Origin of the sequence: Acinetobacter sp. YH12068_T (assembly GCF_024606005.1) — a bacterium.
Lineage (GTDB): Bacteria > Pseudomonadota > Gammaproteobacteria > Pseudomonadales > Moraxellaceae > Acinetobacter > Acinetobacter amyesii.
Map to the genome: position 1 here is coordinate 2,476,925 of NZ_CP094555.1, position 57,671 is coordinate 2,534,595.

Annotated in this window: 48 protein-coding genes, 1 other RNA gene, 1 pseudogene and 2 other annotated features (1 of these 52 cut by a window edge); of the genes and pseudogenes, 21 read left to right on the forward strand and 29 right to left on the reverse strand. The window is 39.4% G+C overall.

The window, feature by feature from the left end:
* The 9 genes from MST18_RS11840 to MST18_RS11880 form a co-directional block, all read left to right on the forward strand.
* A protein-coding gene (locus tag MST18_RS11840) for an acyl-CoA dehydrogenase family protein (protein WP_180010057.1) crosses the window boundary here: on the forward strand, positions 1-847 show its 3' portion. Its footprint begins 314 nt before the window's first position; only the last 847 of its 1,161 coding nucleotides appear in the window; its start codon lies beyond the left edge, outside the window; it ends in the stop codon at positions 845-847.
* A gap of 12 nt (positions 848-859) precedes the next feature.
* Positions 860-1,672 (forward strand): CoA ester lyase, encoded by an 813-nt coding sequence (locus MST18_RS11845; protein ID WP_257227540.1) that lies wholly within the window; start codon positions 860-862, stop codon positions 1,670-1,672.
* A gap of 31 nt (positions 1,673-1,703) precedes the next feature.
* Entirely contained in the window at positions 1,704-2,546 is an 843-nt protein-coding gene (locus MST18_RS11850) for a hypothetical protein (RefSeq protein WP_180010056.1), read from the forward strand.
* Position 2,547: 1 nt separating this feature from the next.
* Positions 2,548-3,738, forward strand: coding sequence for a CaiB/BaiF CoA-transferase family protein (locus tag MST18_RS11855; protein ID WP_180010055.1), 1,191 nt, complete (start codon positions 2,548-2,550; stop codon positions 3,736-3,738).
* 98 nt (positions 3,739-3,836) lie between these two features.
* Positions 3,837-5,549 (forward strand): electron transfer flavoprotein-ubiquinone oxidoreductase, encoded by a 1,713-nt coding sequence (locus MST18_RS11860; protein ID WP_180010054.1) that lies wholly within the window; start codon positions 3,837-3,839, stop codon positions 5,547-5,549.
* A gap of 610 nt (positions 5,550-6,159) precedes the next feature.
* A complete protein-coding gene (locus MST18_RS11865) occupies positions 6,160-8,553 on the forward strand; it encodes a DUF262 domain-containing protein (protein ID WP_180063908.1) in 2,394 nt (797 codons plus the stop codon).
* 57 nt (positions 8,554-8,610) lie between these two features.
* On the forward strand, positions 8,611-9,699 hold the full coding sequence (locus MST18_RS11870; RefSeq protein ID WP_180063907.1) for a cysteine desulfurase family protein: 1,089 nt from the start codon (positions 8,611-8,613) through the stop codon (positions 9,697-9,699).
* A 12-nt stretch (positions 9,700-9,711) separates the two neighbouring features.
* Positions 9,712-11,064, forward strand: a complete 1,353-nt coding sequence (locus MST18_RS11875; RefSeq protein WP_180063906.1) for a DUF262 domain-containing protein — start codon at positions 9,712-9,714, stop codon at positions 11,062-11,064.
* A complete protein-coding gene (locus MST18_RS11880; protein WP_180063905.1) occupies positions 11,064-11,951 on the forward strand; it encodes a protein kinase family protein in 888 nt (295 codons plus the stop codon). The genes MST18_RS11875 and MST18_RS11880 overlap by 1 nt, the downstream gene beginning before the upstream one ends.
* Positions 11,952-11,964: 13 nt before the next feature.
* Here the strand turns inward: MST18_RS11880 and MST18_RS11885 are convergent, their stop codons facing one another.
* The 11 genes from MST18_RS11885 to MST18_RS11935 form a co-directional block, all read right to left on the reverse strand.
* The gene (locus MST18_RS11885; protein ID WP_180063904.1) at positions 11,965-12,837 is read right to left on the reverse strand and encodes a phosphoadenosine phosphosulfate reductase family protein; all 873 of its coding nucleotides are present in this window, start codon (positions 12,835-12,837) and stop codon (positions 11,965-11,967) included.
* The gene (locus MST18_RS11890; protein ID WP_180063903.1) at positions 12,834-16,307 is read right to left on the reverse strand and encodes a hypothetical protein; all 3,474 of its coding nucleotides are present in this window, start codon (positions 16,305-16,307) and stop codon (positions 12,834-12,836) included. The genes MST18_RS11885 and MST18_RS11890 overlap by 4 nt, the downstream gene beginning before the upstream one ends.
* Positions 16,304-17,203, reverse strand: a complete 900-nt coding sequence (locus MST18_RS11895) for a DUF4007 family protein (protein ID WP_180063902.1) — start codon at positions 17,201-17,203, stop codon at positions 16,304-16,306. The genes MST18_RS11890 and MST18_RS11895 overlap by 4 nt, the downstream gene beginning before the upstream one ends.
* A 103-nt stretch (positions 17,204-17,306) precedes the next feature.
* Positions 17,307-17,585 (reverse strand): hypothetical protein, encoded by a 279-nt coding sequence (locus tag MST18_RS11900; RefSeq protein WP_180063901.1) that lies wholly within the window; start codon positions 17,583-17,585, stop codon positions 17,307-17,309.
* 14 nt (positions 17,586-17,599) lie between these two features.
* On the reverse strand, positions 17,600-17,830 hold the full coding sequence (locus tag MST18_RS11905) for an AlpA family transcriptional regulator (RefSeq protein WP_180063900.1): 231 nt from the start codon (positions 17,828-17,830) through the stop codon (positions 17,600-17,602).
* A 92-nt stretch (positions 17,831-17,922) separates the two neighbouring features.
* Positions 17,923-18,816: a hydrolase or metal-binding protein gene (locus MST18_RS11910; protein WP_180063899.1), complete on the reverse strand. Its 894-nt coding sequence runs from the start codon at positions 18,814-18,816 to the stop codon at positions 17,923-17,925.
* A gap of 112 nt (positions 18,817-18,928) precedes the next feature.
* The gene (locus MST18_RS11915; RefSeq protein ID WP_180063898.1) at positions 18,929-19,972 is read right to left on the reverse strand and encodes a YqaJ viral recombinase family protein; all 1,044 of its coding nucleotides are present in this window, start codon (positions 19,970-19,972) and stop codon (positions 18,929-18,931) included.
* Between the two features lie 152 nt (positions 19,973-20,124).
* Positions 20,125-21,171: a DUF932 domain-containing protein gene (locus tag MST18_RS11920; RefSeq protein ID WP_180133759.1), complete on the reverse strand. Its 1,047-nt coding sequence runs from the start codon at positions 21,169-21,171 to the stop codon at positions 20,125-20,127.
* An 82-nt stretch (positions 21,172-21,253) separates the two neighbouring features.
* Positions 21,254-21,601 (reverse strand): hypothetical protein, encoded by a 348-nt coding sequence (locus MST18_RS11925; RefSeq protein ID WP_180133760.1) that lies wholly within the window; start codon positions 21,599-21,601, stop codon positions 21,254-21,256.
* 96 nt (positions 21,602-21,697) lie between these two features.
* A complete protein-coding gene (locus MST18_RS11930; protein WP_180115494.1) occupies positions 21,698-22,066 on the reverse strand; it encodes a hypothetical protein in 369 nt (122 codons plus the stop codon).
* Positions 22,067-22,214: 148 nt separating this feature from the next.
* On the reverse strand, positions 22,215-23,366 hold the full coding sequence (locus MST18_RS11935) for a hypothetical protein (RefSeq protein ID WP_180133761.1): 1,152 nt from the start codon (positions 23,364-23,366) through the stop codon (positions 22,215-22,217).
* A 904-nt stretch (positions 23,367-24,270) separates the two neighbouring features.
* Between MST18_RS11935 and MST18_RS11940 the strand changes: the two genes are divergently transcribed.
* Positions 24,271-25,490, forward strand: a protein-coding gene (locus tag MST18_RS11940; RefSeq protein ID WP_180134041.1) for an IS3 family transposase whose coding sequence is annotated in 2 segments (ribosomal slippage) — positions 24,271-24,547 and positions 24,547-25,490 — 1,221 coding nt in all. Because the reading frame shifts where the segments join, the coding sequence is not laid out codon by codon here.
* Positions 24,546-24,662, forward strand: a sequence feature (AL1L pseudoknot). Its footprint overlaps the gene before it by 117 nt.
* Before the next feature lie 410 nt (positions 25,491-25,900).
* On the opposite strand, the gene MST18_RS11945 is transcribed toward MST18_RS11940, so the two are convergent.
* Both MST18_RS11945 and MST18_RS11950 read right to left on the reverse strand, forming a co-directional pair.
* Positions 25,901-26,860 carry a hypothetical protein gene (locus MST18_RS11945; protein ID WP_180063892.1) on the reverse strand — a complete coding sequence of 320 codons (960 nt, stop codon included), beginning with the start codon at positions 26,858-26,860 and terminating at the stop codon, positions 25,901-25,903.
* 58 nt (positions 26,861-26,918) lie between these two features.
* Positions 26,919-27,746, reverse strand: coding sequence for an inovirus Gp2 family protein (locus tag MST18_RS11950; RefSeq protein WP_257227565.1), 828 nt, complete (start codon positions 27,744-27,746; stop codon positions 26,919-26,921).
* Positions 27,747-27,852: 106 nt separating this feature from the next.
* Between MST18_RS11950 and MST18_RS11955 the strand changes: the two genes are divergently transcribed.
* Positions 27,853-28,985 (forward strand): IS3-like element ISAba14 family transposase gene (locus MST18_RS11955; RefSeq protein WP_223155595.1). Its coding sequence is split into 2 segments (ribosomal slippage): positions 27,853-28,105 and positions 28,105-28,985, totalling 1,134 coding nucleotides; the frame shifts between segments, so codons are not numbered across the junction.
* A gap of 31 nt (positions 28,986-29,016) precedes the next feature.
* On the opposite strand, the gene MST18_RS11960 is transcribed toward MST18_RS11955, so the two are convergent.
* Together MST18_RS11960 and MST18_RS11965 are read right to left on the reverse strand one after the other, a co-directional pair.
* Positions 29,017-29,199: a hypothetical protein gene (locus tag MST18_RS11960; RefSeq protein ID WP_180134006.1), complete on the reverse strand. Its 183-nt coding sequence runs from the start codon at positions 29,197-29,199 to the stop codon at positions 29,017-29,019.
* A gap of 264 nt (positions 29,200-29,463) precedes the next feature.
* Positions 29,464-31,086 (reverse strand): hypothetical protein, encoded by a 1,623-nt coding sequence (locus MST18_RS11965; RefSeq protein ID WP_180063891.1) that lies wholly within the window; start codon positions 31,084-31,086, stop codon positions 29,464-29,466.
* Positions 31,087-31,296: 210 nt separating this feature from the next.
* Between MST18_RS11965 and MST18_RS11970 the strand changes: the two genes are divergently transcribed.
* Complete coding sequence (locus MST18_RS11970; protein ID WP_180063890.1) at positions 31,297-32,001, forward strand: hypothetical protein; 705 nt, start codon at positions 31,297-31,299, stop codon at positions 31,999-32,001.
* 165 nt (positions 32,002-32,166) lie between these two features.
* On the opposite strand, the gene MST18_RS11975 is transcribed toward MST18_RS11970, so the two are convergent.
* Entirely contained in the window at positions 32,167-33,303 is a 1,137-nt protein-coding gene (locus MST18_RS11975; protein ID WP_180063889.1) for a tyrosine-type recombinase/integrase, read from the reverse strand.
* Positions 33,304-33,487: 184 nt separating this feature from the next.
* Positions 33,488-33,847: a transfer-messenger RNA gene (ssrA, locus tag MST18_RS11980) on the reverse strand.
* Positions 33,848-33,975: 128 nt separating this feature from the next.
* On the opposite strand from ssrA, the gene glpK reads away from it, so the two are divergent.
* Positions 33,976-35,460, forward strand: coding sequence for a glycerol kinase GlpK (glpK, locus tag MST18_RS11985; protein WP_180010036.1), 1,485 nt, complete (start codon positions 33,976-33,978; stop codon positions 35,458-35,460).
* A 69-nt stretch (positions 35,461-35,529) separates the two neighbouring features.
* On the opposite strand, the gene MST18_RS11990 is transcribed toward glpK, so the two are convergent.
* From MST18_RS11990 to MST18_RS12000, 3 genes are all read right to left on the reverse strand, one after another.
* On the reverse strand, positions 35,530-37,056 hold the full coding sequence (locus MST18_RS11990) for a DHA2 family efflux MFS transporter permease subunit (RefSeq protein ID WP_180077364.1): 1,527 nt from the start codon (positions 37,054-37,056) through the stop codon (positions 35,530-35,532).
* A gap of 6 nt (positions 37,057-37,062) precedes the next feature.
* Entirely contained in the window at positions 37,063-38,214 is a 1,152-nt protein-coding gene (locus MST18_RS11995; RefSeq protein WP_180134007.1) for an efflux RND transporter periplasmic adaptor subunit, read from the reverse strand.
* Positions 38,215-38,477: 263 nt separating this feature from the next.
* A complete protein-coding gene (locus tag MST18_RS12000) occupies positions 38,478-38,975 on the reverse strand; it encodes a thioesterase family protein (RefSeq protein ID WP_180108025.1) in 498 nt (165 codons plus the stop codon).
* A gap of 107 nt (positions 38,976-39,082) precedes the next feature.
* Between MST18_RS12000 and hemB the strand changes: the two genes are divergently transcribed.
* Both hemB and thiO read left to right on the forward strand, forming a co-directional pair.
* Positions 39,083-40,096, forward strand: a complete 1,014-nt coding sequence (gene hemB / locus MST18_RS12005; RefSeq protein WP_111885258.1) for a porphobilinogen synthase — start codon at positions 39,083-39,085, stop codon at positions 40,094-40,096.
* Between the two features lie 137 nt (positions 40,097-40,233).
* Positions 40,234-41,358 (forward strand): glycine oxidase ThiO, encoded by a 1,125-nt coding sequence (gene thiO / locus MST18_RS12010; protein WP_180134008.1) that lies wholly within the window; start codon positions 40,234-40,236, stop codon positions 41,356-41,358.
* A 21-nt stretch (positions 41,359-41,379) separates the two neighbouring features.
* Here the strand turns inward: thiO and MST18_RS12015 are convergent, their stop codons facing one another.
* From MST18_RS12015 to MST18_RS12025, 3 genes are all read right to left on the reverse strand, one after another.
* Positions 41,380-42,315, reverse strand: coding sequence for a TIGR01777 family oxidoreductase (locus MST18_RS12015; RefSeq protein ID WP_180134009.1), 936 nt, complete (start codon positions 42,313-42,315; stop codon positions 41,380-41,382).
* A gap of 70 nt (positions 42,316-42,385) precedes the next feature.
* On the reverse strand, positions 42,386-42,835 hold the full coding sequence (locus MST18_RS12020; RefSeq protein WP_078193094.1) for an ABZJ_00895 family protein: 450 nt from the start codon (positions 42,833-42,835) through the stop codon (positions 42,386-42,388).
* A gap of 401 nt (positions 42,836-43,236) precedes the next feature.
* On the reverse strand, positions 43,237-43,851 hold the full coding sequence (locus MST18_RS12025; protein ID WP_257250074.1) for a diguanylate cyclase domain-containing protein: 615 nt from the start codon (positions 43,849-43,851) through the stop codon (positions 43,237-43,239).
* Positions 43,852-43,923: 72 nt separating this feature from the next.
* Between MST18_RS12025 and MST18_RS12030 the strand changes: the two genes are divergently transcribed.
* Positions 43,924-45,143, forward strand: a protein-coding gene (locus MST18_RS12030) for an IS3 family transposase (RefSeq protein WP_180134041.1) whose coding sequence is annotated in 2 segments (ribosomal slippage) — positions 43,924-44,200 and positions 44,200-45,143 — 1,221 coding nt in all. Because the reading frame shifts where the segments join, the coding sequence is not laid out codon by codon here.
* Positions 44,199-44,315 (forward strand) — a sequence feature (AL1L pseudoknot). Its footprint overlaps the gene before it by 117 nt.
* A 38-nt stretch (positions 45,144-45,181) precedes the next feature.
* Here MST18_RS12030 and MST18_RS12035 read toward each other — a convergent pair.
* A pseudogene (locus tag MST18_RS12035) lies at positions 45,182-45,493 on the reverse strand (PAS domain-containing protein); the annotation flags it as partial.
* 676 nt (positions 45,494-46,169) lie between these two features.
* Between MST18_RS12035 and MST18_RS12040 the strand changes: the two are divergent.
* Both MST18_RS12040 and MST18_RS12045 read left to right on the forward strand, forming a co-directional pair.
* Positions 46,170-47,417, forward strand: a complete 1,248-nt coding sequence (locus tag MST18_RS12040) for an exonuclease SbcCD subunit D (RefSeq protein ID WP_180133711.1) — start codon at positions 46,170-46,172, stop codon at positions 47,415-47,417.
* 9 nt (positions 47,418-47,426) lie between these two features.
* Positions 47,427-51,038, forward strand: coding sequence for an AAA family ATPase (locus MST18_RS12045; protein ID WP_180133710.1), 3,612 nt, complete (start codon positions 47,427-47,429; stop codon positions 51,036-51,038).
* A gap of 48 nt (positions 51,039-51,086) precedes the next feature.
* On the opposite strand, the gene MST18_RS12050 is transcribed toward MST18_RS12045, so the two are convergent.
* Complete coding sequence (locus MST18_RS12050; protein WP_180133709.1) at positions 51,087-51,887, reverse strand: thioesterase family protein; 801 nt, start codon at positions 51,885-51,887, stop codon at positions 51,087-51,089.
* A 193-nt stretch (positions 51,888-52,080) separates the two neighbouring features.
* Positions 52,081-52,767, reverse strand: a complete 687-nt coding sequence (locus tag MST18_RS12055) for a YggS family pyridoxal phosphate-dependent enzyme (protein WP_180133708.1) — start codon at positions 52,765-52,767, stop codon at positions 52,081-52,083.
* Positions 52,768-52,892: 125 nt separating this feature from the next.
* Here MST18_RS12055 and MST18_RS12060 point away from each other — a divergent pair, with 125 nt between their 5' ends.
* Together MST18_RS12060 and MST18_RS12065 are read left to right on the forward strand one after the other, a co-directional pair.
* Positions 52,893-53,930, forward strand: coding sequence for a type IV pilus twitching motility protein PilT (locus MST18_RS12060; RefSeq protein WP_078190026.1), 1,038 nt, complete (start codon positions 52,893-52,895; stop codon positions 53,928-53,930).
* Positions 53,931-53,957: 27 nt separating this feature from the next.
* Positions 53,958-55,079, forward strand: coding sequence for a PilT/PilU family type 4a pilus ATPase (locus MST18_RS12065; protein ID WP_111885266.1), 1,122 nt, complete (start codon positions 53,958-53,960; stop codon positions 55,077-55,079).
* Positions 55,080-55,158: 79 nt separating this feature from the next.
* On the opposite strand, the gene fur is transcribed toward MST18_RS12065, so the two are convergent.
* Positions 55,159-55,596, reverse strand: a complete 438-nt coding sequence (gene fur / locus MST18_RS12070; protein ID WP_078193101.1) for a ferric iron uptake transcriptional regulator — start codon at positions 55,594-55,596, stop codon at positions 55,159-55,161.
* 112 nt (positions 55,597-55,708) lie between these two features.
* Between fur and MST18_RS12075 the strand changes: the two genes are divergently transcribed.
* The gene (locus tag MST18_RS12075; RefSeq protein WP_078193102.1) at positions 55,709-56,107 is read left to right on the forward strand and encodes an outer membrane protein assembly factor BamE; all 399 of its coding nucleotides are present in this window, start codon (positions 55,709-55,711) and stop codon (positions 56,105-56,107) included.
* Positions 56,108-56,150: 43 nt separating this feature from the next.
* Here MST18_RS12075 and MST18_RS12080 read toward each other — a convergent pair whose 3' ends face one another.
* Both MST18_RS12080 and MST18_RS12085 read right to left on the reverse strand, forming a co-directional pair.
* Positions 56,151-56,477: an RnfH family protein gene (locus MST18_RS12080; protein ID WP_111885267.1), complete on the reverse strand. Its 327-nt coding sequence runs from the start codon at positions 56,475-56,477 to the stop codon at positions 56,151-56,153.
* Positions 56,477-57,559 carry a hypothetical protein gene (locus tag MST18_RS12085; protein ID WP_180133707.1) on the reverse strand — a complete coding sequence of 361 codons (1,083 nt, stop codon included), beginning with the start codon at positions 57,557-57,559 and terminating at the stop codon, positions 56,477-56,479. The genes MST18_RS12080 and MST18_RS12085 overlap by 1 nt, the downstream gene beginning before the upstream one ends.
* Between the last annotated feature and the right edge of the window lie 112 nt (positions 57,560-57,671).

Here is a 57,671-nt window from a genome sequence, read left to right on the forward strand (position 1 = left end):
ATTGTATTTACCTAAAATTGCAACAGGTGAATGGCGCTTGCAAACCATGGGTGTAACTGAGCCTACAACAGGTACAGACACCACCAAAATTAAAACCACTGCGGTGAAAAAAGGCGACCGCTATGTTGTAAATGGACAAAAAGTTTTTATCTCTCGTGTACAGCACAGTGATTGGATGATTCTGCTTGCACGTACAACGCCACTTTCTGAAGTTACGAAAAAATCAGAAGGTATGTCTATTTTCATGGTGGATTTACGTGAAGCTGAAAAAAATGGCATGATCGTCCGTCCTATTCCAAATATGGTTAACCATGAAACCAACGAAATTTTCTTTGATAATTTAGAAATTCCTGAAGAAAACCTAATTGGTGAAGAAGGCAAAGGCTTTAAATATATTTTAGATGGCTTGAATGCTGAACGTACTTTGATTGCTGCAGAATGTATTGGCGATGGTTACTGGTTTATGGACCGTGCTACACAATATGTAAAAGACCGCGTAGTTTTTGGTCGCCCAATTGGTCAGAACCAAGGTGTACAGTTCCCATTGGCAGAGAACTTCATTGAAATTGAAGCAGCGAACCTAATGCGTTTCCGTGCATGTGAAATGTTTGACCGCGGCGAAAAATGCGGTGCAGAAGCCAATATGGCGAAGTATCTGGCAGCGAAATCGAGCTGGGAAGCGGCGAACAACTGCCTGCAATTCCATGGCGGTTTTGGTTTTGCCAATGAATATGATATCGAACGTAAATTCCGTGAAACACGCTTATATCAAGTGGCACCTATTTCAACCAACTTGATTTACAGCTTTGTTGCTGAACACTTACTTGGTCTTCCACGTTCATTCTAATTAGGCAAACCGATGAATAAAGTGATGAAATCAGCACGTTCTTATCTCTTTGTTCCAGCCAATCGTATTGAGCGCTTCGAAAAAGCGCTCAATACCGATGCCGATGCTGTGATCATCGATTTAGAAGATGCCGTTCCATTCGATCTAAAGCAGTCTTCACGTGATGCCCTTGCTGCTTGGCTGCAAGACCATCCTGAACATCAAGTGATGATCCGTGTAAACTCAAGCCAAACTGAATGGTTCTTGGCAGATATCGAATTAGCGAAATTTCCCAATGTAAGCGCAATTGTGCTGCCTAAAGCTGAAACTAGTGCAGAAATTGAAGCTGTGCTAAAAATTCGTGATATTGGTATTTTTCCACTGATTGAAACACCTCAAGGTTTCGCAAATGTCAGACAAATTGCTTGCACCAAGCATGTCATTGCGTTGATGTTTGGCACGATTGATTTCCAGCTTGAGATGAATATGAATGGCGGTTATTTAGAACTGCTGTCGTTTAGAAATGAAATAGTGTTAGCTTCTCAACTTGCGAAGATTCAAGCACCCGTGGATGGCGTGACAGTTGATTTTAAAGATGAAGATTTAATTCAATTAGAAACACAGCAAGCTAAAAATTTAGGTTTCGCTGGCAAATTGTGTATTCACCCCAACCAAGTCAATCTTGTCAATCAAACGTTTAATCCAAGCGCTCAGGAAATTACTTGGGCGAACCAAATCATGCAAGCCGTTGCAGACGCAAAAGGACAAGCGGTCAGTTTGAATGGAAAAATGATTGATCTGCCAGTTATTTTGCAAGCACAAAAAATTATAGACCGTGCATCTTAAGGAATGAATAAAGGAATATAGGGATAAAAATATGGAAAATTTTGATGCTTGGATTGGCAAAAAAGAAGTTTTAAATGATTTTACACATCCGCGCTCAGTATCAATGATGCAAGCGTTGCTAAATCAGACTGAAAATAAAATCAGTGAGTTACCGCACTTATATCAATGGTTTTACTTCTTGCCAATTGTAAATTCAGAAAACCTCGCTGAAGATGGACATCCTCAAAAAGGCGGATTCTTACCCCCAATTCCTTTTCCTAAACGTATGTGGGCAGGCAGCCGCATTGAATTTATTGAACCTGTACTACTCAATACCAACGTCCGTAAAGAATCTGAAATTATTAAAATTCAGTTTAAATCTGGCAAAAGCGGCGATATGTACTTCGTTACAGTAAAGCACTCTATATTTTCCAATGATATTTTAGCCATTGTTGAAGAGCAGGATATCGTTTATCGCGCTGCATCTAATCAGCCACAAACGCTTAAAGCTGCTGCGCCAATTGCGGTCACAGAAAAGCCATATACATACCAAAAAAGTTTTTCAGTGAATACCACTACGTTATTCCGGTATTCTGCTTTAACCTTCAATAGTCATAAAATCCATTATGATCGTCCGTATGCGATGGAAATAGAAGGCTACCCGGGCCTCGTCGTTCACGGCCCACTTTTAGCAACATTGCTGCTGCATACATTTAAACAAGAACATAGCGATAAAAAAATTTCGCGCTTCGAATTCAAAGCTGTTAATCCTGTATATGATTTCAATACATTTTCAATTTGCGGTGATGTACAGCTCAACCACGCTGAATTATGGATTGAAAAATCTGACGGGCAAATTGCAATGAAAGGCTCTGTACAATATCACGAGGGTTAACATGCCAGCTTTAGATGGAATCACTGTAGTCTCTTTAGAACATGCGATTGCTGCGCCATTTTGTACAAGGCAACTCGCAGACCTTGGGGCACGTGTCATCAAAATTGAACGCCCACATGTTGGTGACTTTGCCCGAAAGTACGATGAACGCGTCGATGGCATGTCCTCGCATTTTGTTTGGACAAACCGTTCAAAAGAAAGCCTGACGTTAGATTTAAAAACTGAACAAGCAAAAGCTGTAGTCAAACAACTTTTATTAAAAGCGGATGTTTTAGTACAAAACTTAGCGCCTGGTGCGGCATCACGCTTAGGCTTTTCATACGAAGAGCTCGCTGAAATTAATCCTAGAATTATTGTCTGCGACATTTCTGGATATGGCGATGATCTTAATCATCCTGGGCCATACCGCGACAAAAAAGCGTATGACTTGCTGATTCAGAGTGAGTCCGGCTTTCTCTCTATTACTGGCACGGATGAGGAAAGTGTTAAAGCAGGATGTTCCATCGCAGATATTTCTGCTGGCATGTATGCCTACAGTAATATTCTGGCTGCGCTGATTGAGCGCGGTAAAACAGGCAAAGGTAAACGCATTGATGTCTCTATGCTGGAAAGCATGACAGAATGGATGGGATACCCGCTGTATTACACTCTAAATGGTGAGTCCTCACCACCTCGGAGCGGCGCTTCACATGCCACCATTTACCCTTATGGGCCATTCCCAACAGGCGATCAAAAGCAAGTCATTTTAGGTGTGCAAAATGATCGTGAATGGCAAGCCTTTTGTGAAATGGTACTAGAAGCTCCTGAACTTTATCTCGATGCAAGATTCCACACCAATACACTGCGCTCGCAAAACAGACATACATTGTGTCATATGATCGAACAAAAGTTCAGCCAGTGGTCACAAGCTGAAATTATGCAGCGTTTAGAAAGCGCAAATATTGCCAATGCACGTGTCAATCAAGTTCAAGACCTATGGCAGCATCCACAGCTTCAGGCACGCCAGCGTTGGATTGAGGTCGATTCCCCTGTTGGAAAAATCCCAACCTTAAAACCAGTCGGTTTATCTAATACTGAGGACTTTACTGTAAAAGGCATACCTAGCTTAGGTCAGCATACCCACAGTATTTTAAAGGAATTGGCGTTTAGTCCAGAATATATTCAATCCTTATCAGTTGAAGGCATTATTTAATTTTTTATCTCGCTTGCTTAGGCCAGCAAGCGAGTTTTTTAAATTTAAGCTGAAATTTCTCACCCCAATTTTATGAAATAATCCACAGAGTAAAAATCATGGAAGATATTACACGTGAATCGATGGAGTTTGACGTAGTAATCGTTGGTGCAGGCCCTGCGGGTCTTTCTGCAGCGATTAAAATCCGTCAACTTGCAATTGAAAATAACCTGAACGATTTGTCCGTTTGTGTCGTGGAAAAGGGCTCCGAAGTAGGTGCGCATATTCTGTCTGGCGCTGTGCTTGAACCGCGCGCGATGAATGAACTCTTCCCTGACTGGAAAGAACAAGGCGCTCCTTTAAATGTGCCTGTTACTGAAGACAAAACCTATTTCTTATTGTCTGATGAAAAATCGCAAGAAATGCCGCATTGGATGGTGCCAAAAACCATGCACAATGAAGGCAACTATGTGATTTCATTGGGCAACGTGGTTCGCTGGTTAGGCGCGAAAGCTGAAGAATTAGAAGTGTCTATTTTCCCAGGCTTTGCTGCTTCAGAAATCCTTTACCATGAAGACGGTACGGTGAAAGGTATTCAAACTGGCGACATGGGCATTGGCAAAGATGGCGAACCGACGCACAACTTTACCCCTGGCTATGAACTTCACGCGAAATACACTTTATTTGCTGAAGGCTGCCGTGGTCACCTAGGCAAACGCCTTATTTCTAAATTTGATTTAGATAAAGATGCTGATCCGCAGCACTACGGTATTGGTATTAAAGAGCTGTGGGAAATCGACCCTGCAAAACACAAAGCAGGTACGGTAATGCACGGTGCTGGCTGGCCTTTAACTGAAACAGGTTCTTCAGGCGGCTGGTGGTTATACCACGCAGAAAACAACCAAGTGACTTTGGGTATGATCGTTGACTTGTCATACACCAACCCGCACATGTACCCATTCATGGAAATGCAGCGCTGGAAAACACACCCGCTGATTAAACAATTCCTTGAAGGTGGCAAGCGTATTTCTTATGGCGCGCGTGCTGTTGTGAAGGGCGGTTTCAACTCGCTTCCTAAATTCACATTCCCAGGCGGCTCGCTGATTGGTGATGACGCTGGCTTCTTGAACTTTGCCAAAATCAAAGGCTCTCACACTGCCATGAAATCTGGCATGCTGTGCGGTGAAGCTGTATTTGAAGCGATTGCTGCCGGTGTAGAAAAAGGCGGTGATCTTGCGATTGCTCGTGTCACTGAAGGTGAAGACTTCTTCGCGAAAGAAGTAACGGCATACACTGAGAAATTTAACAGCAGCTGGTTAAAAGAAGAGTTATACAATGCGCGTAACTTTGGCCCTGCAATGCACAAGTTCGGTACATTCGGCGGCGGCGCATTCAACTTTATCGATCAAAATATCTTTAAAGTGCCGTTCACGCTGCGTGACTTACAGCCGGACTACAGTGCACTGAAAACTGTTGAAGCGAATCATGTTAAACCAAACTATCCAAAACCGGATGGCAAGATTACATTTGACCGCTTATCTTCCGTATTCGTATCTAACACAGTACATGAAGAAAACCAGCCTGCTCATTTGAAACTGACTGATGCTTCTATTCCAGTCAACGTCAACTTGCCTAAATGGGATGAGCCTGCTCAGCGCTACTGCCCTGCTGGTGTTTATGAAATTATGGAAGAAAATGACGGTTCTAAGCGTTTCCAAATCAACGCGGCAAACTGTGTTCACTGTAAGACTTGTGACATCAAAGATCCATCTCAGAATATCACCTGGGTAACGCCTGAAGGCGGCGGTGGTCCGAATTATCCAAATATGTAATTTAAGATAGTTCTTGTGAGGAAGCTCACATATACCCATACATGTGGAGTTATAACTAGCTCTTCATTTTAATTTTTTAGGTAATCTCAGTGCCTTAGGGTGCTGAGATTGAAAATATAACTGCAGTATGGAATATAATAAAAAATTAACTCTTCAAAAAAAGTATAATTATTTTTTATTCATTGGCTCATATATAAATTCAAGATGATTTTTGCAAAAAAAATGAACGGTTTTTAAATAATAGCTTTTTTTGAGGTGGTGGCAGTTTAACAGATTTGAAAATTTAATTAAATAACAATAATTTAACCTAAAGACTTTATGGCAAAATTACCCACTAATTACCCACCTATACGCCTAACCAAAAGATTCTACATCTAATCAGTTGAGTTCTATTTATCAATATTTATTAAGTTTTCAGCTAGCTATTCTAGATGTATATCTTATAGCCAGTTATTTCCATAAAGAGCTCACATAGTCAAAAGTAATGCAATCAACAAATATCTCTAAAAAATTAAAATTCATTGATAATTATAAAAATTTCTTTTGGAACAGGAACATATTCTTTGTATGATTGATGAATTCTAAAAAGAACCTATTTTCAGAGGGAATAATGGCTGTAGATCCTAAAACAATTTTTGAGGCAATATCTAAATCACCTATGGAGTTACTCGCAGATAGAGGACTTGGATTATATATTCCTTCATATCAAAGACCTTATAGTTGGGACAAAGACAAAGTCAGTAGACTAATAGAAGACATTAGCCATGGTTTTAAAATGTTGGTCAAGTCTGATGATAGCTTTACATTTCTTGGAACAGTTATCACGATTCATGACATAAACAACTCAACAGTACAACCAATTGTTAGGGCCGATGTACCTAGCAAAGTTTTAACTGTAATTGATGGTCAACAACGTATGACCACTCTACTGCTAGTTTGCATTGCCTTGCACAACTCTCTAAATCTTGCCCATAAACAATTTTTGAAAAAAACCAAAAGCATTTCTGCTGAATATGAAAAATTAAGTAGTGCAGCTGATTCAGATGCAACTTTAAGCGAATTAGAAAGTCATGTTACAGCAATAGAATGGCTTGATGGACAGACTCGTGAAGCACTGTCCGCTTTGTCTGAAACTTTTTATGAAAAATATTCTTTCGGTAAATCACCATTATATCCGCGAATGATTCGTTCGATTGATGATCAATGGTCTAAAGGTACAGCAACACGTAAATATGACTCACCAATTGCCAATCTCATATTTAACTATATAACTGAGATTGATAAAGCTGATTACGAAGTCGCTGAATATAAACCTGTAAAACGTAATAACAGTATGGAAGGTGAAGAAGCTATTGTGGATCGCTTCACTCAACTCATGAAAATTTTCAAAAGCTTAATCAGTAATCGCAGTACAACTCTCGATGAAATTGAAGAAATCCCGGACATCAGCGATATATATGCTTCTGACTTGTTGCAAGAAGGGTTATTAAATCACTTAGCACCTGTTCCTAATATTCTTAATTTGCCTTCAAATGAAAAAGAATTATTCGATAAATTATGTATTCTAGTGTTTTATGCACGCTACGTCTTACATCGTGTAGTACTAACCGTAGTAAAAGGTAAAAATGAAGATTATGCCTTCACTATTTTTGAATCACTTAATACTACAGGTGAGCCACTAACAGCCTTTGAAACGTTTAAACCTCGTGTGGTTAATGCTGTCGGTTTAGCAAATTATGAAACTTCTCAAGAAAAATCTTTAATGGATCAGGTTGCTGAATACCTTTGCGTTTTTTCTGTTGGACCAGAACTTCAAAAAGCCACAAAAGAATTACTAATCCATTTCTTTAGCTCCTACTCTGGCTTACGTATTTCAGGACGACTAGCTGAGCAACGTAGTGAGCTAAAAACAGCTTTCGAAGAGACAGCTAATCAACTGACATTTATCAAAATGCTAAGCCATTGTGCCAATTTTAAGAAATATATTTGGGAGTCGGACTCTTATAGTGATCTTTCTAAAGTCTTTGGATCTATGCAACTTTCATCTACAAGTAAACTTGGTCTCAAGTTCTTTAAAGACATTAATCACACAATCGTAATCCCTATTCTTACATTATTTTATAGCCAAATTTTGGATGCTCAGAATGATGAAGAGAAGAGCGCTCGATTCAAAGATTTTGAAGATGCGCTTAAAGCAATGGTATCTTTTAGTACGCTCTGGCGTGCATCACGTCGTGGTACTGGTGGTATCGATAACGAATACCGTGAGTTTTTAAGTAAGGATGACATGCCTTCAGGGCTACCTAAGCTCGCAAAGATTTATATGAATGATCAGATTATTAACATTGATCTTTTCAAAGCAGAACTCAAGTCAAGACTGCTAGATGCCAACAGAAAAGGAAAGTTAATTGATAAAGATAATTTTGTATCAATTTCAAGTCACTTACCTATTTATAGCAGTGCTAAAAAAGTTGCAAAACTCCTATTACTTGCGGCTCATCATGATGCAGTCATAGATTCAGCATATGAAGGCTTACTAGTTAAAGGTAGAACCTCTTCTAACCCATGCTTAGATATTGAAAGTTATATTGATGACCGAAATCTATCTTTAGAACATATCGCACCACAATCAAACAATGGCACATGGGATGTAGGAATTTATGAAAATGGTGAACTCAAAGATACTTTAGGTAATCTTGTATTAATTTCACATGATTTAAATTCATCATTAGGAAATAGAGTTTGGGCAGAAAAGCGTATTTTCTATAAAGTTGTCGGTGCACAAGATCCTAATGAGGCAGCAAAAGTATTAAATGAAGCAGCAAGCATTAATAACATTAGATTTGGTGACTTGACCAAGGATCTACTAGCCGCTCAAAAATATATGCCTAACTTGGTTACCCTAGGAAACATGACTAAACCTTGGACAAGTGATTTTATTATCACTCGTTCAAAACGCTTATATGAGCTTGCTTGGGATGAATTAATTAAATGGTTAGAATGATTGCATAAATAATAAAAAAAAGAGATGCTAAAAGCATCTCTTTTTTATTGACCAAAAATGATTTATTTAGATTTTGCAGCATCTACTCCACTCCTGCCTTCTGTCAAAAATGAATTGTTCCGAGCATTTGAAGAAGAATACTCAAACCCATCATCTGCACATAAGTTAGGTCGATCTTCAGCAGAAAAAATTGAAAATATGCGAGCTATAATTGCTGAATCAATTGGTGCGTATAAAAGTGAAATCATCTTTACTAGTGGAGCATCTGAGTCAAATAATTTAGCAATCAAAGGATATGTTTTAGCAAATCAAAAGAAGGGAAAGCATATCATCACCTCATCTATAGAACATAAATGTATTCTCTCCATATGCCACTTCTTAGAAAAAGAACATGGATATGAAATCACATATATTACTCCGCAAAAAAATGGAATTATTGATGTGGAAAAAGTAATCTCAGCAATGAGAGAAGATACAGTTCTAGTCAGTATTATGCATGTAAACAACGAGCTTGGATCAATCCAACCTATTGCAGCTATTGGTCAAGCTTGTTTTGAAAGAGATATCAAATTTCATGTAGATGCTGCTCAATCTTATAAAAAAATCCCCATCGATGTTGATGAGTTAAATATAGATATGCTCTCTTTATCCGCTCATAAAATTTATGGTCCTAAAGGTATTGGAGCTCTGTACATTAGAGATTTGCGAGAAACTAGGATCCAACCTGTTATTCATGGAGCTGGCCAAGAATATGGATTAAGAGGTGGGACTCTTGCTACTCCATTGATTTTAGGATTCGGTGCCGCCGTAGAAGATCAAACTATTGAAAATAGTTTTGAAGAGGTAAATAAAATAAATTATATGCTACGAGCAAAAATTAACGAAATTGGTGGAATTATTAATTCTCCAGAGGCACATCACATCCCACATATCTTAAATATTCGCTTGCCAAACTTTGATGCATCACATTTCGTAACAAACTCAGATTTTTTATGTTCTCAAGGTTCAGCTTGCTCATCTATGAATCTTGAAATGTCTTATGTACTAAGAGAGATAGGATTAGATTTCATTTCAGCTAATCAATCAATTAGAATAAGCCTTGGAATTAACACGACTTTTAAAAATATAGAACATTTATTCAAATAGGATATCAAACAAATGACTGGAAGATGGAATCCCACCAATCATACTATCAGTGACTTTAAAGACTGGGATGATGATTCAAAACTTGTTATTCAACCAGATTTTCAACGTAAAGCTGTTTGGAATCCAACCTCTAAAGTCATGTTGATTGATACAATCCTAAAAAAATATCCTATACCAAAGGTTTTTATACAAAATACTACCGAACATGGTAGAACTATCAGAAAAATTATTGATGGGCAACAACGTATCACTGCTATCTTAGAATTTGTAAATAATAAGTATATTTTAGATAAACCATATATTGGAGTTCATGAAGGTAAAAGATTTTCAGAATTACCTGAAGAAGAAAGAGATAATATTCTTCAATATACAATCGATTGTAATGAGGCCTATGGATATACAGATGAGCAATATAGAGAAATTTATACGAGGCTAAATAAATATACTGTTCCTCTGAATAGCCAAGAATTAAGAAAAGCAGAATTTCCTGGAAATTTTTATAAGCTATCAGAGAAACTCGCTGCCTCTGAAATATTAGATAGTTGGAAAATTTTTACTATCTCGAGTAGACGTAGATTACTTGATGTTGAATTTATCTCTGAAATGTTGGCAGCACTTTTAGAAGGACCACAAGACAAAAAAGCCACTTTGGATGATTTTTATAGAAGATATAATGATCAAAATTTAGATGAATTAGAAGGTAGATTTAATCAAATTCTTAAAGAAATAGAATTTATTTTTCCTGATAATCTAATTTCAAAATCAAGATTTAAGCAAAAATCCGATTTTTACTCGTTAGTATTAGCTATCGATTTTTATGTAAAGCAAGGACTTACGCTAAACAATACAAATATTTCTCCCCTTCAAGAAGATTTTAAATTTTTAAATCAACAAATTGATCCCTCTGAAGATAGTTCGGGTACTATTTTACAAGAGTATGCTATTAGATGCGTTAGCTCCGCAAATACAGCATCCTCAAGAAAATGGAGATTCGATTTTTTAAGACTTGTACTATCAGGTACTTTTTTGAGAAAAACTCAATTTTTGGCGATAATTTCAGAATATAGATCAAGCGACTCTTTAAGAAAATTTTTAGAATTCTATGATTTTGCCGATCCAATTTATCATGACAGTGGAATGTGCCCATTAGGTGCAAGTACATGTGTACATTGTGGGGATGAAATTGATTTAGATGATGAAAAGTGGTCTATTGCTTGGAATATTCAAGGTCCATTTCAATCCTCAAATCTAAGTACAATTCATAAAGAATGTTTTCGTATAGAGGACTATCTAGAATATAGATCAAGTTTCTACCCTGAGGAAAAGTCAGAATTTATTGATGACTTATTGCAAGGTCTCGAATAATGATAAGGATTAAAATCAACAATCAAGCTTATCTTATTGAAGATCAATATGAAATTAATTCTACAACATTTGAGCATTCAGAGCATTTAGGTAAGGGTGGAAATAGTTCAGTTGAATGTTATTTGGAACGAGGTTCAGGAACTCCTTATGCAATTAAGTTCATTCCGTTAGAAACGCATACCGAGTTTCATAAGAGGGAGTCACAAAGATCAATCGGGGAATTAAAACTTTTAAGGCAATTAGATCATCAGCATATTATCAAATTTTATGGTTTTAAAAGAATTACAATTAGAAAGCTTACTCGGTCAAAAGAAATAGAAATAGATGCCTTACTTATTCTGATGGAAAAAGCTGATTGCTCTTTAAAAGAATATATTTGTAGTAATAGTATTAGCTATGCAGAGTATTCTGGACAAATACTTGGCTTATGCGAAGCACTAAATCTAATCCATGGGATTGCAGTTCATAGGGACCTGAAACCAGAAAATATCCTTGTGGTGAATTCAACTTGGGTCATCAGTGATTTCGGTTTGTGCTCGATGCTTGATGGATCTAGCCCTGAAATTACATCGGGCAATAAAGCTATTGGTCCTAAATATTGGTTATCCCCAGAAGCTTTTTCAAGATACATTGACATTGATGAGCATCGTAAAGACATTGCCTTATGCTCAGATATTTATCAAATGTGTGCAATTTTTTGGTTTATTATCAATCGAAAACATCCTAGTGGAATACTTACCGAACAAGACTTTTCTGGGCCCACCAAACTCTTTGAACCAATTTTTAGAGGGCTTCAACATGAAGGCACTAGAAGGTATAAATCAACTCATGATTTCGTAGAAACATTTAAATTTGCAATTCTTGAAACAGAAATGGCTACTGTGTAAGTAGCCATTTTCTTTATTTATAACAAGTCACACAGGCACCACCACCTTCCATATCATCATACAATGCATCTAAATCAATCATTTCAATCAATTGATCATCATATAAAGCATTACGACGACGCTTCTTCTTAAATCTCTCAAGCTTTTTCTCATGGTCAGCTTTAATTTGCGCCACACGATCTGGATCTTCAAGTGTAGTTAACGGTGTATTTTTACCCATCCAATAATAAGTTTCACCATTTGTAGATTTATCATCATTCAACTTTTTTTCGTAGGACTTTGCTTCCTCAAATTTATCAGGATGTCGTTCCATCAAACGCACCCATTCAATCTTTCTTTGATAAAAACAGAACGTACATCCACTTCTAGAACGCCATTCATAATATTTAGGAAGGCCTAATCCAGTCCCTTCAAGAATATTAATAATATCCTCTTTGACTAGACCATCTTCAGCAAATGGCATTTTGGTCGTTAAGAATTTTTGAGTTGGCACATAACCTTCACGCCAAGGCTCATCTGCACGAATCCCAACATAACTGATAATTTCGTACCCTTCATCAAGAAATGGTTTTACCCACTTCTCGAATGGTACTAATTTCATCTGAACAGTACACCAGCGTTGATGGCCAGAGGGAAGAAAATGATTATATTCCTTCAACCAATAATCGAAATCTTTATCCGAACCTAAGCGCAAGATTGGTTTACCTAGGTAAGATTCTAATTGATTTAGATAATCCATGACTTCTGGTAATTCTTTACCAGTATCTGTAAAAAAATACTCAATATCTAACTCAGGGTAGTGGTCTCTCATATAGACAGCAAGAGCAGCACTATCCTTACCACCAGAAAGCCCTAGGACATGTTTTACTGGCTTTTCAAGAGTCATGCTTTGTCCTCACCAATCGGATGTAAATAATCTTTAAGCAACTCATATAATACCATTGCTTTAGCATCATCACTTAGGTCAAAAGCACTCACCTTTTTAAGTAACTCTTTTTGCAGTTTTTTTAAATCATTCTCAATATTCGAATCCACAATGACGTCTCGGTTATATTCTTCAAGACCTTGATCCGTGTTAATAATTACTGCTAAAGATCGCTTATTAGATGAAATTTGTTCTGATTTCTCAGCATTTTTAGCAAAAAAGCTCAACTGTTTAAAACGCTGCACATAACCAGGAAGAGCTTCAAAAGCTTTTTTCAGACTGTCATCCGTCCAATCTTTTTCTGGTATCTGACCCAGCAATGTAATTAAATTTGACAACCATTGAGTTGACTCAGTCGAACTTCTAGATAGATGTTCCGCAAACTTTTTCATTTTCCAATCAGCTGCAAACTTGCTCACTGCATCTGCTTCTTGAGTAATTTCAGGTGTAATATTGCCGAGCTCTTTACGCAATCTACCTTCAAAATTTCTCAATAGATTTGGCTTTGCCCCCATAAAACTACCAAGTAAATTTGATAGATCTGCAAGAACTAGATCATCGGATCTTGTGGAAACCTCAAGCACATCATACAAATCTTCAAATAGCAATTTGTACGGATCATCTGCCTTAACAAGGAATGATCTTAATAACTGCACCTTCTCATCAAAATATTCTTTATCCTTAGAAAACTTAGTCCAACTAGACTGCTTCACAGTGTATGAAACTAGAAAACGTGCTACAGCTAAAGGTGTAGCCTCTATATTTTTTTCAAAAATATCTTTAATGCTATTCGCTAGGAGATTTATAAACCTATTTTTTTCAGCAGGTTCTTTAATATACTTAACCGCAATCTCATGAGGTCTCTTAACTAGTTTATTGATGTACTCATCATCAATTTCACTAATAAACTTAAATTCTTGAGTTATATCTTTATCATAAAAAGCAAGGCTCTTTTCTTTAGCCAACAAAAGGGTTAAAGCAAATATTGGTAATACACCATGAGGAATACCGAATGGTGTATCTGACCATACCTTATAAAGCTCTGTTAAAGGAACTAAAGACTTTGTATCTGTGAAAACTTTATATCCACGTTGAAATAATTTCGAAACACGCTCTAAATTTTCACTTTGCTCTCTATTAGATTCGTCTAAGACAGGAAAATCAAATATCCATTCCATCTTCTCCGCATTAAACTGATGTAAGCCTAATTGTTTAATACAAGACAAATAAATTGCTTTTTCTGGTGGGAATTTTTCGATACCTAAATTTTCTTGATTCGAATTTTCCAACATATTTTCTAATAGTTTTTTACGACCAGCTGCTGCAGAGCTAGAAACATCATGTCGAACAACTAACTCGTTTAGAATTTTCGGACATGATTGATATAGCTCATCAGCCAAATCAGAGACAATAATGGATAAAGACTTACCCTTTAACAGGCTCCCCTTACAGTACCATTCCACTAATTCAAAGGACTGGCTAAATAGATCATCGACCTGCTGATATGCATAGTTTAGCCGTTGTTCATATTCTTTTTTCGCAACGGTATCCAGCATCAGCTTTGGCAATTCTCTAAAAATTTCATTTAGAGCATAAATTTCTTTGGACCAGCTTAATAACTCACTGATCTTATCTAACTTAGCAATAACAAGACGAGAATGTTGCTTCGATAATTCAATTAGTTTAGTTGAATTAAGAGCTTGATCTGTTATTAAAACAAAGTGCGCAAAAGCTTTTGATTTAATAAATTCAGATTTATTTACTAGGCGTTCCAACCCAGGAAGATCATTTACTAAATGCTGATCCATCCAACGCATTACACCCCTTTCATGATAGTGGCGTTTTGCAAGAACTGAGTTGCCCTTATAGTTGATGTACTCAAAATAATTTTGTTGATTACTTAATGCCTCCAACTTCTCTTGTAACAATTGCTGAATATTGAGTTCAGATGTCTCAACAACTTCATAAGACTTTGTACGATTCCAATAAGTAATTACTCCCCAATCTTCTAGATTCTTTAAACATGCAGGGAGTATTTCTAGGTTTTTTGATGAAAGTGGTAATGCATGAGCAATTAAATCTACTGACGGATAAATCCCTAAAGATTTACCAAACATATTAAGCATTGCAATTGCTTTAATTACGTTAGGATATAACTCTTCACTTTCAGAAGTTAAACCCTCTTTTTTACTGAGATTTTTACTAAGTAAAGTTAGAGTTTCTTCAACGATTGCCCATAAATGCCCTTCTTTAGAACTTAGGATTTGGTGTTGCAAGTTTTGACTTAAGTAATCCCATAAATCAACAATCGTGTAAGTTGAGTTTAGATTAACTTCTGACTCTAGAAACTTCCTAAAACTAAAAGGTTCGACTGACAAAAGGAAACTAAAAATACTACGTTCGTTTTGACTAAAGCTACTTTTAGAAATAATACCAAGAAGTACCGTAGTTAATGGATGTAGTGGCAATGCCTCTTGCAGATATACATTCAGTTTTGGACTATTCTCTGTCAATCGAGACTTAATAGAACCTACAACTTTAGTTACTAAGGCATTATTTACAGCTGTAATAGCTTCTGGAATTTGAGTTTCTCTTGCTTTTATTGTTTTAGAAACAAGTGCAACCGATTCATCTAATGAAATTCGATATGAGATATCAACATAACGACCTTGAATTTTAGTCCATTCTAAAGCGATATGATGGCTCATCCCTCTTGCATAGTCAGCAAATGCCTGATGCAAAATCCCTAAAAAGATAAAAGGACATTCCTTAGTAGAAAGTCTATTGATTCTCTCAGATAAATCCTGGAATAAATGTAGATCACCATTATTTCTAGCAATATGGTCTAAAAGCTTACCCATCTCATCTAAGATAAATAAACCACCTGAAATTCTCCCATCTAATGCTCTAAATACTTCATCAATCCATTCAATTAATTGATGATCACTATCTATCTGATCTGGCAAAAAAAATAAGTCACCTTCAAACACATCCATAAGATTTGCATCTTGAAGTGCTTTTAGGATGGATTTATAAAACAGCTCAACAGGTGAAGTTACCCCTCCGACTGCTTTAATAATCAACCAAGGTTTATCACTAGACAACTTGAAATTTTTATCAATTTGCTTAAGTAAATCAGAATCTTGTACTAAAGCTCTAGCAGCCAATCTAATTTCATCATTTTGATGTAAAAGCCCTGATAAAATTGCTGCTAAAGTAGATTTACCTGTACCATATCCACCTGTCAAAGTAAAAGCGGATTGAGTGTTTTCATAAAAAGAATCAACTATTGTTTTCAATGAGTTGTAAGCTGTTCCATGAAAAATTACTCGCTCAAAAAACTCCTTCGATATGTCACTGTCAAGTCGTGTCGAAAGTAGATGGTTTACGTGAATTTCATAATAATGATTTAATTTATAGTTTTGATTCATTTCTGATACTCACGATAAATATTAGCCAGTAGTTCTTTTAAATTTACATTTTTGATATCCAAGCAAGATAAGCTTCGCATTCCTAATGTATCAGTCCAGTTAAAACGATCGTCAATAACTGCACATTGATTTAAGAAATAATCGACTGATGCATTATTCAAACGAAATAAACGACCAGGGCTTCCAGGATAAGTCGAAATCATATCTACACTTAGTGAAGGAGCTTCCGAGAAATGTGTTTGCCAAAAATCTGTTAAGCAATATAAAAATATATCCACTGAAAGATTTTTTTGCTCAAGTAAATCAGCTTTAAACTTATGAGAATCCACCTGATAAATTAGATTCAGCTCATTTAATGGCGAAATAAATGCATCTTCATTAAGCTGTTTCTTACTTAGTTTTTTTGAGTAACAAAGAATGAAACAATCTAAATCTTTTTGCAAAGTCGCTTCCGAAGGTAGCTTTAAACCGTTTGTTTCAAGCCAAAATATAAGATCACTAAGTAATTCAGATTTCTCAAAGACTTGTTTATTACAATAATTAAAATACCAACGAGCAAATGTTAGATCAGCAAAGTTTTTTTGAATAAAATAGTGTAGTAACCAAGTAGATTCATTTAACTCTAAGTAAGTATCATATTTTGCAAAAATTTCATTTATTGCAGTTTTATAGTTTTGTTTACTATTTTCAGAATCTTTGAGCGGAACCAACCCTGAAACTTCAGCCCAGTATTTAATACTGTTAACCATATTCTTACCAACACCAAGCTCAACAACTTGTTTTTCAATATCTTTTTCGATTAAACTGAAATTATTATATGCTTTATTTAGCCAACCATAGCGTAGTGCAAAGGTTTCATGACCCGAGAAATGTAAATTAAAAATATCAGATTTCATTGCAACAAATATTCACTGGAGAAATTTCTCCAGTGAGAGTACTACTATTAAACATTTTATTCAATAAACAGACCTTTCGATTAAAAATCAAAAAAGAAAAGCACTAGTGCTTTTCTTTTTCACAAAATTTTGCAACCTGAATGTAAAACTTCATTGCAAAAGCTATGCAGTCTTTTGCATCTAAATCTTCAGGTATTTCAATTGAAACTAGCACCTTCTCTTGATAAACATCCCTTAACTCCAAAATAGATCCATCTAATTGAAATAAAAGATTTAATCCTTCTTTATCCTTACCAACTCTATCATTAATTATTGAAAAACCATGATATTTAACCAACCACCCTTCAATAAATATTTTAATAACTTCTTCATTTAAACTCATATGGATTGCTCCAATTACTCTCGACTCGCCAGCTTATCTTCAATCCATTGATGAATCTCATAAGCTGACCAGCCGATACGGTTTTGGGTAATTTTAACTTTCTTTGGAAATGTCGGATCATAATACGGTGAGTTTTCATCCATCATTTCATAGATGGTAGAACGTGCAACACCTACAATTTCTACAACCTGCTTAATACTGATGAGTTGATTCATTTGAAAAGTTTGACCAACAAACGCATTCATGAGTTTACTCCTAATCATTCATGCGAGCGGTTATTCGCTCAAATGATACGCAGCTCCGTAAAAATTTAATCTGCTTAAACCTCAACAATCTTTCAATTCAAAGTTTGAACAGAACGCTGTAACTCATTCTGTAAATTCAGGTTTGTGGTTTTCTTTTGTTGAGCATCTTCGCTGCCTTCTTCAGATGGATAAAGCTCTTCAACGACGTCTAACCCATCACCTGAATCCATTTCAAAAACTGCATTTGCATAACCCTGTCTCGCCTTATGATCTAAAGCTTCCTGATTAAAACCACTAGATTTACTCTGTTGATCAATTTCTTTAGCAGTCTGTATAGCTTGCTTTAAATCAACTCCTTCACGCAAAGTTAAATCCACGTAATACACAGGCTGGCGATAGCTTTGGGTCGTGGATTTACCCCGAAGTGTAAGTTGCAATGGCAAGCATGAAAGTAAACCATTCGATGCTGCATGATAGTAGCTTAGTCGTGCGGCCAAGGTCCTTATACTGTTAAAGCCTGTGGTTCTAAAAATGAAGGTCCCAAGCTCATCCGACTCATCCAAGTTCACATGCAAACGCCCATAAGGCTTACAGTGCCCGCCTTGAGCCATTGAGCATAAATCAGGGGATGGGCATGGATGCTGCTCTACACCTTGATTAGTCAATCGCTGGCAAGTTTCACCATTACCCACACAAACGGGTCGTCCAGTTTGACGGTCAAATAAGCTGTACTCTGCACGTAGATTCAGCTCAGGATCATTAAAGATCATCCGTACAGGAATTGAGCGGAGTTTTTGATTGGATGCTTTAGCCCGCAGCTGTTCATCTAACGGATGTTTGATCCAACCACTATCTTTACTTTGGATTTGACTGGTAATGGTGAATTGATCATCCTTTTCAGGCAGACGCTTTCCGTTCTTTTCGACCATTCGGCCAATGCTGATTCGCCCTAAAATAGGCGGTGTGATTGCTAAACCTTTAATCATGATATTTCTCTTTTTAACAATGAAATCGGCATAAAAAATCCCATGCTGTTTGGCATGGGATCGTTATGGCCTTAAATTGATTTGCTTATGTATCTCGAAGAATGAATTCATCTCATTCATCATCTGGGTAAATATTGAAGCGTCTTGAACCAGATTTACTTTGCGGAAATTGGTTCAGATATTCAGGGTACTGTTTTAGTAGTGCTTTGCTATCTAAGCTAATCGAGTCTTTGGCCTTTTTCCAGGTGACTGAACCTGCTTTGAAAGTTGCGCGCTCAGCCTCCTGCATCTTGGCCTGCAGCTGGTGCTTCAGCAGATCGAATTGCTCTTGGTGCTTTTCAATTTGATTGCGTGCTTGAATCAGCTGCTCAAACTGTTGGTTGGCTTGATCGTCTAACGAGAGATCGGTCGTACTTAGCGGTACATGCTCTGGATACAGTAATTGCAAAGCTTTAGCGGCCGATTCACTATCATCTGCATCAGGCGGTGTATCCTTTTCCACGCACTCCCAGAAGTAACGCTCTGCATTCACGATATGCTGAATCACCGATTCTGAACGGGTCACTTTAAATATGCGGGTTTCATGTCCGCAGATCAGCACGCAGATATGGGCTGCCTTCTTTCCGGTCACAGCCAATTGATGCTGGACCTGACACAGTACATATAGAGGCACACCATCCCGCCAAAGCTTAGCGCCATATTCCCCTGCGGTTTTACATTCTAGAATCTGTACATCTGCGTCACCCACTACAGAATAATCTAAGTTGGCTAACATAAAGGACTTGTCTGGGTCAGGATGCTGCAGTACAGCATTGACGCGGCGGACTTTATAGTTGGTATGCATGCTGTAATACTCAGCCACCAAGGGCTCTAAACGCTTGCCCCAATACAGCGGAGCATGGCCTTCGCTTTCATCTTCAATCGATTGCTTGATTCGTCCAGTCTTGATCATCCACAGTTCCAGCATCGACATATAAGGGTTGAGCCCACAGGCTGCAGCACAGTCACTACTGCCTATGCCCTGCCTGCGCACTTCCAGCCATTCAGCCTGACTGAGTTTCTTAGTCTCCACAAAACGTTTCGCATTGAAAAGTTTAGGGGGACTGAATACTTTAGGCTGTACAGATGTTGCAGGTAGATTTGATAAATGATTCATTATGAATTCCTCTAATTTAAATTTTGGGTATAAAAAAGCCGTGCCCGAAGACACAGCTTTAATAGGTAGGTCTTTGATTCATAAGTGGTGAAAAATATTTGGCCTTGTGCTGTAATACTTAGGCTAATTTATAAAAAAGAGAATTATTGAGCTTAAGCAAGCATACGCAGCGCTTGTTCGAGTCCACGTTGCTTCAACCCAGCACCTGCGCCAAACCATGCTGAATCGAGTCGGTGATCTTGACTCATAGCCCGGCGTTCATGATCGGCAAACTCGGTGATACTGCAAAGTAAGCCATAAGCGGTATCTTTAGCTGAACTCAGTTCTGCCCCACGTCCATGCCCATTAAACATAGTCATGACTTTAGACATGGCACGGCCATTCGGCTCAGTCTTGTTTTCAGCTTTAGGGGCTGAATTAGCTTGGGTAGCGACATTGCGGTAGAACTGAATAATGCCTTCATCCTGTTCCATTGGACTCAAGCTGGTATTGTTAAACACAGCATCAAAATAAGCTGCTGCCTCACTTTGAGTGACTTTACGCTGGCTGAGCTGTTTCATTTCATACATATGTTCATCCCATGCTCGGACAGAAATTCCCAACTGCTGTTTAATCTTTTGGGCATCAAAGCGAGTGCTGTGCGGGACTTTGACCACACCTGCACTGCTGTTCTGTCCTTTGAGAGCAATCGCTAAGGTGTTATTGCACACCACACGGATTGAAGTGAACTGTGCAGTTGTCGCTAATGTTCCATCACAGCCCGTAGCCAATAAGATATAGCCATTACTGACATCTTTACCTTTGAGTGCTGCTGTCTGCCCGGTTTTAGCCAAAGCCCAGAATTTTTTTCCGCCTTTGAGTACCCCAGCTGTTTCTAGCTCAAAACCTGATTGTTCAGTTAAATCACGGTAGAACTCTAATATCTCAGCAGGCTGGACTTCCTGATAGCGCTGACTGACCACAGATAGAGGTGCATGGGTGTCCGAGCGGTAAAGTACGCGCTGTTCCTCGAAAGGCATGATGATGCTTTGCCCACGTTCATTTTGTGCCATGTAGCTGACGTTTGATGATTCAATACGCCAATCCATGCCTGCCTGTTTCGCCCAGACTTCAATCGGCTGATTTTGCGCGAGCTGATTGCCAAGACCGTGCCAAGGGGTTTCACCGACATAAGCCATTTTTTCAATTAAATGTGCCATATACTTATTTCCTTTTAATTTTTATTACTGACTATTAAAATTAGGGGGATTAAAAACAACTACCGTCTAAATTCCATCAAATCTAGTTAAAGTAGTGTCCGCACTCCAAACAATGGTGATGTACTTGCGACTGAGATTCATCTTTCATCAGGGTTTCGGAATGCTGCTCATGGATGTGTTTCAAGATGCAGGCTGCACAGCCAACTGCCCCACCGATTAAAGCCCCAAATACATAAATCATCGTACGCTGCCCCTTAATCAGTCGAGCGCTAGATGCACCCATCGCTGCATAATTCACAACGTTCTGAATCAGATTTTGAATAGGCGGCTTTAAAGACCTTGGCTGCTGAAATTCAATGGATGTAGAAAGTTGAGGGCCGACCATTTCAGTTTGGTCACCGCCACATGCAGGACAAATAATTAAATTCATCTTTATTTCCTTAAAGTTTAGACATAAAAAAGCCGAGTCCTTCATGGACTCGGCTTTTTGATTCGTTGATTTTGCTGTCTTAACCAATGAGATCGGCTAGTTAAAGCTATAACTTACAGTTCCTTCAGTGGTTTCAATATCTACCTGCACCACATTGGCAAAACTGCATTTAGTGATTCTTAATCTAGCAAGTTGCCCCATCTGAAAATGCAATGGAAAGTTAAATCTTCGATCATGACCGATAAAGCTGCACTGTCCGTTATTGACTATGACATTCGTCACCTCTATCGGTTCAGCTGTATTAGAACGAATGGAAATCACTGGAGTACTCCACGAGTACAAACCCGCTTCATTTAACTCTACTGAAAACGTATCAGGATCAAGACTTGAACTGCAGCCTTGTAAAGTCAGTACAGATATAAATGCCAATACAGCAAAGCTCAGATTTTTAAATAAGTTATTCATTATAAATTTTTCCTAAATCGTGTATTCAAATGTAGATATATACTTTCCCAGTCAATTGGCATTGAGAAGAGAAAGCCATTACATCTGGGTAATATGTATTTGAAATTTCTTTATTTTTAAAAAACACTAAAATACAAATTTTTCATTTTCACCCATGACCCAAATACTGAAGCTCATCAGGTTCTTTAGGAATTTCTGGCTTAACGTATTTTTGTAATAATGATTCTGGAGATAAATAGTTTTCTAGGCCAAACTTAAATTTCCATATCGGTGATGTCAGCACGTTTTTAAAAGGTATTGTGTCAATTTCCTCAACAGCATCATTGTTTTTCCAGAATACATTGACCGCACTTTTTTGCTTAAATGTATTCGGCTTAATGATTGGTGAGAGATACAATCTAGAGGTATAGTTCTGCTGATCAGGATTGCCATAGCGTACTAAATAAAAAAATATCCCATCCAAATTCAAGGTGTTATTTTTGGGTGTAAATACATAGCCGATGTTAAGTTGTCCAAAGTTTTCTGCGAGAGAATTTGCTAAATCAGGCGGAACCTTGATGATTAGTTCTGATTTAACCACAGAGGAAACATATCGGCTTTTCTGTTTAAAGTTAATTGTCATTAACTCTTTATCAGCATCATATTGGTAAGCGCTTTCGCTTCCGATTGAAGTAATATCAGGAGCAATATAATTCAACACTCTTTCCAATAATTCAACATCATAGTCGATTACATTATTTAGGGAGTTTTGCTGAGCTTGCTTAACTCGTTCCTCATAATGCTGTGTTTTTTCAAATTCCTGTTTGGGTTTAACCTTTGGTACTTGTAAGGCACGTATATAGTTTATGGCGAGATTGTTAGCATATTTGAAATATTCATCATTACTCAAATCGACTAACATATTGTTGTCTAAGTTATGCCCCGGCATTCCAATAACAATAAGCTGACTCTTATCTAAATGTAATTGTTTCTTGACAAATTCATGATTGTCGGGGAAGAATAAATCATTCTCAAGCTTGCTCGGTTCTTTGTAATGGAGCACATTCATTTTTTCAGGGTAAAAGTAAATCAAATTACTTCGCAGTACATCACTGTCTATTTTCTCCCAACTTTGATCAGGACTGATTTTAGCTTTCGGTACAATCACGACTGATGTTTCAGTAACACTCTGCAAAGCTTCTTTACTTTCTGTTGTTTGCTCTTCTACAGCAGGATCACTTTCAGGCTGATCTTTACTAGAGCAGGCGCCCAGTCCCATCAATAAAATACATAAAGACAGATACTTTAATTTTGTTGTCATCTTGCATCATTCTCTTTTATTGTCCATAAGTGCCTCTCAGAAATCGCAAAGCTGGACTTATGGCGGTTTGATGTTCTTCTTGGAGTTCTGCCTTTTCTTCTGATGTGACTGTTCCGTAGAATGAGTTGATCTACAAATCAGCGATAAAATGATTCAGATGTGCAGGCCAATAAAGGAACAAGCGCCTTTACTGAGCGTCCCCCAATTGCTAAATTTTTAAAATGCGGTTCTATCTTGCGAAGACAACGCCATCGAAAGTGCTGGGGTAAAAAAGAGAATGAATATTTAAGAATGTCGTACGCATGGCGGACTCCTTTGGGTATAAAGAAGTTTCACCACATTACTGCTAAATAATGGTGGCGAAACGAAAAGGGGTTAGCAGACTGATACCCAAAAAGATCAGCACATCCGAAGATGTCCCCCTCCCGTTCCGCCGCAGAGGGGGGCACGTAGGGATGCCCACAAAAAAGAAAGAGACTTTTTCGTGTGCTTTGGGTAAAGCGGTCTGCTAAAACCGACTGACCATGAGGGCCAGCAGGTTAAGGATAATTGGCAGGATTTAAAGTGTCAACGTTGTATTTTTACTAGAATAATCAATTGAGTGTTTTCGCTATACTTCTGATTCAGAATGACTATTGAATAATCAATATCATCTAAACTTCAACTGAGGCTTCAATATCAACATGAATGAGACAACATACTCAATTATAATGGTGTTTAGCTTTATTAAAGGAATCTGTATATGCAGAGTTTGACGTGTATTGGAGGTCCACTGTATGGGCTCGAATATTCACACTCGCAGGATTCATTTAGATACATTGATAAGCAAACAGGCAAAGAAACCCTTTACTGTATGAACCGTACCGGGTTTGTCGGAGACCACTTTTCTTGAGAGAATGTCCCGATGAAAAAAGTAAAATACACCCCTGAAATCAGAGATAGAGCGGTTCAATTATTGATTGAATCCGAAAAAGATTATCCATCGAATTGGGCTGCGATCACAGCAATTGCGCCTAAGATTGGTTGTACTCCTGAAACACTTCGTGTTTGGTATCAAAAATATTTAGATAAACAAAATCCAGTTAAAGTACAGCAGCTTTCAGACCAAGAACGTATCAAACAACTCGAACGCGAAAATAAAGAACTGCAACGCGCCAATGAGATTCTACGTAAAGCAGCCGCTTTTTTCGCCCAGGCGGAGCTCGACCGCCCACACAAATAATGGTGGATTTTATCCATAACAATAAAGATCGATATGGTGTTGATGCGATTTGTAGGATTTTACCGATCGCAGCTTCAACCTATTACCGAACTTTAGATCTCGCTGACAATCCAGAACATCGAGCGAAACGAGATCTACATGATGAGCATCATGCTGAACAAATTCAACGAATTTGGAAAGAAAGTTCAGGTCGATATGGTGTGCGTAAGGTCTGGCAACAATTGAAACGTGAAGGTTATGTTATCGCACGTTGTACAGTTGCTCGATTGATGCAGAAGCTAGCTATACAAGGTGTTTGGCGTGGTAAGAATAAACAAACCACCCGTAGCCGAGATGATCAAAAAAGAGCAGATGATTTAGTGAAACGTAATTTTAATGCTGATCATCCTGACCAACTGTGGGTGAGTGACTTTACGTATATTCAAACTCATTCAGGCTGGGTCTATACCGCCTTTATTATTGATGTATTCTCACGAGCAATTGTTGGATGGAAAGTATCTACACGGATGAATACAGATATGGTGCTCGATGCACTTGAGCAAGCATTGCACGATCGAGGCATGCCAAAGAATGTGATTCATCATTCCGATAGAGGTGTTCAATATCTTTCTATTCGCTATACCAATCGTTTAGAAGCTGCAAATTTACGAGCATCAGTCGGTACGACTGGTGATTCATACGATAATGCTTTGGCTGAAACGGTGAATGGCTTATACAAAACAGAGGTGATTGAATATTTAAAAGCAGATTGGCAAGGTTTAGCAGATGTACAACTTGCGACACTAAACTGGGTAGATTGGTTCAATAAAAAGCGTGTACACAGTGCACTGGGTTATGTATCGCCTTTTGAGTTCGAAGCAATGTACTATGATAAGATTGACCCGTTAGGTCAGGTGGCCTAACTTAAATAAAAAAGTCTCCGACAAACCCGGTACGGTTCAGTAAGCTAATCTTAGACTTTACCCCACCTCAAGCATTCTTCATTGCAGAATCAATGTCTCCTGATTTTGCTTATGCGCTGGCATTACAACTGATGGGGCAAAAATCTCATTCATAGCTTTGTGTTTTATCTCAATTTGTGATCATGCTACGTTCACTGATCTTGTGACTAATCCTACATACTTCCCAACCGATCACCGGTTAACTTAATCAGCTAAGGAAAACTGGCATTCCATTACGTTAAATTAGGAATTATGGGAATAAATAGTGGTAAATAAGCCTAAGTTCAATACTGTACGTATCGAAAGTCCCATCTATCCACTAGATTGAATACAGGGATCTATCTATTTTCATTGACTTGGATGAGCCCCAATCACCGTTTCTTGCCATTGAAGATTTTAAAACCACGTGTTGTGATACATATCTTATTCATCTGCTCATTTACGCTCGTCAGCGTATCAGGTAAGTCACTAAGATCATCCAATGGATTTTTAGGCTCAGGAAAGTTCAAAAGCCCATCTGGGTTATATCCAAAGGGATTACCCTGTGGTTTCTGTACTTCTTCATCTGGAATGTCAAATAAAATACCCATACCGTACGTAACATCTTGCCACAGTCTTAGAAGATCAATTGAATAGTCAATATCATCAGAATAAAAGACTGTTTGAAAGGTGAGGTAGAATCTAATCACGTAACAGTTTCGAGTTGTGTCGCGAATTAAGTGATAATAACTAAATATCACTTGTGAGCGAAACCATGGCAGGAATGTTAACTTCTTTTCAAATTCTCTAAATGATTGAATTACCTGATCGACTGATAGCAACAGTTCAGTACCTGCTGGATAACTCAGATAAAATTTTAAATCAGGCGCATCTACGCTCAATTTGCTGACTTCACAATAAAGGTCACGTAAATGATTAACTCTCTTCTCGTATTGCTCATTAGTTTGATTTAAAGTCTCATGGAAACCAGTAGTTACAAATAACAGTTTCAATTTACTTAAAATATGCTCAGCTAGCCATTTCGCAGTATGTTTGGCTGTTGGATTAAAATAATGCTGACGCGAATCGATTTGCTGTAAGACGGTAAAATAGGCGTTTCTGAATTGTGTCACCCAGAAACTGCAATCTGAATCTCGATGATGAAACATCAGCTCATTCCACTCTCGAAAGTACTCTAGTAATACTTGAGCCGTTTGTTCAATGATTTTCTGAATATGTTCATCATGAGTCATGGGCGGGATGGGTGAACCAAATCGCACTTGAGTAAAGAAGTTGTGTATATCTTGCTCTAAACGTGGTGCAGTCTGGTGTTCAATGTAGGTAATGTCCATGGAGAGTCCTATAAAGTGATATTTTTCATAGAACTGTCCACTCCATATTTTTTTACAGTTAAATGACGATTGGCTCATCCAATAAATCATCTACATCTTGTTCAGACCAAATTCCTACTTCTGCTGATATTGGATGATTGATCTTGTACTTACGACCATGCTCGCGGTAAATTCCTTTAAAGAAAGTTCTTTTATTCGATGGCTTAATCAACATCCTCTGCATGAACTTTTCAGGCTGAGTGAGATAACGGGCAACATTCAAAGCATTCCGCTCTTCTAAAGACTGATAGCGATGAATCATGCCTATCCCTAATAAGCCTCGATCAGCGTATTGTTTTTTCTTTTCAGGGGTATTGTTATTGAGTCCGTAACCTAAACCTTGAGTGATCTTTTGCCACTTTTGAATCACTTCATCAGCCAAGTACCAATCCTTACAACGCTCAGAACCGTTGTAGATCAGCATTAAATGTGCATGGTAGCCTTTTGTAACACCCTGCTCTAATGCCAGCCCATAACCCAAAAGATACTTAAAACAGCCATTCTTATCTTTCAATAAATTACGCACTGACTCAATATGGTTATAGAAATCCTGCACCGTAATATTTGACATAGATACTTTTAAATATCCCAAATCAACACGCACAATCAAGACTTTATAATGATCTTTAAGAATCCTCTGCACGTAAGCTAGAAAACTCTTTTGGTTATCAGTTTCCTGCCCTTCGAACATTCGAATTTCATCTAGGTATAGAGACCTATGACGTCTCAACTGATTTCGAAGATTAGATACTTCTCTATATCGTAACTGTGTCAGATATTCTTCAACCCCTAAATCACCTTGACCAGCTTCAACTAAGCGCACCATTTCTTTAAACGCGCTAACCAAAGTACAGTATTCAACACCAGAGATGGATCCGTAAATTTGAACAACTCCTATAAGTGATATTCTGCTCCTCAAATGATGTTATAAACATCAATATATGGAGTATTTTATGGCACGTAGACCAAGAAGAAATCATTCAAATGATTTTAAAGCTAAGGTAGCACTTGCTGCGATTAAAGCAGAAAAAACACTTGCTGAATTGAGTGCTGAGTTTGATGTTCATCAAAACCAAATTATTGACTGGAAAAATCAATTGATCTCAGCTTCCTCGCAAGCTTTCGATCAATCAAAAGCTCCAACAGAACCACCCATCGATCTAAAAAAACTACATGCAAAAATCGGTGAGCAGGCATTAGAAATTGATTTTTTAGAAGGTGTGTTGAAGAAACTGGGCCGCTTCAACCACAAAAGTTAATCGACGACTCACTTCAGATTTCAGTATCTAAGCAAGCTAAGCTGCTGAAAGTCTCCCGTGGTTGTTATTACTATCGCCCAAAACCTGTGAGTGCATCAGATCTGAAGCTGATGCGATGTATTGATGAATTACATATGCAATATCCTTTTGCAGGCAGTCGTATGATGCGTGATTTGTTGAATCGTCAAGGACATCATATAGGACGACGTCATACACGTACTTTAATGAAGAAAATGGGTATTCAGGCGTTATATTGCAAACCAAATTTAAGCCAGGCTAATCAAGCTCACCGTAAATATCCATATCTGCTCAAAGGGTTGGCTATTCAGCGCAGTAATCAAGTGTGGTCTACGGATATAACGTATATCCCTATGGCAAAAGGCTTTGTTTATTTATGTGCTGTGATTGATTGGCATAGCCGCAAGGTACTTGCGCATAGGGTATCGATTAGTATGGAGGTGGATTTTTGTATTTCGGCTTTAAATGAAGCGATTGAAAAATATGGTCGACCTGAAATATTTAATACAGACCAAGGCAGCCAGTTTACCAGTGATGCATTTATTGATGTATTGAAATCAAATGGCATTCAAATCAGTATGGATGGTAAAGGTCGATGGGTAGATAATGTGATGGTTGAACGATTATGGCGGAGCGTTAAATATGAAGAGGTGTATCTCAAAGCTTATAGCAGTGTCACAGATGCGAAAAAGCAATTAAGTGCATATTTTGAGTTTTATAATTTGAAACGACCTCATTCGAGTCTAGACAAAATGACACCAAATGAGTTTTACTATGATCAGCTACCCCAACAAAACAAGGTGGCTTAACTAGAGCGGAATATCACTTATAAATACGCTTTTAGTTGTTCAAACAAGTGGGACCACCTCTACCCTCTTGATCAAAGACCTTAAATGCAGGAATCAATTTGCAAAGGTGATAAATGAACGATGTATCACATAGCTCAATATTCAATAAGTAATCAACAAAGTTAGTCACTGCATTCATTACAGCAGCTTGATGAGAGAGATCGTATTGCAACATCTGAAGATTCCTTAGTTATGTTTGATGCATAACTAAGGAGTTACAGTTATTTATTATGTATGTGTGATCTACACTGTTGATATCTATGATCTGTATAAGTAAATAGATTTATAATTAGTTCATAAATTAATAATATTATTTACCGACTTAGTCTACAAACCAACTGGAACAAAACTAATCTGTATATAAGGTAGTGTACTTTTCGCTCTCACAACATTCTTGCAATTTTACTCAAATATCTATTTACGAGAGTTAAGGCAGAAATTAGCTTTTATTTTTTTTAGGATTGAACAGTCCATACAGCTTCTGATCCGCTAAGCTTAGGTCCAACTCTTTGCTTTTAAGTGCATACTCAACAGGATCAACTGAAATTCGCTCTAACTCAAGCATAAGAAAAGCATCTTGTTCAGTATTTTGCTTTAACTCTTCATCACCATATCGACAAAAATAAACTCGGTCACAAAGGCTTGCTTTTTGTAATGGTAATCCCACAAGATCAAAATATACTTTTGAACTTACTAACTTGCGCACATCTTTGATGATAAGCATCATTTCGCTACGTAATAGGGTTTGGCTTATGGCGTATAAGATTTTTGCTCTTGATTCTTCAACTAGCTGCTTCAGTGGAATTTGTATAACCTGAGTGTTTTCTTCACAGGAAGTTAGCTGAGATTTAACTTCAGGTAATGTAATTTTAGTTAAATTCCTATCAAACCAATCTAGTAATGATCTTGGCATTGGTGAATTCCCCCACACTTGTGCTTGATCTAAATTTGAAATTTTTATCTGAAGTAAATAGTTAAGTAAGAAATCAATTCTAGTAACATTCGATTGATCAGTGTTCAATGATGATTTCCCCATGCGGAAGCTGGGTAACATAAGTTGTATATACTGACCAAAATTCTTTTCGAATTTACTCACAAAATTAAATTCTTCTCGAATCTCATAGCTCAGTTTGCTTTGAATAATTTGATAATTAGTTTCATCGGATACTTTGGCAAGCTCATTTACAACACTATCGCAAGGGTGTGATGCTTTGTTTGCTTGATCAAATGCAGCCAGATACTGTATAAAATTAAAAGCTTGCTCTACGACAGATGTATATTCATTGGGTAATTTCAAAAAGTAATAATGTCCAAATATCCTCTTTTTACTCCAAATGGAGGCTGAGAGATTTAAGCAATACACCGGAGCAACAGAATTAAGTAAATTATTATTCAATGTTCCATCTAGTTTGGAGCGAAGAATCCCCATGTCAAATAAATCAGCAATTGCTCTTTGCAATGCATTACGGCTCATTCCAGTCCATTTAGATAATTCATAAGTTCCGACATCAAAAATGATCCCATTAGAATCACTAGACAGCACCATGTTCACTAAAACAAGCCACTGCTTATAATTGAGTTCCAACAACTCATTAGCATTTTTTTGCTTATGGCTAATTTTGACATCAAACATTAAACCAAATAAAACTTCCAAAAAATCATGTCGTGGATGACTAGCTACAAGCTCAGAAGCAGTTTTTTTTAACCTCATTTTTTTTATACTTTGTTTACCCAATTTTTTCTCTTTTAACTCTAATGCAGATTGATCACTATCTTTTGCTTTATCTAAAGCAACAATCAACTGGTCAGATGGTTTTCCCCCCCATTGATAACCTACTTGTCTCGGTAGAAGTACTTTATTCAGTTTTATAACTTTTTCTTCTGCCCGTTCGCATAACCCTTTTTCAACCAATACATCCAATGTTTTTTTTAATGTTAACCAATTCACTTTCACGTCTTCAGCCAAAGCCTTCAGATCCGATATTAAAATTTTACGACCTCCATAACAGACCAATAATCTTAGATAAATTATCCGATCTATTGGAGATAAAGTAGTTTCCATCTGCCTTAGCATAAGTATTGAAATTGATCTTAGTTCCCCCTGTCTATTTAGCTTATTCTTGGATTTTTTCATAAAAACAACTATTAAAAATTAAATAACAATTAGTTTAATTTAATATATAATGTTTATTAACATAATTAATTCAATATCGTTTTAATCATTTACTTAATGATTAAAAATCGATTTATCGGATATAAAAATGGAGCCAATATGGGTCGTCCTCAAATTTATTTAAAAGATTGGTGTTTAGAAGATGGTCTACTTAAAGCAGAATTCTTGAAAAACGAATCGGAAAATCCGATAGGTCTAGTTATCAAAGATCCCCAGCAAGGCTACTTTCCAAATTTCAATAACTACCCTCAATTTAAGACAGGAATTTTTAATCTTGGGATGCTGAGGAATGGCACACAAGTTCAAATCACGCAAAGCTGCTATGAAAAATTAAAAGCTAAATTCCGCACTTTTAAGAAAAAAGACAAAGACAAAGACAAAGTTAAGAAGCAATATTATCTAGACCGTAAAACTGCGAATTTTTTATCTAAATTTAAAGAAAAAAACCACTTTGATCGTGAAGAGATTGTCATTGAATATCTAGTCAGCAATAAACAGAACCAAGAACTACAAAATGAACACTTTAAAAAAATAGACCAATCAACTATTCGTGTTCAAAACTTAAAAAATGAATTGGAAAATAATAAAAACTTATGTGCACAAGCCCTAAAAGATACACAAAATTTACGTATTCGCATTGATGCATTAGACGACCTCTTAGCCAGAGCATATATTTTAAATGACTTCTTTAAAGAGACTTTACAAAAGAACGGAGTTAATTTTAACCGACCTATAATTGATGATGAGACTGTTGAAAAGTATAAATTTGAAATAAGAAATAATTTAAGAACCTACTTAGATTGAAAAGTAGTAGAAACTAGCGCTTTTATATATTCTTGTTAGTTACATTCTTATTTTAATGGGCACTAAATTACACTTAGCTGTATTAGCTCAAACCTAATCTGACAGTTACCCGTTTTTTATTGTGTCTGTCAGATTAAATTTGATCTAGATTTTTCTCCTTGTGATTTATTTTAACCAAGCACTCACTTTTGTCCCATACCACTCCATAATCTTTACACGCTCATCCCAATACTGTGCTCGGTTATATGCAGAACGAATACGGTTCTGTGGCACATGCGCAAGCTGACGCTCAATTGCATCTGAATTAAACAAATTTGACTCATTCAGTACTGTACTAAATAGCGATCTAAAACCATGGGTTGTCATTCTACCTGAATAGCCAGAACGCTTAATTACAGCTAAAATTGTTTCACTACGCATAGGTTCTTTATTGTTTAAACGATGTGGGAATAATAGATCTTGGTTGTGAGTCAAACGTAGTGCCTGAAGCTCATCAATCATCATATTTGTTAAGGGTACACGATGGGGTAAACCATTCTTCATACGCTCAGCAGGGATATCCCACTTACGTTCTTCAAGATCAAATTCTTCCCAACGTGCTTGCAACAACTCACTTACTCGAACGCCAGTCAACATAACCAGAATGATTGCATGGTGAGTCTGAGCATCTGCTGGATAGGCTTTAATCCTTCTAAGAAATTCAGGCATTTCACTTTCAGATAATGAAGCCAAATTTTTCACTTTCTTATTCTTAAGCGCATAAACCAAATCACTAGCTGGATTGTCATATCGATAGCCGTGGGCTATGGCATATTTCATCACCATACCGCATCGAGATAGCGTACGTTTAGCTACTTCAGTCGAACCTCTAGCTTCAATTTTTTTAATAACCTGCAAAATCTCAGGTGCCTGAATCTGATTGATTCGTTTATTTGCGAGAGCAATGTAAAGCTCATCTAAAGATGCGCGTACATTACTGATATGCTTTGCTGACCAAGTTTCTCTTTGATTCTCAAACCAATCTTCTGCCACCTCTTTAAAAAATGGCTTGATGTCTTCGTATAAGACTGATTTGGAATGCTTGTATTTCAGCTCAAGGGCAAGCTCTCTCGCTTTCTTTAAACTCATGTCTGGATATAGACCAAGTGATTCTGACTTACGCTCACCATGAACGGTATAGCGCACATTCCAATATTTTTGCCCTGCAGGTGTCACCAATAATGACAAACCATTTTCATCTGAAAGACGATAACGCTTATCTTGGGGCTGTGCTTTTCTGCATTCAGTATCCGTGAGTTTCATCTGTATATACCCTTTATCTAGACTAAAAATAATTGGGTAAATTTTCCCAATAATTACCCGCAGAAGGCAAAAATTGGGTCACACAGCTTAGGACAGGATCGGACAATATAGCCAATAAAAAAGCCCTTAAACATTGAATTTAAGGGCTTTTTCACATTCAGTCGAACATCTCTGAATTGAATTTTGGTGGAGATGGCGGGAGTTGAACCCGCGTCCGCCAGCACTACGCTCGAGAATACTACATGCTTAGATATCGTCTATTGATTTAGCTCTTTGTGACCCGACGAACAGGGTACAAATCGCGATCCTTTAAGATTTAGTATAAGACCCCAAGGCTTGATCTTATACGGACTTGTGTGCGTTCGCTTCAGTCGGGACCCCTAACCACAAGTATTCAGGGATGCGGACAAGCTGCCCTTAGGCAGCTAGAGCGTAAGTTTCGTCGTTTGCGACTAAAATATGCAAATTTGATTTACGAGAGAAAATGCGCTCTCGACATGCATCTATGAGTTTCATCACCAGCGTCGAAGCCAGAAACATCCCCAAAGTAGCGTCATCATAGCATAACTTCAAAAAATTGCGATGCAATTTCGAAACAATTACACATTGATCTGCGCTTAATTACATAATTGCGTTAATATTTTATTTTTCAAGACCGCAAAAGAAAAATATATGAGCTATTTATTGGCACTCGATCAAGGAACGACTTCAAGTCGTGCGATCATTTTTAACGAACATGGACAGGTTCAAGCTACAGCTCAACGGGAAACCCATATTCAAACCCCGCATTCGGGTTGGGTGGAGCAAGATGCTCAAGAAATTTGGAGTACCCAAATTGCCGTCGTACAACAAGCGCTCGCCTCTGCTCGCATCCTCGCAAAAGATATTAAAGCCATTGGTCTGACCAATCAGCGTGAAACCACTGTTGTTTGGGATAAACGCACAGGTCAACCGCTTGCTCCTGCAATTGTTTGGCAAGACCGCCGTGCAACCGAGTGGTGTGGACAACTGACCCAACAAAACCTCAATGACCTCATTCACAAAAAGACCGGTTTACGTATCGATCCCTATTTTAGTGCTGGCAAATTGGTCTGGTTATTAGAACACACACAAGGTCTACGTGAACTCGCAGAGCAAGGTCATGTGGCTTTCGGTACGATTGACAGTTGGTTGGTGTGGAACCTGACGCAAGGTGCAGAGCATGTGATTGAAGCCAGCAATGCCTCACGAACCATGCTGATGAACTTACAGCAACAAGCTTGGGATGAAGAACTCTTAGAATTATTCGATATTCCCCTGTCGGTCCTTCCTAAAATCATCAGTTCAGATGAATATATTGCAGATACCGCTACAGGTTTACTTGGCGCAAACATTCCCATTACCGGCATCTTAGGTGACCAGCAATCTGCGCTATTTGGACAGTCATGCTTTGAAGCAGGAACAGCAAAAAACACCTATGGTACAGGCTGTTTCATGCTCTTTAACACTGGCACCGAAGTTCAATATAGCCACAATAAATTACTCTCGACCCTTGCATGGCAAGCTCAAGGTCAAACCCATTATGCACTTGAAGGCAGTGTATTTATGGCTGGCGCTATCGTGCAATGGCTAAGAGACGGTTTAGGGATTATTCAAAAAAGCAGTGATGTTGAAAAACTTGCGTGCCAAGTTGAACACACCGATGGCGTGGTTCTGGTTCCTGCCTTTACTGGGCTAGGCGCTCCACATTGGGATAGTGATGCCCGCGCCCTCCTCTGTGGAATGTCACGAGGTACCAATAAATCCCACATAGCTCGTGCCGCCTTAGAGGCCATTGCCTTTCAAGTGTCGGATGTATTGACCGCCATGCAGTCAGACCTGTCTAGTCCACTTAAAGAACTCCGGGTCGATGGCGGTGCCAGTAGCAATGATATGCTGATGCAATTTCAGGCCGATATCTTAAATGTGCCTGTACTGCGTCCTAAACTTTTAGAATCAACTGCATGGGGTGCTGCCGCGATGGCCGGACTCAAAGCGGGTGTGTTTTCAAATCTTGATGAAATTGCCGCATCATGGCAATTAGAACGTGCTTTTGAACCAAAAATGAATGCTGATCAACGTGAATTTCATTTGGCTCAGTGGCAATCTGCACTTAAACGGGCGCGCTCGGACCTTTAATTTTTTCCAATCAACGCCGTATGCAATAAAAAACCGCTCGAATGAGCGGTTTTTTATACTTGATGTTATTTAATGTGCATGACCGCCACCCACACCTGCTTTAGGTCGTGGACAGAGCCAAATGATCAGTGCAGCGAATATGAAGACACCTGCCAGAACTAAAAACACATGATTGGCTGAAAGCGTTAAGGCTTCCTTATCCACTAAACTGGAGATATATCCCAAAGCAGCTTCTGAACTCATTCCATGATTCACCAAGGTGTTTTGTACCTCAGTAACATGTAAATTACTGACCATTTCACTGCGTGCGACTTTGGTGTGATCATCCCAAATGGTTACTGCAATCGAGGCTCCAATTGCCCCTGCCATGGTTCTTAAGAAGTTCATCAAACCTGCTGCAGATGCCATGTCTTGTGGCAGTACCGATGCCAAGGCCATATTGGACAAAGGAATAAAGAAAAATGGCACGGCAAAACCTTGTAATATTTGCGGTAAAGCCAAAGCCATAAAGTCCGCATCCGTGGTCCAAAAGGCGCGCATAAGGGTGACTCCGCCCAAAATACTTAAACCAAAACTCGACAAAGCACGTTGATCGTATTTGGTTGCAAGCTTCGCAACAATTGGCGACATGGTCAGACTACCGACGCCCATCGTTGCCGTGAGATAACCTGCCCACGTTGCGGTATAGCCCAAGTTGATCTGTAACCACTGCGGAATCAGGACAATACTGCCAAAAAAGGCACCAAAACCAAAGGCCAAAGCCAAGACCGAAATGGTAAAACTTCTGTACTTAAACAGCAGTATATTCACCACAGGATGCCGTTCAGTCAGCTCCCAAATCGTAAAAACGATCAACCCGACAAATGCCGTCAGTGCCAGCACCACGATAAATGGATTATTAAACCAATCTCGCTCATGGCCCAAGTCCAACATCAATTGCAAGGCACCGATCCACAACACCAACAGCAGTAAACCACCGCGGTCAATTTTCAATTTCTGTGTAGGTGTTTCAGCCGTTTTCAGTAAGCGCATCGCTGCGATAGCACAACCGATCCCGACAGGAATATTGATAAAGAAAATCCAATGCCAAGATAAATTATCACTGATCGTACCACCCAAAATTGGACCTAAAATGGGGCCAACCACAGTGGTCATTGCCCACATCCCCATGGCTTGCGATTGCTTTTCAGGAGGGAAAATGCGCATTAACAACGTTTGGCTCAGTGGCATAATTGGGCCACCAAACAAACCTTGCCCAATTCGACAAAACACCAACATTTCCAAACTGGTCGATAAACCACACAGTATCGAAAATACCGTAAAGCCAAACAGGCTGATCACAAAAACCCGTACAGAACCAAAGCGCCCAGCGAGCCAACCGGTTAATGGCACACAAATCGCTTCTGCCACAGCATAGGAGGTAATGACCCATGTCCCTTGGGATGCCGACACTGCAAGACTGCCGGTGATATGCGGCACTGAAACATTGGCAATGGTCATGTCGAGCACAACCATAAAGTTCGCCAACGCCAAGACCAAGGCAGCGAGAATCAGACGACCACCTTTTAGGTCAGTCATTTGCATTTGCTGATTCATAGGCAATTACTTCGATTTCAGGTCAATCGTCGCTTCCATAGACAGCCCCACACGGAGTGGGTGTTCTGCCAACTCTTTTGGATCTAAATGAATCCTCACAGGTAAACGCTGAACCACTTTAATCCAGTTTCCTGTGGCATTTTGTGCTGGAATCAAGGCAAATGCTGAACCTGTGCCACCAGAAAAACCAGTGACTATGCCATTAAATTTAACTTTGTCACCATACAGATCAGACGTCAGTTCAACTTTTTGACCCGCTTGCACCCCTGCCAATTGACTTTCTTTAAAGTTGGCATCGACATATAACTGAGAGATAGGCACCACCATCATTAATGACGTTCCCGGTGCAATGCGTTGCCCAACTTGAATATTACGACGTGTCACCACACCATCAAAAGGTGCTTTGATTTGTGTACGTTCTAAGTCTAACTGGGCTTGTTGTAGACGTGCTTGCGCAACTAAAACATCTGGGGTTGAGTTTTCATTGCTGTCTTGAATTAATGCATCATTCGCCGCTTTATTACTTTGCGCCGCTTTTTGACTAGATTTGGCTTGAGCGAGCCCTGCTTGAGCCACATCAAAACTGGCTTTAGCGGTATTCACAGCACTTTGCGCTGTGCTTAATTCTTCTTTAGAAATCGCACCCGAAGCAGCCAATTGTTGACGACGTTGTAATTCATCTTGAGCTTTATTCAGATCGGCTTGTGCCTTGGCGACTTGTGCGCTTGCACTATGAATTGCATCATCACTGACAAAGATTTGTGAGTTTAAAGAACTACTATTCGCCGCAGTTTGTTTGTATTGGCGTTTTGCTTTAAGTAATTCAGCCTGAGCTTGAGCTAAGGCAATTTCAGCATCACGAGCATCAATGCGAACAAGCACATCGCCTTTTTTCACTTGCTGCGTATCACTCACCAAAACCTCTGCCACTTGCCCCGTGACCATCGAGGTAATCGACGCTGTTTCTGCACCGACATAGGCATTATCGGTACTGACGGAATGATTTAGAAATATTGACCAAATCAAATACATCACCAAAGCAATCACGATCAATACAGCCACTATACCAAGGCCTTTTTTTCTGCGTGCTTTTAATTCCTGATCGGTGGGCTGCTCTGTAGATGGGGTTTCTGGCAGGTTACTAACGGTATCTGTCATAGATTTGTCCTAAATCTAGCAGACTTGGTCATGGCATCATGAGCTTTGCAAAGCATGTCAACTTTGCTGTCAGATAATGGTGTCGTGAGAAAGTCTATCTTCTTCAATTTTCCGGCATTTTAAAGCTAAAAAATCATATCCTGAGAATAGAAAATGTAACTCGTCAGTCTTTTTTTTCGTCGGCAACAGGATAAAATCATGCCCTGCTGCCAATGCTGGACTTTATTTTTTCATCATTTTGAATGTGTTAACTTAAAAATGGCTTAATAAGCATACGATGCAATCGCCGTTGCAATCGCTTTACCTTCATCATTAACCATGGTCATACGCATAGTGCAACCCTTACGGCCTAAACGTAAGGTTTCAGCTCGTGCAACGAAATACTGTCCACGTCCTGGCGCCAAATAATCCACACGCATATCGACGGTCGCTAAGCGAGATACCTTTTTACTCGTTTCTGCTAGATCTTCAGCTGTGGCCTTTTTATACAATTCAGCCATTGCTGAAATACCACCGATACTATCGAGTAAGGTTGCCGCTACACCACCATGTAAAATTTGGAATGCGACATTTCCTATTAGATTACTGGCCATGTCGACACGTGCTTCGATCTGACCATCAATCACCGTCATTTTCATGGCATTGTGTAAAAAAAATGGGGAGCTGTTAAATGCTTGAGCAATGTTATTTAATAAAGTATCGATTTCATTCTTCGAGTTTAGGTCAATATTACCGGTCCAACTCTTATTTACATCTGTCATAGCCTACTCGAATCGCTGTCATTGAATAAAAAAATAATACGGGGTGCGCCAAACCCTCATTATGCGTCTACAATAGTCAAAGTTTAATACTGATCAATGAGATTGTTATGACCTATACGTTCAATCGTCCAGCTTTTCCTGCCACTCGCATGCGTCGCATTCGTAAAAATGACCAGCTTCGCGCTATGGTGCGTGAAACTCAACTGACGACTGATCATCTCATTTATCCAGTATTTGTGTTGCCAGGCCAGCAACAAACTCAAGATATTCCAAGCATGCCAAACGTACAGCGTCTATCTGCTGACTTGTTACTAAGAAAGGCAGAACGTTTACTCGAATTGGGTGTTTCAAAATTAGCTTTGTTCCCAGTTACACCACAGGAAGACAAAAGCTTAACGGCTGAAGCAGCTTGGCATGAAGATGGCTTAGTCCAAAGCACCATCCGCTTATTAAAAAAAGAACTACCAGAAATGGTTCTCATCACTGATGGTGCACTCGACCCATATACCACACATGGTCAAGACGGGATTATTGATGATACCGGCTATGTACTGAATGATGAAACCGTTGAATGCTTAATTAAACAAGCGCTCAGCCATGCCGAAGCGGGTGCAGATGTGGTTGCACCAAGTGACATGATGGATGGTCGTATCGGTGCAATTCGCCAAGCCCTTGAAGCCAATGGCCATATCTATACCAACATCATGGCTTATTCTGCAAAATATGCGTCTAGCTTTTACGGGCCATTCCGTGATGCGGTAGGTTCTTCAAGCAACCTCAAAGGTGGCAATAAATATAACTATCAAATGGACATCGGTAACCGTGCAGAAGCTTTACATGAAATCGCACTGGATATCCAAGAAGGCGCCGACATGGTGATTGTAAAACCGGGTATGCCGTATTTAGATATCGTCCGTGAAGTCAAAGATAATTTCGGTGTTCCAACATTTGTCTATCAAGTGAGTGGCGAATACGCCATGTTGGCAGGTGCCATTCAAAATGGTTGGCTGTCTGAAAACGTGATTATCGAATCGCTTATGAGCTGCCGCCGTGCAGGTGCAGATGGGATCTGGACTTACTTTGCTGAAGATGCAGCACTCATGTTGAAAGACATGAAATAACCTGCAAAGCCTTCCTGAAATGGTAACGTTCAGGAAGGCTTTTTTATATCTGTAAAATTTAAAAAACAGTCTTGGAAGAAAAACTTCGGCGTTGCTGAAGTTAAGATCAAACTCATACATTCATCGGTTAAAAGAACATGAATATTGCCATTATTGGGGCGGGTATTAGTGGTTTACTCAGCGCATTAGAACTGGTTGAACGCGGTTGTACGGTGACGATTTTCGACCAACAACGCACAGGTTCTGCCGCATCATGGGCTGGTGGTGGCATCCTCTCACCGATGTATCCTTGGCGATATCCCAATGAAGTCAATGCGCTCGCACGTTATGGCAAGCAGAGCTACCAAAAATGGAATGAAAAATTAAAACCTATGACTGGGATTGATTTTGAAATTCATGAAACTGGCATGTTGATTTTTGATGAAGATGATTTTGAAATTGGCTTAGATTATGCCCGTTTGCACCAAGACCCAATGCAACACGCTGATTATTTACAATCCGATCAAATTGAGCAGATTAATCCTCACATTTCAGCACGCTTTGCACATGGCATTTATTTTTCGCAATTAGCCAACATCCGTAATCCACGACTTTTGCAGTCATTAACGGCTTATTTACAGCAGCATCCCAAAGTTCAGATTTATGAACATTGTCTGATCCACCAATTAAACCGTTCGGACAATCGTATCCAGTCCATCACCACCGCAGATGGCAAACAACATACAGCTGATCAATTCGTTATTGCCACGGGCGCTTGGTCAGCCGCATGGAGTGAACAACTAGACATTGAGATACCCGTACAACCCGTGCAGGGACAAATGCTTCTCTTTAAAACCCCGCAAAATTGGTTGCCGACCATGTGCATGAATAAAGTCATGTACTTGATTCCACGCCAAGACGGTCATGTGGTTTGCGGCTCAAGTATGCGCCAATGTGGCTTTGATACTCAGACAACAAATACAACCTTGCAGCATATTCAAAAATCCTGCTTTGACATGGTACCAGAGCTTGCCAACTTTCCGATTGTGAAATCTTGGGCTGGCCTGCGCCCATCTTCGCCTGAAGGGATTCCATATATTGGACAGATGCCAAATTTCGATAATCTATGGGCAAACTTTGGGCATTTTAGAAATGGTTTATGCATGGGACCTGCTTCAGCTCAGCTATTGGCTGAACTGATGACTGGGCAAACGCCTTCATTCAATGCAGACCACTATAGTCCGACTCGCCTGTTTCAAGATGCATTGTTAAGCGTCGAATAATGCTCAATAGGTCAATTTCAACTAAGCCAATAAATCCTGCAAGGCTTCTTTTAACGTCGGAAATTTAAACTCAAAGCCTTGCTGTAATAATGCGGCTGGCTGAACCAATTGACCATTTAAAATTAATTGCGATTGCTCACCCAATAAAATTTTAAAGATAGTTGCAGGCACATTGAGCCACGGCTTTTTGGCTAATTGACGTGCTGCAATCTGCGCAAACTGAGCCTGCGTCGTTTTTTCCGGCGCAACCAAATTGAAAATATGCGGATCGATTGGCGTGGGTTCAAGCAACCCATATTTTTTCTCTGCTTGTTTCATTAAAAACAGCATACTTCGGATCACATCTTGTATATGTATCCACACAAAAGGCTGCCGACCAGAACCTATTTTATTGACCAAATTGAACTGAATCGGTCGCAACATTTGCGGTAAGATCCCGCCACCTTCAGCCAAGACCACACCTAGTCGTGTGATAATGGTATTTTGTTCAGGAAATTGGCGTGTGACTTGCTCCCAACTTTGGCATAGCTCTGACATAAAAATGGCTTGTGGTGCAGTATTTTCATCGCACACTTTTGTCCATTGTTCTTCAATATCAATACCATAATAGCCAACAGCCGAACCTGAAATAATGCATTTCGGAAAAATTTTACGTTTACGTAAATATTGATACAGCGCTTCTGTGGTTTTGACCCGACTTTCTAATAATTGCTGTTTACGCGTCTCTGTCCAACGACCTTTGCCGATACTTTCACCTGCAAGATTAATCACATAATCAATTCTGTCATGAGGAATTTGATCGAGCTGCTGTACCCAAGTTAAATGTGGTGATTTAGAAATACGCCCAGCCTTACGACTGAGCCCAATCACTTTATAATCCGCAGCTAAAAGTGCCTTGATGAGATGTGTGCCAATAAAACCGCTGCCACCCGTCATCAGTACTGTGGGCTGATGCATAATTTGTTCTTATCTATCTATATGAAATAATACTATTATCTATAGAACAAGATTACCAAACGATCAAGCTTTATGCACCAAACTTTTGAGCAGCCATCCGCTGTGCTTGCGGACCATAAAACCAATAGGTGATTAAATACAAAGGGATAGCCATCAGTAACAACATGATCACCATTAAACTCATAAACTGAGGATGTTGAACATAGAGCATTAAATTTTGCCAAATTTCAGGATCTTTTCTTGAAAAAATTGCGATACCCAAAAGTACAAAAGCTAAATTATATAACCAAAAAATCAGGCTAAAACCTAGGGTAAATTTTTTACGCTCTGCCTGTGTCGGTGCTCTCTGATTTTTATTTAAAAACCGAAATAACACCACGATCATGGCAATCAGGTAGGGTACGACCGTTAAAATACCACCTACACCCTGTGGCAATAATGCAGCGATCACACCGCAAATACAGGTCATGATTAAACAAATGAAAAAAAACAATAAAAAATAACGTGTTAAAGACACCATGACCCTAACCCAAGAAGAAGTTGACACCTAGTATAAAAAAAAATGCATTTTTTTTCATTTTCATGTCAACCAATCTGTAAACGGCTACGTTATATAGGGTACAAGGTCTGTAGCAACCGATGATTTGGACGGCATCTACAATGTTTCGGTGACCTTTTTAAAAGCAATAAGCTTCATTTTGAATTTAAGTATGAACAGCAGCCATCACTTAAATTTAAAATCGATTTTTTGACCGACGATTTCATCATCACTCGAATCGTCGGTCTTTTATTTTGTGCCTCATGCATTTAGCATCGAATTTTATTCTTATATTCTACACCCCAAAAAAAATCAGCCGATAAAATATCGACTGACTGAAAAATCTATGCAACTTTAAAATAAGTCACAACTGTAAATCTATGTTATGCAGCACAGTAGCGATTACGCCCCTGTCTTTTCGCTACATAGAGGTTTTTATCAACTTGATCCAGAAATTGCATTGGATTATCCAGATCTGAAGGAATAATGGTTTTTACCCCCATGCTGAGTGTGACGAGTTCCGACACAGCAGAGGCTTTATGCGGTAATCGTGCAGCACGCACGGCATCCATAATTCTATCGGCCATCACTGCTGCTGCGGCTTCATTGGTCTCTGGTAAAATCCAAGCAAACTCCTCGCCACCAAAACGCGCAACTAAATCACGAGGTCGTGTACAACAAGATTCCAAACTTTTTGCAATTTGACGCAGACATGTATCCCCAATCACATGACCATTCAAGTCATTGTATTGTTTAAAATAATCTAAATCGATCAAAATTAAACTCAGCGGCTTTTGCGTGCGGATTGCGTTTAACCATTCACGCTGGTAAAAGTCATCAAACAAACGTCGATTTGCAATACCAGTTAAGCCATCTTTATATGAATATTCTTCGAGCTGACGTTGCAATTTTTGTAGTTGTTCCTCTTGTTTTTTCCGCTCGGAAATATCAAACATAAAGCCGACAAGACAATCTACATCACCATTTGGTTTACGCACGACATGAACAACATCACGTATCTGAACCGTACCGGGTTTGTCGGAGACCACTTTTCTTGAGAGAATGTCCCGATGAAAAAAGTAAAATACACCCCTGAAATCAGAGATAGAGCGGTTCAATTATTGATTGAATCCGAAAAAGATTATCCATCGAATTGGGCTGCGATCACAGCAATTGCGCCTAAGATTGGTTGTACTCCTGAAACACTTCGTGTTTGGTATCAAAAATATTTAGATAAACAAAATCCAGTTAAAGTACAGCAGCTTTCAGACCAAGAACGTATCAAACAACTCGAACGCGAAAATAAAGAACTGCAACGCGCCAATGAGATTCTACGTAAAGCAGCCGCTTTTTTCGCCCAGGCGGAGCTCGACCGCCCACACAAATAATGGTGGATTTTATCCATAACAATAAAGATCGATATGGTGTTGATGCGATTTGTAGGATTTTACCGATCGCAGCTTCAACCTATTACCGAACTTTAGATCTCGCTGACAATCCAGAACATCGAGCGAAACGAGATCTACATGATGAGCATCATGCTGAACAAATTCAACGAATTTGGAAAGAAAGTTCAGGTCGATATGGTGTGCGTAAGGTCTGGCAACAATTGAAACGTGAAGGTTATGTTATCGCACGTTGTACAGTTGCTCGATTGATGCAGAAGCTAGCTATACAAGGTGTTTGGCGTGGTAAGAATAAACAAACCACCCGTAGCCGAGATGATCAAAAAAGAGCAGATGATTTAGTGAAACGTAATTTTAATGCTGATCATCCTGACCAACTGTGGGTGAGTGACTTTACGTATATTCAAACTCATTCAGGCTGGGTCTATACCGCCTTTATTATTGATGTATTCTCACGAGCAATTGTTGGATGGAAAGTATCTACACGGATGAATACAGATATGGTGCTCGATGCACTTGAGCAAGCATTGCACGATCGAGGCATGCCAAAGAATGTGATTCATCATTCCGATAGAGGTGTTCAATATCTTTCTATTCGCTATACCAATCGTTTAGAAGCTGCAAATTTACGAGCATCAGTCGGTACGACTGGTGATTCATACGATAATGCTTTGGCTGAAACGGTGAATGGCTTATACAAAACAGAGGTGATTGAATATTTAAAAGCAGATTGGCAAGGTTTAGCAGATGTACAACTTGCGACACTAAACTGGGTAGATTGGTTCAATAAAAAGCGTGTACACAGTGCACTGGGTTATGTATCGCCTTTTGAGTTCGAAGCAATGTACTATGATAAGATTGACCCGTTAGGTCAGGTGGCCTAACTTAAATAAAAAAGTCTCCGACAAACCCGGTACGGTTCAATCCAAAGATATGAACCATCTTCTTTAAGTGCACGATAATCTGCTTCATGATCTATACCAGCCATCGACTGTGAAACACAATAATTCAGTACATAATTACGGTCTTCCTCGTGCATACGTGATGCCCAATCATCTACCGTTTTCCAACTACTTTGTTTCCAACCGAGTAACTTTTCAATTTGCGGTCCAATATAACTAAATGTTTTACTGTCCCAATCAATACACCAAGGAATGGCTAATGTAGACTCTAGTAAAGTCTTATACACCATACTATTTGCAAGTTTTTCTTCGTCAAAAGGATTATTTGGCATGTTGCATCTCCTGCTACCCCAAATGCAGGTAATACACCTGCTGTACAATAATTCACCTATATACAGGATTAGAACAACATTTTATATTCCTAGTTCTTGGTATTTTTTAACCTAATTTCAGATCTCTACTATTTGAAATGTGTAATCCATCAAAGAAAATATAATTACAATGAACCAGCACTACTATTTTGAAATTCAAAGTTATGATACCAAGCTTTAAGTTGTGTATTATTCTGCCGTTTTTGGTTGGTCATTTACACGAGTTACAGGATTCCCTAATCAGTAACCCCAGACTTCATGGTGACCTCTTAGAATGCTCTGTACAGACTCCACCGATGCATTGCATTACCAATACATTTACTCGTAGTTTTGAAGTTAAAGATTTCGACCAAATCACTAAGAAAAATCTGGTACAAGATGGCCAAATTGCTATAGAAAAATTTGTGACTTGGATAATACTGGCAAGGCTATTTCATAAATCCAGCCCATAATACTTTTTGCCTCCTGCAAGTAGATGCAAATGCACATTAAGGAAGTTATCGCATAGTTTAGATTGGGTACTTTGTAACTGTCGATAACGACTTAGTTGGACTGATGAATGATTAATCTCCCTCTTAAACATAACCATCTGTGATACTTTATAGCCCAATCAATTTTTTGATTTTTTGGTGCTTGCATGACTGTTCGTTTTTTTCATACTTCAGATTGGCATTTAGGACAATTTTTTCATAATCATGAGCGTGACTACGAGCACACCCAATTTTTAAATTGGTTACTTGAGCAAATCCAAGAAAAACAACCGAATGCATTACTGATTGCAGGCGATATTTTTGATGTGGTGAATCCAGCATCCAGTGCACAAAAACAACTGTATCAATTTTTAACCGATGCCCATGCTATTGCCCCACATATGCAAACCTTGATGATTGCAGGTAACCACGATTCGGGTTATCGCATTGAACAGGTTGAGCCTTTTTTAGCAAAGTTTAATGCCAAAGCCGTGGGGATTATTTCAAAACAAAACCAGCAATTTGACCTCGATCGTTTACTTGTCCCGATTTATGATGCTAATAAAAACATCATTGCATGGTGTTTAACTTTACCTTATTTACGCAGTGCTGAAATCACAGGTTTAAATGAGCAAACCACCAACAGTCAAAATGCCATTGCTTATTTACATCAGCAGTTGATTACGGCAGCAAAAGCTCGTAAACAGCCTGATCAGGCGTTGATTCTGATGTCACATGCACATATGCAAGGCGGTGAAACGTCTGATTCGGAACGCCCGATTGTGGTCGGTAATGAAGAAGCTTTATCAACAGCGTTGTTTGATGATGTGATTGATTATGTGGCACTTGGACACTTGCATAAACCGCAAAAAGTGGGACAAACGCATATTCGTTATAGTGGTTCACCTATTCCATTGTCATTTAGTGAACGAAATTATAAACATCAAGTGGTCGATGTCCGTATTGATCCTAAAGCAAGCGTAACTGAGCGCTGCCAATACGAATCGCTGATTATTCCTCGTACCGTTGATTTAATTCGGATTCGTGAAGAATTAAAAGATTTGATTAGTGCTGTACAAGCCTTACCGCAAGGTGAAATTGAACATTTGAATGCGCGACATTTTTTAGAGATCGAGTACACCACCGATGCACCGCCCCCTGTCGATTTACGTCAGCAAATTGAAATGGCACTACCTCCAAATCGTTATCGTTTGCTGCGGATTGCGCGCATCTATCAAAAGCAAACTGAGCAACATGACACTTTCACTACAGTCGATCTTAAACCACCAACGCCTGAACGACTGTTCTTGAATCTTTGGGAAAAGATGGGCTATGAGCAAGATGAATCGGTTAAACGTGATTTTTTAACATTGCTCGAAGCCGCGCAACACGATTTGGATCAAAAAGTACAATAAGGATATGCCATGAAAATTTTACGACTCAGTTTAAACAACTTGGCATCTTTGGCGGGTGAACAACATATCCATTTTGAAAATAGTCCATTATCTCAAGCAGGTTTAATTGCGATTACGGGAAAAACAGGTGCAGGTAAATCCACGCTACTCGATGCCATGTGTTTAGCCCTCTATGACGAAGTACCTCGTCTGCGTGGCGCTGCGGGCAGTATTCGCGATGTTGGTGGTAAAGATATTTCCATTAAAGATTCCAAAAATATTTTGCGCCGTGGGACGACTTCAGGTTTTGCTGAACTCGAATTTATTGCCCTGGATGGCAAACGCTACCAAGCGCGTTGGGACATTAGCCGTGCGCGTAAAAAAATCGATGGTAATCTCAAAGTTGAGCGCGCTGTCATCTGCCTTGATGACGGTACGACCCTGACCCAAAAAATCTCTGAAGTCACTCCACTGATCGAAAAGCTGATTGGTTTAAGTTTTGAGCAATTTACTCGTGCGGTGTTATTGGCACAATCTGAGGTTGGGGCATTTTTAAAAGCCAAAGATCATGAACGTGCCGACTTGTTGGAATATCTCACGAATTCGCAAATTTTTAGCGAAGTGAGTAAAAAAGCAGCAGATAAATATAGTGAAATCAAACAGCAACGTGCCGACTTAGAAAAACATATTGGACATTTAGAGATTTTATCGGAAGATGAACTCGCCACGCTCAATCAACAACATCACGCCATAAAACTTGCCTTACATCATTTAGCACAATCCGAAAAATTGCTCGAAAATGATCTGAAATGGCACAAAGATAAACATGAGCTATATGCAAGTGTTCAAGCGAAAAAAGAAGTCTATGATGTTCAAGTGGACGCTGATCTAAAACTGCAACCACAAAAAAAATTATTAGCACAATTGGATTCATTTCAGCCGATTCGTGCACAGTATGAGAGACAAAATGCTGCTCAACTGCAACTTAATCAATTGACACAAGCACTGAGAGATTTTCAGCCGCAGTTACAACAGGCTCAATCGCAACACGAACAAGCACTACAGCAATTACATCAAGCTGAGCAACATGCGCAATTATGGCAAACACACCTCGAACAGCTTAAACCGCAATTAGAAATTGCGTATCAACTCGATCACGACATTCAAAGCAAAATTAAGCAACATCAGAGTGTTAAGCTTGAGCAACAACAATTTGCCCATCACCACGTTCAACCCCTTGAGCAACAATGCGCTCAGCAGCAAGCAAACTTAAATCAAGCGCTGCAACGCAAGCAACAACTCGAACAACAACTCCAGCAACAACAGCAATGGGCAATTTTTGATGCAACATTTGCCACCACTGCACAACGTCTAGATGATTATGTACAGCAATATCAAGCTTTGAACAGCAAACAACCTGAATTATTGCAACAGTCAGTAGAGAGCTTGCAACAACAATACACTGACCTCAAACAACGTATGCAGTCATGGTCAGCGCAATACCAAGACATTGCCTTACTTGAGAAAAAAACGCAGCAAACTCAGCAAACATTGCAGCAGCAAGATCAAGCTACTCGCATTTTGGAACGTCTTGAACAACAAGCCACACACCTCTTACAGCACGAGCAACAATGTCAGCAATTGCAACGACAATTACAAGCCGATGCAAAAATTGCAGCGGATTTAAAACAGCAGACCATTACACAGCAGCAACACGTACAACTTAGCCAAACGTCTCTGCAACAACTCGAGCAAATGTTCGAACAGCAGCGTTTGCTGCAACATCAGAGTGTGCAAGATTTACGCGCCCAACTGAAACCGAATGAAGCCTGTATGGTCTGTGGTAGCCATGCTCATCCCTTTGTGGAACATAAAGATTTGCTGAAGCATGCTTTGGAACAATTGCAAGACCAACAATTACAGCAAGCCAAAAAAGATCACGAGCATCTGTGCAAACAGCTGAATCAATTAGAAATACAATCTTCAAAAATCGAAGCAACGACGCAGCAACAACAGCGTCAAATCGATGAACTATCACAAAGCATCAGCGTGCAGAAGCATAAGTTTGACAATGAACTACGATCACAGCAGTTGGACTTTGATACACAGCAATCTTCTGCTGATCTTTTACAACAGATTCAAGTGGCTTTAGCGCAATCAACGCAAACAACGCAACATCTGCTTGATGATTTACAGCAAGATCAACACACCCTCCAAACATGGCGTTCAACACAGCGACAAGCTGAACAACTACAATATGGTTTACAACAGCGACAACAACTCGAATACCTGATCGAACCTATTACTCAGCAACTTAATACCATGCAGCAACAGCATTGGCAGGTGCATTCACTCCATTATGCTCAACAGATCTTGCAGGAATTACAACAACGTCAGCAATTATTAACGCTGATCAATGAGCAACAAAAACAGTGTGAGCAGTTGCAGGCTGAACAGAATCAACAGCAATTAAAACTTGAATTTTTACAAAAACAATCTCAGGAAAAATTAGATCAATTGGCAGAGATTTCTAGCGCTGGTAAACACTTACGTGAACAACTCAATACTCTGACCGAAACCTATGCAGGTCGTCAGTATCAGTATGTCAGCGAATGGCAAGCAACGCTTGATCGAGAACAGCAGCAATTACAAAACGCAATTACTGAAATACGTCAGCAGCTCAAAGGCTCTGAAGACGTATTACAGCAATTGCTTTTAAAACAGCAAAATTTAAATAGTCAAATCAGCTTAAATACACAACAGCTTCAGCAGGCAAGCCAACACATTGCAACATGGCAAGAAACGCATCCTGATTTCTATCCAAGTCTTATTGAACAATGTTTGACGATTAACCATGACCAGCACCAAGACATCCGTCACAACTTATTGAATCATCAGTACACATTGGATACTGCCAAGACTTCATGGCAAACGCTTGAAGAACAATATCAAAAGCATCTCAAACAACAGCCTGAACTCAGCTTTGAAGAGCTACAAAGCAAACTGATGACATTGGCATCGGAGAAAGCGCAGCAGCAAAATGCGTTTAACGAAGCTGATGCGCAACTGCGTATGAATGCTAATAATCAAAGTAACTACGCCAAATATCAATCACAGATTGAGCAAATCAAAACTGAAGAATATCGTTGGGGTCGCATCTACGACTTAATTGGGCACAAAGAAGGCACGAAATTTAAGAAAATCGCCCAAGAGCATCATTTGGATATCTTGGTGGAATATGCTAACCAACAATTACAGCCTCTTTCACAGCGCTATCAATTACATCGTATTCCTGACAGTTTAAGTCTAGCGATTATCGACCTCGATATGAACAGCGAAGTCCGCCCTGTCCTCTCCCTATCTGGTGGTGAAACTTTCTTGGTATCTTTAGCGCTGGCTTTAGCGATTGCCAATATGGCGTCAGGCTCCATGAAGCTCGAATCACTGTTTATTGATGAAGGTTTTGGTACGCTTGACCCTGCCTCGTTACATATGGTGATGAATGCACTCGATCACTTACAAAGTCAGGGTCGTAAAGTTGTCTTGATCTCGCATGTACATGAAATGCATGAACGGATTCCAGTACAGATTCAAGTCAAACCTGTCGGTGCTGGTGCAAGCACCATCCAAATCGTATCTTAAAAAAAGCCTGCTTAAAGCAGGCTTTATAATTTTTGATTCTCTAGATCATTACGTCCCGAGTGGACGTAGCGTTAAAATCTGTTCACTACGCCCAAATGGGCCATGGACATCATGCAATACAGAACTACTCAAACCAACACCATCCGCTCCATACTGCTGCACGGTTTCCAGACCTAACCACTGTCCCTGTGGTAAACGGTGCAAATGGATTTGTAGATCCAGATTTGGAAAGCCCCAGCCAAATGGCCAATCCTGACGCGGAACAATACCATTGGCGGTATCAACCATGCCCATTAAACGGACAAAATCAGCAGTCGGCTCACCTTCAACCATGTCATGCTGTGTTCTCAGCCACACAATGCCTTGACCTGCACGGCGCCCATGGCTTCTTGCTTCAATCGACTGAATATATCCCCCCGGCCACTGACGGATACCGTCCCAAATCGGCGCAGTTTCTGGCCCAGTCACATCAGCATCCTCCAAACCTTTCACGGACTGGCTATTTTGCGTCATCATGCGCCAAGTGCGTGCCACAATGCAGGTTTTGCCCTGAGCCCGCATTTCAGATTCAATCAGTTCAATGGTTTTTCCCGGACGAATCACTTGCGTGATTATTTCAAACTCGCCAGCAGGAATTAAGCCCAAAATATCGAGGCTAATGCGCCCGATACGCATATCATGACGTGGTGAAAAACGGTCTAATTCAGCACAAATAATGCCTGTAGCTGGTGCCATGTGTTGCTCATGTGCATTCCATGCACCTTGTGCTAAATTGGTCGAATGGTAATGTGCCGTGACACAGCCTTGCGCATCTACGTCGCGTTGAATCAACTGATAATATGCCATCATGAACTTCCCTATCTGTCCAAGTGTGAATTACTTCAATATCAAAAACATCCTGATTATTTTGTACTCAACTTTAATGGAAAGTTCAAATTAAAAGGCTCACTTTGAACCCATAGGTTTCATCTATTGTGAAAATTTATCTGCTGTGCTTACACTTTATAAGCCTAGTTTTTGAAAGCAGGCTGAATCTTCTGTCCTATTTTGAATAATCACGTGCGCCAAACAATGCTGTCCCCACGCGAACCATGGTGGATCCGGAAGCAATCGCATCTGTCATATCACCTGACATCCCCATGCTTAAGGTATCCCAATCCTCAGGTTTCGTATGCTGTGCTTTGACATGCTCAAAGAGCACTTTGGCATCAACAAAAGCTTGTGGATTATTTGGAGCAGGAATTACCATTAGTCCACGTAAGCGTAAATTCGGTAGCGTAGAAATCTGTGCGACCAAATCTGCTACTTCATTCGGCTGACAGCCATCCTTCGTATCTTGTGCGTCAATATTGACTTGTAAGCAAATATTCAAAGGTGCTTGAGTCGCTTCTCGCTGGCTTGATAAACGCTCCGCAATAATCAAACGGTCTACCCCATGCACCCAAGCAAAGTTTGAAGCCAAATGTTTGGTTTTATTGCGCTGTACATGACCAATGAAATGCCATTCAATCTCTAAATCTGCCAAAGCCTCTATTTTTTCAAACGCTTCTTGCAGATAATTTTCACCAAATGAGCGTTGCCCCGTTGTATACATTTCTCTTAGCATTTCAGCAGGATGCGTCTTAGATACAGCCAACAATTCAACCGACTGCTGTGGTCGACCCGCAAGTTGGCAAGCCTGCTCAATTTGCTGCAAGACTTGATTTCGTGCTTCTTGAAGTTTATTCATTGACGGGGTTCTCATTTCATTCATCTTTTTTTGCATTGCCCTGCAACTAAGTGTTGGTTAAGCTGTGGGAAAGCCTTATTATTCTATCAAAATAATTAAGATTTAATTTTTATCTCGGGGATTTTATGGACATTACAGAACTATTGGCCTTTGCTGCCAAAAATAACGCTTCGGATTTACATTTATCTTCTGGTATGCCACCAATGATTCGTGTGGATGGTGAAGTTCGTCGTATCAACCTTCCTGCTCTTGAACACAAAGAAGTGCACAAATTGGTTTACGACATCATGAACGATAAACAGCGTCGTGATTACGAAGAAAAATTAGAAACTGACTTTTCATTTGAAGTACCTGGTGTGGCTCGTTTCCGTGTGAACGCATTTAACCAAAACCGTGGTGCTGGTGCCGTTTTCCGTACCATTCCTTCAAAAGTACTAACCATTGAAGATCTTGGCATGGGCCAAATCTTCAAAGATATTTGTGAATATCCACGTGGCATCGTATTGGTGACCGGTCCAACAGGTTCGGGTAAATCAACCACGCTTGCTGCGATGGTTGATTACATTAACGACAACCGTTATGACCATATTTTAACGGTCGAAGACCCGATCGAATTTGTACACGAATCAAAAAAATGCTTGGTCAACCAACGTGAAGTACACCGTGATACGCACGGCTTTAACGAAGCACTTCGTTCCGCACTGCGTGAAGACCCGGATATTATCTTAGTCGGTGAGATGCGTGACCTTGAAACCATTCGTTTGGCGCTGACAGCTGCTGAAACCGGTCACTTGGTCTTCGGTACACTACATACAACCTCTGCCGCAAAAACCATTGACCGTGTGATTGACGTATTCCCTGCTGAAGAAAAAGATATGGTTCGTGCCATGTTATCCGAATCACTTCAAGCCGTAATTTCACAAACCCTACTCAAGAAAAATGGCGGTGGTCGTGTGGCTGCCCATGAAATTATGATCGGTATTCCTGCGATCCGTAACTTGATTCGTGAAAACAAAGTCGCGCAAATGTATTCTGCGATTCAAACGGGTGCCAACTACGGTATGACCACACTCGATCAAAGCCTAAAAAATCTTGTCGCAAAAGGCATTATTAGTACGCAGACTGCACGGACTGCAGCGAAGCAACCCGAATCTTTCTTGTAATTTTTTTATTTTTTGGGGGCGATCGTTATGGATTTTAACGGCTTACTTGATTATATGGTGGAGAAAAAAGCATCGGATTTATTCATTACAGCCGATGTTGAACCTTCGATTAAAATCAATGGGCAAATTTTGCCAATTGGCTCGACTAAGTTACCGGGTCCGACTGTCGGTCAAATTTTATATTCGATAATGTCTGAAAAACAGCGTAAGGAGTTTGCCGATACGCGCGAATGTAACTTTGCCATTAGTAATACCAGTAAATCTGCTCGTTTTCGTGTCAGCGCCTTTCAACAACGTGACCAGCCAGGTATGGTTCTGCGTCGTATCGAAACCGTTATTCCAACGATGGATGAGTTGAAATTACCGCCGATTTTAAAAGAATTAGCGATGACCAAGCGTGGCATTATCATTTTCGTAGGTGCAACGGGTACAGGTAAATCAACCTCTTTGGCATCTTTGATTGGCTATCGTAATGAAAATAGCAAAGGTCATATCATTACAATTGAAGACCCGATTGAATTTGTACACCAACACCGAGGCTGTATCATTACCCAACGTGAAGTGGGTATTGATACCGACTCTTTCGAAGTTGCCTTAAAGAATACGCTACGTCAGGCACCTGACGTGATTCTGATTGGTGAGATTCGTTCACGAGAAACCATGGACTATGCGATTGCCTTTGCTGAAACCGGTCACTTGGTTTTTGCAACACTGCATGCCAACAACGCCAACCAGGCCATCGATCGTATCATTCACTTCTTTGAAGCAGATCGTCATAGTCAACTGTTCATGGACTTATCTTTGAACTTAAAAGCAATGGTTGCGCAGCAATTGATTCCAACCATTGATGGTAATTCACGTCGTGCTGCCATTGAGATTTTGATCAACTCACCTTTAATTTCAGATTTAATCCGTAAGGGTGAAGTGCACGAAATTAAAGACCTGATGAAGCGTTCTCGTGAACTAGGTATGCAAACCTTTGACCAAGCTTTATATGACCTTTATAAAGCCAAGCAAATTAGCTACAAAGATGCGCTCAAACATGCCGATTCACCGAACGACCTGCGTCTACAAATTAAATTGTCTGAAGAAGGCGGTGAGCATTTACTGCGTGCAAATTCAAATATTACCTTTGATGGTCAACATTAATTCTGCATGATGCTTTCGGAAATAAAAAAACAGACCTCATATGAAGTCTGTTTTTTTATTTATTCTCATCCGCATCGGATTATTTTTTACGATATGCTTCTTGGCATTCAGGCGCATCACAATAGCCATAAAGATTTAATGAGTGACCTGTAAGTTGGAAACCAAATTTTTCTGCCACTTGATGTTGCTCATGCTCAATCACATCATTAGTAAATTCCACCACTTTATTGCAGTTTTGACACACAATATGGTCATGGTGATCTTCTTGCATAATCTCAAAAACAGAATGATTGTTTTCAAAATGATGGCGTTGAATAATACCTGCAGCTTCAAACTGTGTTAACACGCGATACACAGTTGCTAAACCCACATCTTCACCTTGTTCAAGTAAAGTCTTATAAATATCTTCTGCGCTTAAGTGATGTTGTCTTGAATTTTCAAGCAATTCCAATATTTTAATTCGTGGAAGTGTAACTTTAAGTCCAGCTTTACGTAAATCTTGATTTGAAATAGGCATGAAAAAAGGTCTCTCAACAAAATTAAAGTTGGAATATGCAACAAAGTGTAGATGCAGTATGATCTATCCTTGGATCAAATGCATCATAATTAATTTGGGATAGTTTAGCAAAATGCAAAAAATCATGCTGACGTTATTCGTCACTTCATTGCTCGTAGGCTGTTCAACCTTGGGCGTTTATAAAGTTGATATTCCACAAGGTACACCTTTAACTCAAGCACAAGCGGCTAAAATTCAAGTGGGAATGAGCCACCAACAAGTTCGCTTTTTGCTAGGTAGTCCAACTGTTGCCGATCCAATGAATCCGTTACGTTGGGACTACATTTATAAGTATACCCCAGGAACATATGCTAAAAAAGCCAAGATTCCTGCTGCACATGGTCAACACTTAAAAATCTTCTTTGACCAAAACGGTATCGTTCAAAAAATTGAAGGCTTAGAAACCATTCCAGAGTCACAACCAGGCTTACCAGGTTCTAAAGAAGCGATTTTAACTGCGCCACCACTATAGTCGCTTTCAGATAAAAATAAACCCCTAAATTTAGGGGTTTTTTTTATAAGTACAATTGTTTGAAACGATTGCCTCGACAATAACGGCCAACGGGATTTTTCTTGGCGCGATTACGACGAATATCTTTCGGATTAATGGTTAATGCACGATAGATTTCGACACGATCACCTGCTTCAAGTAACTGAGATGAATCGCTTACACGCGCCCCGAAGATTCCTAGTGTTAATTCTTCGGGTAAATCCACTTGTTTTCGAATGCCACTTTGCACAATAGCATCTTCAACCGTCATACCGGGATTAAAGCTCAGCGGAATTAATATCTGCTGTTCCACGCTCGCATAAGCGACCCATACTTGTAACTGAGCTGTCATTAGAATAACTGCCCAATCACAGCCACCAATGCCAATATTATTGACAAGGGCACTACGATACGTACGGCAATACGCCAAATATTATAAAAGGTTTCATGACTGAAGTTCATTGACTTACGTAGATGACTAATCTTCATAATCCAACCTGCGAAAATCGCATAAATCAGACAAATAATTAAGCCCCAAATCAACAAGGCAATATTAAATACTGGAACAACAGTGCTCAGTGCCCATACAAAAACCGCAACCAATAAAATCGCCCATTGCACCACTACGGCCAATTGGCGTTGTTGTAATTGTTCACGTGCCATTTGAATCAGCAATGCTGAAGCTGCGACTAAACCCACAACCAGTGCTAAAGCAGATACTTGTGCTTTTGCTGCGAAAAAGGCAAAAGCAATCACTGCCAAAAGTTGAGCGATCCAAATTGGAAATACCGTTTTGCTTGCAATCTCTTGTTGCTTCACGGCTGGTAAACTTGACTGCCAGTACAAGCCCATCCCCAAACCACTTGCTACGAGCGCCAAGACTGTTGCATTGCCCCACTCACTAAATTCGAGCGCAGTCATTTTCCACTCTGGTAAGGCAGTTCCCATAACATTCGCTAAGACTACTGCAGCAATCACACCAATAGCGGTCAAAATCACTAAAAATTGGCGTGGTACAAACGACAATGCAAATGCAATGACCGCAAGGACAGCCAAAATAATGCTATAGGCAAAGCCATTAGCTGTAAAAATTGCCACATATTGCGACGCGGCTGAAAGCATGGCACCTGCTAAAAATGGAATAAATACTACGGCAAGCCAACCGACTACACGCCATTTGGGTGAAGCATCCGCATCACGTGTTAGCGAAGACAGTGCTTGAACTGCTGTAATTTTTGAACGTTTTGCTAAAGCAATTTCCAAATAACATAGCGGTAAAGCTAAAATAAGCATTGTACCTAGCCACAACAGCCAGAAATCTAGCTGACGTTCAATTTGAATACCTGTTACCGGTGCTAAAGTTGCAATAATGATAAAAGATAAACAGAACGCCATCAGTGGCGATAACCATTTCGACATCGCATTGTCCTGCATGACAAATTCCTTTGAAAATTCTAGCGCTATTTTGCCTTGCTGTGCCTTGAAAATCAAAAACAAAAAGCAAATCACCTTAAAGGTGATTTGCTGCGCAAATAATATTATTAGA

Coding starts and splice junctions, on each gene's coding strand:
- MST18_RS11845 (WP_257227540.1), top strand. CDS start 860: ATGAATAAAGTGATGAAATCAGCACGTTCTTATCTCTTTGTTCCAGCC.
- MST18_RS11850 (WP_180010056.1), top strand. CDS start 1,704: ATGGAAAATTTTGATGCTTGGATTGGCAAAAAAGAAGTTTTAAATGAT.
- MST18_RS11855 (WP_180010055.1), top strand. CDS start 2,548: ATGCCAGCTTTAGATGGAATCACTGTAGTCTCTTTAGAACATGCGATT.
- MST18_RS11860 (WP_180010054.1), top strand. CDS start 3,837: ATGGAAGATATTACACGTGAATCGATGGAGTTTGACGTAGTAATCGTT.
- MST18_RS11865 (WP_180063908.1), top strand. CDS start 6,160: ATGGCTGTAGATCCTAAAACAATTTTTGAGGCAATATCTAAATCACCT.
- MST18_RS11870 (WP_180063907.1), top strand. CDS start 8,611: ATGATTTATTTAGATTTTGCAGCATCTACTCCACTCCTGCCTTCTGTC.
- MST18_RS11875 (WP_180063906.1), top strand. CDS start 9,712: ATGACTGGAAGATGGAATCCCACCAATCATACTATCAGTGACTTTAAA.
- MST18_RS11880 (WP_180063905.1), top strand. CDS start 11,064: ATGATAAGGATTAAAATCAACAATCAAGCTTATCTTATTGAAGATCAA.
- MST18_RS11885 (WP_180063904.1), bottom strand. CDS start 12,837: ATGACTCTTGAAAAGCCAGTAAAACATGTCCTAGGGCTTTCTGGTGGT.
- MST18_RS11890 (WP_180063903.1), bottom strand. CDS start 16,307: ATGAATCAAAACTATAAATTAAATCATTATTATGAAATTCACGTAAAC.
- MST18_RS11895 (WP_180063902.1), bottom strand. CDS start 17,203: ATGAAATCTGATATTTTTAATTTACATTTCTCGGGTCATGAAACCTTT.
- MST18_RS11900 (WP_180063901.1), bottom strand. CDS start 17,585: ATGAGTTTAAATGAAGAAGTTATTAAAATATTTATTGAAGGGTGGTTG.
- MST18_RS11905 (WP_180063900.1), bottom strand. CDS start 17,830: ATGAATGCGTTTGTTGGTCAAACTTTTCAAATGAATCAACTCATCAGT.
- MST18_RS11910 (WP_180063899.1), bottom strand. CDS start 18,816: ATGATTAAAGGTTTAGCAATCACACCGCCTATTTTAGGGCGAATCAGC.
- MST18_RS11915 (WP_180063898.1), bottom strand. CDS start 19,972: ATGAATCATTTATCAAATCTACCTGCAACATCTGTACAGCCTAAAGTA.
- MST18_RS11920 (WP_180133759.1), bottom strand. CDS start 21,171: ATGGCACATTTAATTGAAAAAATGGCTTATGTCGGTGAAACCCCTTGG.
- MST18_RS11925 (WP_180133760.1), bottom strand. CDS start 21,601: ATGAATTTAATTATTTGTCCTGCATGTGGCGGTGACCAAACTGAAATG.
- MST18_RS11930 (WP_180115494.1), bottom strand. CDS start 22,066: ATGAATAACTTATTTAAAAATCTGAGCTTTGCTGTATTGGCATTTATA.
- MST18_RS11935 (WP_180133761.1), bottom strand. CDS start 23,366: ATGACAACAAAATTAAAGTATCTGTCTTTATGTATTTTATTGATGGGA.
- MST18_RS11945 (WP_180063892.1), bottom strand. CDS start 26,860: ATGGACATTACCTACATTGAACACCAGACTGCACCACGTTTAGAGCAA.
- MST18_RS11960 (WP_180134006.1), bottom strand. CDS start 29,199: ATGTTGCAATACGATCTCTCTCATCAAGCTGCTGTAATGAATGCAGTG.
- MST18_RS11965 (WP_180063891.1), bottom strand. CDS start 31,086: ATGGAAACTACTTTATCTCCAATAGATCGGATAATTTATCTAAGATTA.
- MST18_RS11970 (WP_180063890.1), top strand. CDS start 31,297: ATGGGTCGTCCTCAAATTTATTTAAAAGATTGGTGTTTAGAAGATGGT.
- MST18_RS11975 (WP_180063889.1), bottom strand. CDS start 33,303: ATGAAACTCACGGATACTGAATGCAGAAAAGCACAGCCCCAAGATAAG.
- glpK (WP_180010036.1), top strand. CDS start 33,976: ATGAGCTATTTATTGGCACTCGATCAAGGAACGACTTCAAGTCGTGCG.
- MST18_RS11990 (WP_180077364.1), bottom strand. CDS start 37,056: ATGAATCAGCAAATGCAAATGACTGACCTAAAAGGTGGTCGTCTGATT.
- MST18_RS11995 (WP_180134007.1), bottom strand. CDS start 38,214: ATGACAGATACCGTTAGTAACCTGCCAGAAACCCCATCTACAGAGCAG.
- MST18_RS12000 (WP_180108025.1), bottom strand. CDS start 38,975: ATGACAGATGTAAATAAGAGTTGGACCGGTAATATTGACCTAAACTCG.
- hemB (WP_111885258.1), top strand. CDS start 39,083: ATGACCTATACGTTCAATCGTCCAGCTTTTCCTGCCACTCGCATGCGT.
- thiO (WP_180134008.1), top strand. CDS start 40,234: ATGAATATTGCCATTATTGGGGCGGGTATTAGTGGTTTACTCAGCGCA.
- MST18_RS12015 (WP_180134009.1), bottom strand. CDS start 42,315: ATGCATCAGCCCACAGTACTGATGACGGGTGGCAGCGGTTTTATTGGC.
- MST18_RS12020 (WP_078193094.1), bottom strand. CDS start 42,835: ATGGTGTCTTTAACACGTTATTTTTTATTGTTTTTTTTCATTTGTTTA.
- MST18_RS12040 (WP_180133711.1), top strand. CDS start 46,170: ATGACTGTTCGTTTTTTTCATACTTCAGATTGGCATTTAGGACAATTT.
- MST18_RS12045 (WP_180133710.1), top strand. CDS start 47,427: ATGAAAATTTTACGACTCAGTTTAAACAACTTGGCATCTTTGGCGGGT.
- MST18_RS12050 (WP_180133709.1), bottom strand. CDS start 51,887: ATGATGGCATATTATCAGTTGATTCAACGCGACGTAGATGCGCAAGGC.
- MST18_RS12055 (WP_180133708.1), bottom strand. CDS start 52,767: ATGAATAAACTTCAAGAAGCACGAAATCAAGTCTTGCAGCAAATTGAG.
- MST18_RS12060 (WP_078190026.1), top strand. CDS start 52,893: ATGGACATTACAGAACTATTGGCCTTTGCTGCCAAAAATAACGCTTCG.
- MST18_RS12065 (WP_111885266.1), top strand. CDS start 53,958: ATGGATTTTAACGGCTTACTTGATTATATGGTGGAGAAAAAAGCATCG.
- fur (WP_078193101.1), bottom strand. CDS start 55,596: ATGCCTATTTCAAATCAAGATTTACGTAAAGCTGGACTTAAAGTTACA.
- MST18_RS12075 (WP_078193102.1), top strand. CDS start 55,709: ATGCAAAAAATCATGCTGACGTTATTCGTCACTTCATTGCTCGTAGGC.
- MST18_RS12080 (WP_111885267.1), bottom strand. CDS start 56,477: ATGACAGCTCAGTTACAAGTATGGGTCGCTTATGCGAGCGTGGAACAG.
- MST18_RS12085 (WP_180133707.1), bottom strand. CDS start 57,559: ATGCAGGACAATGCGATGTCGAAATGGTTATCGCCACTGATGGCGTTC.